The following is a 57,671-nucleotide window of genomic DNA, read 5'->3' as shown; positions in this document are numbered from 1 at the left end:
TCGGCGATATGCTCTTGATGGATAGCTTCACGTTGAATATGGCGCTTTTCAATCGCATTGTCGGACAGATGTTCACTGTTCAGCGATCTAGACTGCATCAGCAAGCCGGATAAGGAGCCTGTTTCGATGTGTTCACTGCGAATCTGGTGGGGGACAAGGTGACGTCCCTCTATCGAATGGTCTGCGATCACACTGCCTGTTAGGCTGCCGTCAGCGATATGTGTCCCATCTATGGAACCAGGAAATATCTTATCTCCCGTTACTGCATGCTCTCTAAGCTTCGAACTGGTGACTGATTCGTCCCCAAGCTTTGATGTATCAACACTATCGTTAGCGAGATTCTCCGTCTCAATCGCGCCGCTGCGTATTTTTTCTGACGTTATCGCCTGATCCTGCAGCAGATCATTCGATATAATCAGCTTCCTCAGATGTTTGGTGTCTATCGAGCTCTCCGCAATCTTAGAAGCGTCGATCGTTTTATCTGCCAGCTTCGAAGACGTAATGCTGCCATCCTTAATCTTCTCGCCAGTAATCGAGCGGTCTCGAATCTTGCTGCCCGAGATTGCATTGCGAATCAGATGCTCTCCTGCGATCGATTCCGAAGCGATCTTGCTTCCTGTTACCGATCCGTCCGCCAACTTAATATTCGTTACCGAATAGTCATGCAGCGTGTCTGTGTCGATACTCTCACGCTTCAATTTAGAGCCGTCTATCGCATGAGGTGCAATCTTTTCGAGCGTGACGGCTTCATCCGCTATGTCATCGGTATAGATAAATGCCTTCGTCCGTCGACCGCCGCGTTTCTCTGTCAACCGCTCCTCGAACCGCTCCTCGATCATCTTCTCTTCGATGGGATTGATAGGTTGGATGGGCTGGATTGACTGGATGGGTTGAACTGGGGCAGGCGCCTCCCTAACAGCAGTTATCTCCAACACAGGCTGCGTCACCATTTCTTCCTCGCGGATGTCCACAACAACGGGAAGCGGCATCTCCATTACAGCAGGCTCCTCTGGCCAACTCTTCGAGATGACTTCTTCCACCTGTGCCTCAGGGGTCAGCTCGGTTACCGCACTAAGCTTAGCAACAGGCTGTGTGATGTCGCTCTGCTTCTTGATATTCTTCATCCGATCCAGCATGCCTAGCTCTGAAGTATTGGGATTATCTACGAAATATTTGGGTTTTCTGGATTTCCCAGCTTTTGAAGCCGAGCGGCTGTCATTATTCTTTTTCATGCGCACTCTCCTTTCTAACGGGCTGCAGTCTATGCCTATGCCATCATATGCATTGGGCTATCATCCCGTCACAAATGGATCAAGCGGAGTATCTATTCTATTGTCATTCAAGCTCATGCGAGCATACACTTCATCTGCCCAACGATCCGCTGTTCGCTGCCACGTAAACGAGGACTCCACTTGTGCGACCCCCGCTTGCCCCATCCGCTCACACAGTGCTGAATCGCCAAGCAGGTGATTGATCGCTGCCGTAAGCCGATGCGCCAGATGCTGAGGTGCAATGAGCAGTCCAGTCACTTGATCTGTTACGACCTCTTGAATACCGCCAACACGGGTAGCGACTACAGGGATACCGGTTGCCATCGCTTCTAAGTTAACTAGACCGAAAGCTTCTCTCTCAACAGACGGCACAACCGCAATCTCTGCCATCGCATACCAGGACGGGATCTCTTCATGAGATACGTAAGGAATGAAGCGTACATGCTGCGGATATCGGCGTCCGAGCCGTTCCAGTCGACGCACATATCGAGTCTTCCGATTTCTGCCATAGGATGCGCCGCCGACGATAACGAACAGAGCGTCCTCGTGACGGTTGACGACGGATGGTACAGCTTGCAAAAGATGATGAACTCCCTTTAAGGGAATCAGCCTGCCCACATAAAGTATAATTCTTCGTTGTTCCCAACCATGCAGCTGCTTTCCCGAAAAATACCGCTCTGCGCCTACTTCACTCCAACGGCTAATAAATCTGCTGCCGTCAACACCCAGTGGATTGATAACGATGTGGTCGCTGCTCTCCGGCACTGCTCGGACAACCTGTTCATACAAGAATCGACTGTTCACAAATATGCGATCCGCCGTTCGCAGCGCCATACGGAGCAGGCGAATAGAAATATGCCTCGACTGCATAAACGTCGTCGAATGCAGATTCAGCCATATTCTGGCTGAAGGCAACGCACGACGTACAGCAAGCACGAAACGCGGACGGTTCTCAATCTGAATAATATCCGGTTGATCCTCAGCCAGCAGTCGAATGATGCTTTGAATATACTTTCGATTGTTGGAAGCGCGAACCCGTTCACAGCTCACCCCTCGCACGGTATCCGATTTCGCTTGACCCGGCCATTGCTTGCCATAGATTCGGGCAGCTACGCGATTAGAAGCGAGACTCACGACATATTCGACGACTCTTTCTACAGAGCTGCTGGCGCCGGAAGGAATAGGGAATGTACCGGGTGTAACAACCGCTACCCGAGGAAGCCGCATTCGCATCACCTCACTCATTCAACGTAAAATATAGACATTCGGCGGCCTGCACTCGTCCATACCTCGGCTATTTACCTCACATAAGATGCATTACACACGCCTTAGTTTACTAGGAGCGTACATATCGTATAGGCTGACTGGAGGAGCGTTCATGATCAATAATCGCATCGGTATCTTGTTCAACTCCAACTTGCTGCGGGGTCTCGTGCGGGGCAGAACCAAGCATGAATCGATTCTTAATTATGAGGAAGCGGCAAATCTTCACGATGTGCAGCCCGTATATTTTCGGTTGGAAGATATTAATCCGATAACGATGCAAGTGCATGCCTACGTTCGATGCGGCAATCGATACGAGCGCAAGAGCATGCCGCTGCCGCGTGTCATTCATAACCGTGCTATCTATATGCGCTCTGGCGCGCATGCGAAGCTGCGCCTGCTTGCGAGCCGCGATATATGCATCTACAACCAAGTGAACCGCTACGGCAAGCTGACGATTCACGAGCTTCTGCTCCAAGATCCGAGCATCGCGCCGCATTTGCCCGAGACGATGCTTGCAACACGGGACGCCATAGCTGAGATGATGATGAGACATCAGTCGCTTATTCTGAAGCCAGACAACAGCAGCATTGGTCGCGGTGTCATGAAGACTGAGCGGACAGATGACGGATGGCGAGCGGAATATGCCATACGCGCCAAGTCGGGCAAGCGGGTATGGAGAACTGCCCAGTGTGGGTCTGATGGGCTGCCGCGAGTGGTTATGAAGCGGATTGCCAAGGAGACTTACTTGGTACAAGAAACGCTGCCGCTAACTCGGTACCATGGCCGACCATTTGATCTGCGCGTATCCGTACAGCGTGAGCTGAGCGGCAGATGGCAGATTACAGGCATTGTCGGCAAGGTAGCTCCCGCTCATACGTTTGTAACGAATGTCGCACAGGGAGGACGAGTGCTGCCATTCGAACAGCTCGCTGCGGCAGCATTACCCGACATCTCCTTCTCCGTACTTCATGAGCGCGTCTCCCAGTTGTCCCTGCGTATAGCAGAGCGGCTCTCCTGCGAACTTCCCCATATGGCTGATCTCGGACTCGATATCGGCATCTCTCCGAATGGAACACCTCTCTTCATCGAATGCAATGGAAGAGATCAGCGTTACAGCTTTCTTGAGGCGCATCAAACTGCGGTTTGGAAAGCCACATATGAGAATCCGATCGCATACGGAGCTGGGCTGATTCAACGGTCGATAACGGTATAAATTGCATCTCCATGCATCATCTTATTGAAATATAAGGCGTTCTGTGCCATTATAGCCAAAGGAACTGGATCTCGGTTCCTTAATACGCACAGGGCGCCTGCATTGGCGGCCTTACTATAGGTGGTTAACCATGAAGTCCTTAATGCGACTGCTAACAGAACTCTCTTCCCGAAAATGGGTGTCCCGCTGTACTGGGATGGTTGCGACTTCCAGCGCCAGCCGCAGGCTTATCCCTAAGTTCGCAAAGTCCTACGGTATTCGAGTAGAAGATGCGGAGCGGGCTATTCACGAATATGAATCTTTGAATGATTTCTTCACGCGCCGTTTAAAGCCAGGGATGCGTCCAATTGCCGAGGGCGAAGATCTGCTCGTCAGCCCTGTTGATGCGCTGATTACCGGAATGGGACCAATCGAGGACGGTTTGATTCTCAATGTGAAGGGGCAGGATTACACATTAGATGAATTGCTGCACCATTCACCTCATATGCAGAAGTACAAGCATGGCCATTACTTCGTTCTGTATCTAAGTCCGTCTGATTATCACCGCATTCACTCTCCTGTTGCAGGCAAGACAGTTGAGAGCGAACATGTAGTCGGCAAGGTTTATCCTGTTAACGATTTCGGACTGCGTCATATGCCTCGCGTGCTAAGTCGCAATGAACGACTCATTACATACATCCAGCATGTGTATGGCGAAGCGGCTGTCGTGAAGGTAGGCGCACTTAATGTAAGCAGCATACGCTATGTTGACGATAAGGTGAAGGCGTCGTACGAACGAGGAGAAGAACTCGCTTTCTTCGAGTTTGGCTCTACGGTTGTGCTGTTGACGGATACGGGGACCTTCACACCTAGTCCAGAGCTAAAGCTTGGTGACAAGGTGATGATGGGTGAAACACTTGGAACTATTCACGCAAAACCATGCAAGTAAATAAAAGACGTACAACATCGAAACCGATAATGTACGTCTTTTTCTATGGATCGAGCCTATTGTCCAACTGTTGAGAATGCTGTAAACCTGCAAGCTTATACCGTATTGGAGCCTCAATCCAAGCCTCTGCCTATGAAGTTAGCCGATACCGGCTTCAGCCCCAGCTCACGCGCCCAGACCGACATCTGACCAATATGATGTATCTCATGGGCTATAGTATGACGCATAACTTCTCCATAAGTGTAGGATTTATCGCCCTCACGCATCCAAGGAGGCACGAACCTATGGTTATCCCGATCACTTTGCCAGCTCTCAACGAACTGAGCCACCACAGGGCGGCATGCATGGTGAAATGCGATCACTTTATCCAACGAAGCATAATCTTCATATACGGGGTCTTTGACAACGCCGCCTGCCATCGCCTGAATCCAGCTTTCTTCTACATCGATAATATGGAACAGTGTCCGCAGAATGCTGCCTGCTCCTCCAATACGTACCTTTAGAAGTTCCTCTTCCGGTAGCTGGCTGCACCAGATCAACCATTCATCTCGAACCTGCCAATTATAAGCAAACAAGGATTTCATCGCATTCAACCCTTCCCTTATGATTGAATCAGCTTCACCAATTCACCTAAACGACTAATCACAGCCTTAGGTTTAATTTCTTCGTCGAAAGCTTTATTTTTGCGATTATAATAACAGAAGTCCACGCCTGCATGAAGTGCGCCCACATAATCATCTGTTAATGAATCACCTACATACAATACTTCATGGCGCTCCAATTCAAGTTCGTGCAATGAGAGCTCGAAGATCGCAGGGTCCGGCTTGCGAACTCCGACTTCCTCCGATATAACGAGCGAATCAAATAGGTGAAAGACACCGCCCTTCGTCAGCCTGCCGCGCGTCGCTTCGCCATGTCCATTGGAGATCAACCCAAGCTTTACACCGCTGTAAAGCTCATTCAGCACCTGTTCCGCTTCTTCTTCAAATATGCTGCTTTGGCAGAAGTTCTCCCAATAGGTGCTCCCGAACCGTTCATAGTTATCGGTATACTCTGGCGTGAGCGCATCTTTAAACGTGTACGTCATAATTTCCTTCAAATCTTTGAAGCCTTGACCTTTCAGATAATCCATCCAATGACGGACGAAATGTTCAATATACCGCTGCTGAAATGCATTCCACTCTGTCTCGTTATCGATATGTATTTGATGAGTCAGCCTCATTTCCTGCATTGCGCTGCCCACACATTCCTCAAATTTCATCAACGTATTATCCAGGTCGAATATGACTGCTTTATACATAAATTCTCCTCCATTTGCCGGCACTGAACATCACTAAGCTCGAATGCTGCTTCACGTTACCCAAGTGAACAATGTGCAACACTCAGGATGACCTATATTATAAGCTATCTTCTATTAATTGGAAACCTACTGTAGAATGTCCAATCTCACTGCATAATACGAATATATCGTATATAATAATAAACTCACAGATTGAAGCATGAAAGGATGTAATCCCTATGTCCCAGCATTCCGCTGCTAACCTACAACCTAAGAAATGCAAAGATTCTCTTGTGTTTCGGACTGGGCGCGTATTCCCTAATGATATGAACAATCACTCGACACTATTTGGCGGAAAATTAATGAGTTTAATCGATGAAGTATCCTCCATATCAGCAATGAGGCACTGCCGCAACGGCGTAGTTACGGCATCCACTGACTCCGTTGACTTCCTCCGACCGATCCGTGAGATGGATTCTGTCTGCTTGGAATCGTATGTGACACATACCGGAACGACGAGCATGGAAGTATTCGTGAAAGTCATCTCCGAGGATCTGCTCACGGGTGAGCGAAACGTAGCTGCAACCTCGTTCATCACCTTCGTCTCGATGAACAAGGACGGGCGTCCTCGTCCGGTTCCGCAGATCATTCCGGAAACGGACGAGGAGAAGCTGCTGAACGAATCAGCTCCAGAGCGGTCCGCTCTGCGCAAGCAGCGTCGCGCAGCCAGCAAATCGCTTGCTGCCAAGCTTGCGCTGCATAAATATTGGGAGTAGCCGTGCAATAGCGGCTTCTGTATAAGTTCAAGGGGCGGGACCATAAGTACTGGGGTCCGCCCCTTTGTTTTGGGCTCGCCGCGGCGGTGTGAGAGGCTGAGATGCTTTTTTTCTGCATCTCAGCCCTTGCGCGGGCCGATTTTGGAGCTGAGACGTTGTTTTTCGACGTCTCAGCTATAGTTTCGGCTCGCCGCAGCGCCATCGGCCGCTGTGATGTCAAAAGAAAGAACCTTCAAACCATCACATTCGTGTGGTGGTTTGAAGGTTCTTTCTCACTGAATATATCGCTCCAAGTGAAGACTGCTTGTTCAGTCTCTTCTATAAATAAAACTGCAAGCTAAGCGCGAATCGCTTCAAAGGTGTAAGTCTGACGGTCGTTCGATGGGGCTTTGCCGTATTCGTAATCTGAAGATACTACAATATCGCGGAACCCAAAACGTTCCAACACAAGCTTGAATTCCTCCAGGCCGTACCAACGCAGCGGGAAGCGCTGCAGCTCGGATTGAATCAACTGACCGGAGCGCCACTTCTCGTATTTAAGATGGCGAATGACATATTGATGAAGATGGCTAACTTCAACGATACGGTTCTCCAACGTAATAATATCGCCTGTCGGCAGCTCGTAGGTTGAGAGACGAGGCGCTTTGGACTCGAATTCATCCTGCAAGAATAAATCGATTATAAGTCTGCCTCCTGGCTTCAGATGATGATGGAATCGCTCTAATGCAGCTAATGATTCCTCACGCTTCTCCAGCAGCAGAAATGATCCCGCAGGAATAATGATGGCTTCATATCGATTGGGCAGCTTAAACTTCTGTAGTTCACCCTCATACAGGTTTACTTTCAAGCCACGCTCATCACATCGGCTCTTGCATGATTCCAACATGATTGGAGAGGAGTCCAGCCCTTCCATCTGAAGTCCTGCTTCCATCAGCGGAATTAGCACTCTTCCAGATCCTACTCCCGCTTCCAAGATTAAACCCTCGCAGTCAATAAGTCTTTCCTTATAATATTCGATTTCTCTACCGAACGAATGCCCTACAGGCTTCGTGAAGTTATACACTTCCGTGCACAGTTCGCCATAACTGCTGTACATAAGAGGTCCCCGCTTTACTTTAAAATCTAGTTGAGAATGCTAATCTATATGTATATCGGTAATTGAATCGAATCCAGTTATAAAAATAATTTGAGAATAAGAGCATAACACAGGAACCATAATACGACAATTGTTGACTTTAACAGAAATGTTGACACACTGTACAAATTATGGTGAATCGGCGTTATCTCTTGATGGGAGCATAGATGTCATAATCAAAGGATTGTATCTTATCAGCAGGAAGTTCAAACGGATTGATCGGATGCAGACGGTTCGCCTCAAAGCTCATAGAGCCTTCCGAGGTGTCTCTCGTATAGCCTTGCCTGCCGAACCAGGAATTTAGAGCCACATATGCACGCTCCATATGAATGCGATCACCCTTCACCGTTAACTTCGCATAGTTTCGCGCTGGAATAGTGATCGTTTCTACTCCTTCAGGAAGCGTCACTGTACTATTCACTTCGACGCCCACCCATAGCATATTTACTCCAGTTGCCCACTGCCATTCCGGGATAAAGACGAAGCCATAATCCATGCTTATTCGATTAGGATGATCCTGCAGCAGCGTCTGAATATCCCTCCAGCCTCGTCGAACATCGAAGCCGTTTTGCTCTGTTTTGATAACAGCAGCTGTCATTTCCGGTCTCGCAACTAGTGAAATGTTCATATTCGTGCACCTCCGTTTAATGGTAACGCGTTAGGTATGACGAATTGTGACTGAACATATGAGGTCAATTATATGAGACACATGAAGTAAGAAGATGGCAGGCGCCATCCTCTTATCATTATACATGACCTATGCACTTCGAGGTAACCCTTTGTAAATCTCTGGTTTGGGCGCTGCCCAAATAAGCATCAAATAATGCTCCGACCAAAAAAGTTCAATGACTCTTACAAATTGCTGTTCAAATGAAATTGGACATTCCTCATGCACGAGCTGTCGCACTTGGCTTGACCATCCGTCATAAAAAAATGAACCCCCTAAAATTTCATCGGATAAACCAAGGGTTTATTCCAATATCCATTCTAAGGGGTTCATTTCAACTAACGTTACCGCCTCGGAATAGTCACCTGTCCTTATTTAACCAGTTTCATAAGTACGGTAACCGCTTCGGCTCTTGTTAAGGGATCGTTCGGAGCAAACTTGTTATTGCCTTTGCCCTGGATCAGACCTGCTTCATACGCTGCTATAGCGTAGTCTTTGCCCCATGCCGGAATCTGATCAGCATCAGCAAACGGCAGCGTATTTGTGCTGCCCTTCAGATCAAGTGCGCGTGCTACCATCGCCACGAATTCAATCCGGGTCATTTTACCATCAGGACGGAAGGTGTTGTCCTCGTACCCTTTCACGATACCGGACTTCACCGCACTTGCGATGTAGGATTTCGCCCATGCTGGGATGCTGGATGCATCCTTGAACGAAAGAGCTATATCCTCTTGCGGCAGCTTCAAAGCGCGACCAATCATCACTATCAGCTCGCTGCGTTTCACTTCGTTATTGGGACGGAACGTTCCATCTTCATAACCTTTGACAATCTCGTGTTCTACCGCGCTCATGATGGACTTAAGCGCCCAATGATTGGTGATGTCACTAAATTTCGGTTGGTTGCCCGAATTACCGTTGTTGCCGTTATTACCATTGTTGTTACCGTTATTATTGTTGTTATTATTTCCGTTATTGCCGTTATTTCCGTTGTTTCCATTGTTTCCATTGTTGCCGTTATTGCCGCTATCGCTGCCTTCAGGCAGATCGCTCAACGTGATCGTAACCGATTTGGTATCAAGCGGAACGCTAACGATACCTTTGGCATTGTCCACAACACCTGCAGAAGTCTTCTTAATGTTGTTCACCATGCTAGGCAGTTGGATGCTGAATTGAGCATTGCTTGTATCCGCCTTAGCCTGTTCCAGACTTGTATTGAAGGTGAACACAAGGTTGTTCGCCTGTCTGACCACGCTGTACCCTACTCTTCCGCCTTGGAATGCAGGATAGTTCTGAACTTTGGCTACCACATTGTTGTTCTTATCCGCGTCCTTAACCCATTCCTTAGGAATCCCGCGGCCAACGATAATGTCGTACTTCGTATTCTGATCATAGATTCGTTCAGCGATCAGGGAGTCCACAAGCACCTTGGAGTTTACGGCCTGTCCCCACATATGCTGCGCCGAACCGCCGCCGCCTGGAGTATTGCGAACGCCGTAGCTGTCATTCATGGTCGCCCAAGGGCTGGAAGCAGCTGGTTCATACACGCCTTCCCACCAGCTGAATGGTCCGCTCATGGAGTTTTCAATCATGAACTCGTAAGCTTTGATTCCCATGTCTCTGTACGCTTCGCCGCGAAGCGCCGCGCTGCCGTAACCGGCATTGTAAGAACTGGAATAAAAGCCGTGAGGGTATCCGCCGAAATTGTATGGAGAATCGGTTACCCCTGCAGCGGTGCGTCTTTCAATACCGTAAGCATACGTGTCATCTAACATGGTCAGGTTAATATTGTCTTCCGGTTGGTTTGCACCATACAGGTACCCATCCCACAGCCATCTTCCGAACAGGTACATGGAAGCCCAGTTCGCATCTTGGGGATCCTTCATCCGGTTCTCATCATTGCTTTGTACAACAGATGCCGGAATGTAATTCAGACCTTTGTTGGTAATCGTCTGTTGCAATTTAGCCGTAAAATCGGTGAGCAGCTTATCATATTGATCTTTAGCCCATATTGCTTCATCCAGATATTTCTGCTCGCCCTTCGATTTGTAAAGCTCGCGGGCAATATACTCGTAGGATGCCAAGCCCGTCAAGGCAGAGTAGTTGTCGATCGTCCAGTATCCCGTCGTATCGATCGCTTTCGTCTGTTTCATTATACCGCCGTCTCCGACACGGTCGCTTTGAATGCTTTTCGCGCCGAATTTGACTCTCTTGTCAAAAATCGTTCCTACGGAGCCGTCATCAGCCGTCATCGTATCATCAAAAATAGAAATGTCGCCCGTTTTGCTGAGGTATACGGCATAAGCCCAAGGCAGCTTCCAGTTGGCATCCCAGAACTGATTCGGATCCACTTGTTCGGTCTCGATATTAATTCCGCCGGTAAGAGGAATCGACTTCAAATAATCTTTCGCATGCTTAAAATCACCATTTTGTATCAATTGAACAACAATTCCCAGCGTATCGTGGGAATACAGTCGTGCATAACCGTTCTCACCTACGTGCAGATACTCAGCATCCTTAATGATCATCTCGTAGATGTAGCCGGCTTTAAACGCATTGACCAGCTCTTTATTCGGCAGGTCCAGATCTACGATAGTCGCCATGCGGTTGTTCCAGTACGTTTTCATTTCACCATAGTTGCTGTCAAACGTACCTAATTTAGAAATTTGATCTCTCGTTAGGGATGTGAATTTCGTTTTGTCCGCATCAAAGTACTCATACTTATCGCCTTCGATAGCGTACTCTTTAACTACGGTCTCGCCAGATTTAATCGTAAATACTTCGTCAGCGGCCTGGTTGATCAGAACTAGATTCGAAGATACTACTGGCAAAAGACGTGTCTCACTCGATTTGTTTGTAACCGTAACTCGCGAATAGTTAATGACGTAATCTTTGCCTTCTACCGACTTTTTGTTGCCGAAGGTCTCGATCTTGTAGTCCATATCGTTATTAGTAAACTCATGGACAAACACCGGCAAGTAGCCTTCCGCATTGTACCATTTGATGTTCGCGTCGCTTGTTGCGCCAAACGTAACCATTTGCTTCGGCGCAATCGGTCCATGCTGCATCGGACGAATTCCGCCGATTTGGTAGGATCCGTCAAGGAATGACAGTGATGAGTTCTTGTCACCCTCGAAACCAAAGCCCGCCGTCATTTTCGGATTGACTTCGTATTGATATTTCAATTCAAGCTGCAATGCGTCCAGGGCGTTAAACACTTTCGAATACGCCTTGACCCGGTCTTGATCAGTTCCGTTTTGAACGGCTTTCGCTCCAGTAATCGCTTGCTCTAAAGCCTGCGCGGATTCAGACGTGTAGCCTTTCAAAACAGCTTGACTGATCGCATCGATCTGTACTGCAACGGTATCCAAGTTTTTAGCAAGGACGAGGGCATTAAACGCCGCGTCGATCTGGTCTGCAGCCGCTTGAAGCATTTCCGTTGTCACATCGACATCGGCCATGGATTCATTGGCTGTATTCAAAGCAGACTCGAGTACAGACCAGCTTTGCAGGGTATACAGCTGACGATTGTACTGCTTCATATCATCGATCTTGCTCTGCAAAGAGGTCAGATCAACATCGCTTTTCTTCACGATTCTCAGCATTCCCGTGCCAATATTGTACTCAGGAAGAAACTTGCCTTTATCCGATTTTCCGAAGAATTCTTTCTTGGTTTCTACGGTAGAAGGCATCGTCGTCCAATGATAGTATCCACTGGATTGAAGATTTTCCTGAGTCAGTACGATCGCGTAACGCTTCCCTTTTTCCAGATCATAGCTCATTTCAGCCGTAGTAAGTCCGCCATCCACGATGCTGTCGCTGCTCACTTTAGTTTCTTTTAGCAGTGTCGCTGGCACGTTGGTTTCTACAGAATAGAGCTGAACAACCATGTCGCTTACAGGCTCTTTGTATCTTTTGGCATTCACTTGCACATATTTCATTGTGATATTATCCGGTGCCGTAAATGTTTGATATCTTTCCTTCTGATTTCCGGTTGTACTTGATGAACCAAACGTGTACCCTTTAAGCTCATTACCTGTAAAATCGATGACAATGTTGGAATTTTTCTTCAACAGCGAATTTTGTGCAACGATTAACGCTTGAAGCGCATTATCCGCTTGTTGCTGTGTAGCGTCAACTTGCTCCAGCACGCTCTTGGCTGCTTCACGGGATGTAACCAGGCTCTGCCACGTCTCATCCGTATAAATTCCTTGCGTCATGTTAAAGACTTGATTGTATTCATTTTGTAGTGGCACTTTATTGGCGATAGCCGCGCTGCTCAATGCGACCCCGGACAATGACATGTTGCCGTTCTTCGAACGAACTTTGCTTAGCCGACCTTCCACTTTCAGGTTCACATTAGCAGGCACTTTCACCTGGTACAGGTAGACTTTCGAAACGCCATCGGCATAAACACTTTCGGTTACTGCCGGAGCGCTGTCGTCATTCATATAAACCTTAAGATCTACATCCGCTTGCCACATGCCGATCCCTAGCACTAGCGTAGAATCACTAGGCTGCGGTGCGACTTGAATATTCCAGCCGACATTGTTATACGGTCCAGCATCCCGACTCGCCTTCGGATAAAATACGCCGAAACCGCTGTCATTCAATCCATTTGTAACATCCTGAATCGAGTTTTCAACAACGCCATTAGTCCAGGTATACGACATGTAGTTCGTGTCGCTGCCCTTATTTTCCTTACCCTCGGTCGATGTTTCGCCGTAGACGTTGTAAGTTACCGAGCTGGGACCAGATTTCCGGATTTCCTGGATTTGACCCGCTGCATTACCCTTAAGATGCAACCAATCGAGATTCCCCACTTTGGTCAAATGCAGTGGATATTCGCCAATAACCTGCCCTCCCCCTGCATCAAACTCGGTTGCTGCCTGAACGGAAGGCATCGGACCAATAGCAGCAGTCAGCAAACATACGAGCAAAATCTTTGTTACCACATTCTTAAATGACATCCTCATCTTTCCTTTGACCTCCTCAGAATGATATATCCTCTTGGCATTCAGGTTGGATATCGTAATACGATCAGAGAAGAAGAACCACCCATAGATTACCTTAAGGAAATCACAAGTGGTTCTTCTACTCCTCTGCATGGACTAGTGATGTCGTTTATTAGTTCTGTCCGTACTTCTGCTGCAGTTCATCGAGCAATTCTTTAACAGGCTTCTTGCCGCCTTTGAAGATGATCTCTTCCACACCTTTTAACAGGTCTGCGTGGAATGCTTTGGTCTCTTTTGGATAAGCAAACGGCTTGCCCGCTTTTTCCATGTTATCAAATACAGGCTTCAAATCAGGATATTTCTCCAAATATTTCGGCAGCAAAGAGGATACAGACGGCGAGTACCCTACTGTTTCAATCGCGTCTAATTGTGCTTCGTCACGCAATGCGTAATTGATCACTTTCATTGCTGCTTCTTTATTCTTACTTCCTGCTAGAATCGATAGACCGTGAGAGTAAGCGCTTTGTGCTTCTACCGTACCTTTAGGCATCGGCAACGCTACCAATTTCAGTTCTGGATTCGCTTCTTTCAAGTAGCCCACATACCAAGGACCCGCAGTGGACATGGCTCCTTTTTCTTTCGAGAATACTTCGCCGTCCCAAGGTGCGCCGATCTCGATCGGTGCAATAGCTACTTGTTCTTTCAAGAACATATCTACGAAGAACTGAACCCCTTTGATATTCTCTTCAGAGTTAATCGTCTTACCGAAGTTCCAGCCGCCACCGAACGCATGAACATATTGTGTAATGTGGAACGGATCAATGCTTCCTACAATCCCCTTCACACCATCTTTGTTCATTGCTTTTGCTAGAGCCAGCACTTCATCCATCGTCTCCGGATATTTGGTAATACCGGATTTGTCGAACATGTCTTTGTTAATCGCAAGCATGGACGTAGAAGAGTCATAAGGAATACCGTACAATTTATCGTTATCGGTCCAGCCTTGGTATAACGAAGCCGTTATTCGGCTCTTATCAAAACCGACTGTACCAATCAACTCATCCAACGGCTCAAGGACACCATTCGCAATATACTCATAGTTGCCCTCATCGGACATCGCGATAATGTCAGGACCCACACCGGCTGCAATTGCTGCCGGAACCGCTTTCCAGAACTCATCGCTTGTCGGATACTGCTGAAGCTTTACCTTAACTTCCGGATATTTCTCTTCGATGCCTTTCACCATAAACTCGAAGTTTTTCTGTTCAGCGGCATTAGCCCAATAAGCCATTGTTACTTCAACGGGATCAGCAGGCTTCTCCGCTTGTTCCGTGGAAGGTGTTTCTTTCGTTCCTCCATTTGCTGAAGTGTCTGTCGTTTTAGAGCCGCAAGCTGCTAACATACCTACGAGCATAATGCAGCACAGGAGAAGCGTCATCGCTTTCTTCATCTGTTCTGTCCCCTTTTTTGATCCTATTCGTCAATATGTTCGACGTACTTTTATCATAATGAGATAACAATGTACGCAAAACAGAAGATCTTTACATGAGACCGAAGATTTTTACATCATTTCATATCGACTCATCAGATCCGGGTTTTTGCGAATTTCATTCGGGGGATATCCAACCATTTTTTTGAATGCGATATAGAAGTTGTCCGTGCTCTTAAAGCCAACTTTCTCTGCAATCTCATAGGTTTTGAGTGTGCTGTTCATCAACATATCCAATGATTTATTGACCCGGTATTGATTAATGTACTGAATCAGCATCATCCCCGTCTGTTCTTTAAATAAGCGGCTCAAATAAGAGTTGTTCAATCCTACGTAATGCGATAATTCCTCCAACGTCAGATCCTGATCATAATGGCCATGGATATAGTCCAGGACGAGTCTAATTTTAGGGCTCATTTTCTGGGAGGCAGCAGTCATGTTCTTCTTCTGTTGGATGAGCTGAACCTCCCGCACCAAGAGCTCGTAGAACTGCTGCTGGGTTTCTACTTCTACAAATTCCTCTAACGTAGGGAATCCAGTCAGCGGTAGGCCGTCCTCCCCCTCATAGGATTTGCTGAACGCAAAGTGAAGATAGGTTGCGATTCTCAGCACCTCCTGTCTTGACATTTGCCGGCTCTGACGAAGATCTTCAAACAGCCTCTCCATCGATGTGTGCAGCCGATCCCATTGTTCATGTTCAGCTTCCTGTCTGATCTGTTGAATTCTTTCTGAGATATACTTCTTCATTAGATCATCTTCAGATTTCATGTCATCTGCTTGCTTCTGAAAAAAGCTCACACCTGCCTCAGCATAAAAGAAATGGCGCTCCAAAACCTTCTCCGCCTCTTTGATCGCGATCGGCATATCCCACAGACTTGCATGTAGAGCACTCACCCCAAAGCTAACGCTAACATTCAAAAACTTCCGCAGCGCATGCTGCACAGCCTTAATCAGATTCCATTGTTCACTATAAATCTCTTGCTCGCTCCGTATGCCCGAATAGGACTTTAAGATGGCAAACCTGTTCTCATGATGCTGGAAAAATTCCACCTCATCGTATCTGCGAAGCACTTCCGTTAAAATATTCTGAATTGAAAAATACAATAAATACTCCATATTCTGTTTGTACCGCTGCTTCACCTTGGAGAACTGATCAATGTGCATGACGAAGCAGACCAGATTGGGCGGCTTCAGGTGAATATCGTATTCGTTAAGCTTAGCTTCAATTTCCCATTGATGGCGAATGGAGCCTTCAGCCCACCCTTTAAAAAACAGCGCTTTCATATTAGGCTTCACGTATTCCGCATTCTGCCGCAAATGCTCCATTTCATCGGTATGCTTTCGTTCCCGCATAATCACCTCGCGCGCACGCTGGAGGGTCTCGAACATCCCCGTCTCATTTAAGCTAGGCTTATGAATATAATCGACGGCGCCTAAACGCATCGCTTCCCGCACATATTCAAATTCCTTGTAACTGCTAAGCACAATGACTTTCGGCGGATGATCCCATTCCTGCAATGCTCCCAATACCTGAAGACCATCCATAATCGGCATTTTAATATCCAATAGCATGATATCCGGTTTTAACTCCGCTATTTTGGCCAGGGCATCCTGGCCGTGGTTCGCTTCCCCGATAACTTGGAACCCATAGGATTCCCAATCCAGCGATGTCTTCAAGCTCATTCTCATGAAAGATTCGTCATCAACAATAAGGACTCTCATCAACAATTAACCTCCTTAGGAGAAGTATCTTTCGTGCTGATCAATACTGGAATATCAATGTGAATGATGGTCCCTTCCCCAGATGAAGCATGAATTTGCACACCATATTGAGGGCCGAAGTGAAGCTTTATACGCTCAGCGACATTTCGTACACCGATAGAATTCATTCCCTGCTGGCCTTTTGCCGCATGCATAAGACGGTCGATGTGGGCTTGGTCCATGCCAATGCCGTTATCCTGGATCGTGAATCGAACTCCCTGATCATAGCGCTTGACGATTACACAGAGCTGATACGTTTGACTCTCATCCGTAAATCCATGGAATATGGCATTTTCAACAAACGGCTGTACTATAAATTTAAGTGTCTGATACTGCAGCACCTCTTCGTCCACATCATACGTTACATCAAATGTGTTATAATACCGAAGCTCAAGCAGCGCGATATAATTTTGGATGAATGTCATTTCTTCTTCAATCGACACGAATTCCTCTGTATTACGAGCGGAGAAGGATAACAAATGAATTAAGGAATCCAACGTCTCCGTAATGTTATCTGCCATCTGCGCCTGAGACATCCACCTTACAACGGATAATGTATTATAGAGAAAATGCGGATTAATCTGCGCCTGCAAGGCATTCATTTCCGCGCTTCTCTTCTGCTGCTCCTCATCCTTGATTTTGTCAATCAGCTGTTGAATTTCCCTCGTCATCGTGTTGAAGGAATTGCTCAAGCCGCCGATTTCATCCTGGCTTTTCACATCGATCGTAACGTTAAAATCGCCTTTCTCCACTCTGCGCATCATTCGGCTAAGCTGCATAATAGGATTCGTAATGCCCCTAGATACGAAAAATGCCATACCAAAAGCCACTAACACGATAATCGCCATGATGATTGCAATAGCATTCCGTACGAGGTACACCTCTTGAAACATCTCTTGTTTATGAATGATAGAATAGAATGTCCATCCGCTGACAGCAGAAGTGTTGTTGACAATGTAGTATTCTTTTTGATCCAAACTTACCTTATCTTGAAATTTTCGACCTATATCTTGGCTATCGGTACTGAATAGAATCGTATGATTCTCATCGACAATAATCTGCTCTGCTTCAGGTCCGAAATTTAATCCTTTATACAATTTCTGCAATGCCGTATCTCGGAAATTTACAATGAAGGTACCCAGCTTCTGACCTGTGCTTGGGTCGACAATCACCTGACCGACTGACATAACAGGACTGTTGTTGCTGACTTGCTTCTCGGGATGGAGTCCAACAACGACGGGTTGACCCCGCTTGCTCTCGATCTGCTGGAACCAAGGCTCCTCAAAAGGCGTATAGTCATAGTTATAAATAACTTGATACCCTTTGCGATAAGCCGATTCATTGTTATTCGCATAAATGATCAAGGAATCAATATCATTATTAAATAGAAAAATCTTTCGGAAAAATTCATCATTGATGTATCTGTAGTCACGAGACTTTTCATACATCGGGTATTCGAAATCCTCATAATTTTTGGACAAAATGTGCAGCAATTCTTCGTCATAGAACGGACTTTCCGAGATTCGAAGCATACTTTTCAAGTATGTATCTGTACTTGTCATCATCTGCTGATTGAGTTCCTTGAAGGACTTCACAATTCTCCCTTCTAGAAAAGAACTCGAATAATAATAGGAGATCGAACCAATCAATACAAGCGGAATAACAATAAGCAGCAGGTACGTAATATATAGCTTCTGATTAATGCTCCGATCCTTGAATTTAACCATTCTCATCGATACCTCACCATCCGCTAGCTACACTGAAAAAAAGATTGAATCAGGAAGTTGCTTCCTGACTCAATCATATCATGCCTCTTATTTATAAATAGACTTTTTTTGTTAACTTTCGACAATGTTCGATGATATTGGCATAGTTCATGTCATCCCCATGCGATATCACCATATCTGCTGCTTGCATGGAGACTGGATCTCCCACGCCAACGGCAAACATCCCTGCACGTCGAATCGCTTCGATCCCGGCCTCGGCATCCTCCACTCCGATACAGCTGTCCGGCGCAACTCCAAGCAGCGCGGCTGCGGTCAGAAAGATTTCGGGATCGGGCTTGCCTTTCTTTAATGTACCCGGGTCCACGATGACATCAAAATAGCTTGCCACCTGCAGCAGATCCACAATCATCGGTGCATTGTGACTTGCCGAAGCGAGTCCAATCCGGATGTCAGCGTTTCGTAAATCTTGCAATAGCTGTGCGATTCCGGGAAGCAGATCCGCCGGCGTGATCTGTTGGATGAGCTGCTTGTAGTTCTCGTTCTTGCGATCTGCCAGCATCGTTTTCTCGGATGGCGTATATGTCCGATCATCCTTCGAGTTCGTAAGAATCAGCTCCAGAGATTCCATACGGCTAACACCCTTCAGACGCTCATTGTAAGAACGGTCAAATGGAATGCCGAGCTCCGCTGCAAGCTGTCCCCAAGCTTGATAATGATATTCTGCAGAATCCACAATAACGCCGTCGAGGTCAAAAATAAACGCTTTAATGGAGTTGTCCAACAGAATTCTCCTTTCCAGCCAGCGGAATTGTCAGTGCATCCGTATTTGAAAGGGTGTACTGCTGTCCCTGAACCGTTAAACTGAGCGACGGCCGCACATTCGTAACCTTTACAATGTGAAAGGTGTCGTGCGTCATATGAACTCTCAAGAGATCCCCCTGCCAATAGATCGGGAAGGATAACGAATCCCATGATATCGGCAGCTGAGGTTGGATTCGAAGCTGACCGTTAACCGCACGCACGCCGCCAAATCCGAATACGGCACATTTCCAGATGCCGCCAATGGAAGCTGTGTGGATTCCCTGATCCGAAGACTTCATGTTCTGTCCAAGATCAATTCTTGCTGCCTGCTCGAACAGCTGATAGGCAAGGTCCATATCTTCTAAATCCGAAGCGAGAATGCTGTGAGTCGACATACTGAGCGAAGAATCATGGAGCATCTTCGGCTCGTAGTAGTTCCAGTTGGCCTGCTTCACTTCACTACTGAAGCAATGCTCGAGCAAATAGAAGAGCACCATAATATCAGCCTGCTTCGATACTTGGATTTGGTTCACTTGATCCATGTTATAGTCTTCTAGGATCAAGCCCACTTCCTTTTGATTGCGGTATTTCGTTAAATCAATGATTTGCTTCGTCAGGTACGTATCATCCTGCGGGATGACTAGATCCGCTTCCCGTGGTTGCGGAAGATAAATCAGCTCTGCCTTCTGAATCCATTCTTTATACGCTGCTTGAAGGTGCAGTCGCTCATTTAAGCGTTCCCATACAGCCGATGATTCCTGCTGCAATTGGTCATGACAAGCAATCGCTGTCCGCATATTCCAATGAGCCATGTAGTTCGTAAAGGCGTTATTGTCTACATGCTCCTTATACTCATCAGGTCCAATGACTCCTCGAATCTCATAACGTTGATTGGATTCGTCCCAAGTCAAGCGGCTGGCCCAGAAGGTAGCTGTCTCCATGATGATCTCGTAGCCCTTGGTGTCCATAAATTCCTGATCACCCGTAGCCAGGTAATACTGCCAGACGCCGTAAGCCACGTCGCTCGTAATATGCTGTTCGATAATTCCTGTCCAGATCTTGGTAGGCGTCCCCGTGACCACATCCACAGGACCCCATTCCGGGGTGACTTCATCGCCCGTAAGGGCTGACTCCCATGGATACATGGCGCCTTGGTATCCGTTCGCTGCTGCCTTGCGGCGGGCTCCATCCAACGTATGGTATCGATATTCGGCCAGCTTGCGGGCTGTAGCAGGCTCTGAGAACAAGAAGTAAGGCTGAATGAATATCTCGGTATCCCAGAAGGAGTGTCCTTTATACCCTTCGCCTGTCAAGCCTTTCGCTCCAATGCCAAACCGGTTGTCATGAGCCGGAGCCATCAGGACGAGATGATATTGCGCAAACCGAAGCGCCAGTTGATCGAAATCGTTCTTGCTCTGGATCTGAATATCCGACGCTTCCCATTTCTTCAACCACGCCTCGCTGCTCTCCTCCAGCAGCTGCTCGTAGCCTTTCAACGCCTCTTGACACAATTCCTGAAGCGACTCCGCACATAATACGGCTGCATCCTGATCCACATGCTCCCGATCCAGGGAGGTGTGCATATTCGCGATCTTCTCGATAACCAAGGTTTGTCCCGATTCGAGCGAGAAACTGTGCTCTACAGTAACCTTCCTCCGCTCAATGGAGAGACGCGGCTCTGTATTCACTTCCGTACCGTCAACGAGGAACCGATGCTGGCAATGGGTCACCACATGAATATGCGATTCCGTTGTTGTGGCTGTATACTGAATAACTTTCTTATTTTGGATGCGTTTATCCCCTTCAATGAAATGCTGCGCACCGGAATTCGTCACTTGTCCGTTAATCCCGGACTTTATCGTAATCTCTGACGCCATATGCGGTGTCAATTCTACCTTCATACCGAGCAGATGCTTGTTATGCAAAGATACGAATCTGCGGAATACCATCTCAATGATGTTTCCCTTGCCATTATGCCAGCGAACACGACGAGTTAATTCACCAATTCGGAGATTCAATACCCGCGAATACTGCTCGATACTCCCTTTCTCCAAATGAAATCGTTCCCCATCAATATAAATACCCAGCTCCGTGACATCTGCGATATTCGGGAGTTCGGTTACTTCCGTGTCATTAAATTTATTGAATGTGCCTGCAATAAAGCAATTGCGCGTTTCCTTCGGATACGATTCCTCCGTACAGGTTCGAATGCCCATGTAGCCGTTGCCCTGACACATAATCGTCTCATACTTGGCCAAATGCCTCACATCAAATGCCGTCTCTGCAATGACCCAATTCTTCAACTCCGCTTCGCCCATATCATATCTCAACATTTGAACAGCCTCCTTCTCCCTTTTCGTCATTAGCCTTTCAAGCCTGTCGTTGCAACCCCTTGAACCAGATGACGCTGGAAGATCAGGAATACGATAATGATCGGCAGCGTGAGCAGCACAACCCCTGTCATCGTCAGGTTAGGCCATTCGAAATAGCGGTTCTTCAACGTATTTAAGCCGACCGTCAACACATACCACCGGCTGTCGTTGACTAACGTAACAGGCCATACGAACGAGTTCCAAGTCCCTGTGAAGCTGAAAATTATTTGAGTTGCGATCGCTCCTCTAGATAGCGGAAGGATGATGCGGAAGAAGGTCCCGATCTTGGTCATTCCGTCCACTTCCGCAGCCTCCTCCAATTCTTTCGGAATACTCATCATAAATTGCCGCATGAGGAAGACCAAGAAGCCTTGGAACATGAATGGAATTATTAGACCTTGATAACTGTTCAGCCATCCTAATTTAACAATCATGGAGTAAATCGGAATAATGGTTACCTGGTAAGGGACCATCATCATCCCAATAATAATGAAGAAGATTAGTTTGCGTCCCGGATAATTCAATCTAGACAGCGAATAGGCGGCCGTTGTATTGATGACTAGATTCCCGATCAGAATCCCTAACGTAACGATGATAGAATTCATGTACCATATCATCATATCCGAGTTTATGAATACGTCCTTGTAATTCTCGAACGTCAATTTCGAAATTCCGACCCACTGGCCAATATCGCTCTTGCTTAATAAAGAGGTGTAGATGGCATACCCGAACGGGATGATAAATACGATAGAACAAAGTGATAACAGGACATATCGAATGAATGTCTTTGCTCGATTATTCATGGGATCAGATGTCCTCCTTAACAAAGCGTTTTTGAATAACGGTAAACAGAATGATCAGCGCAAAAATGATAAATGCAGCGGCGCTTCCGTATCCGGCACGATTAAAGTTAAACGCCTGACTGTAGAAGTAAATAACGATGGTGCTCGTTGCCCCTGCAGGACTTCCAAGCGAACCATTCCGAGCAAGTGCATACGGCTGGTCGAAGATCTGCATCGCAAAGATTAACCCGGATGTCAGCACGAGGAAGGTCGTTGGTTTTAGCATTGGAATCGTGATGTAACGCAGGCGCTGCCACGCATTCGCACCATCTACCATGCCGGCTTCATAGATGTCGTTAGGAATGTTCTGCAACCCCCCCAGATAGACCACCACATAGAAACCGACATATGTCCAAACCGTCAGTATAATTAAGAATGGCAAGGCATACTTAGTACTGGCGTACCAGGATACGTCATCCATCCCGAATAAGGTGAAGAACTTCGTAGCAATACCATCCTGCTGCATGAACAAATACATGAATACAGTTGTTACGGCAACGGTAGAGGTAATGTAAGGCAGATAGTACAAAGTGCGGAACACTGTCTTCATGCGAGTAATTTTGTTCAGACCCACCGCGATGAGCAACGCGATGATGGTCTGCAGCGGTACAGCAACCGCTGTCAGAATAACAGAGTTCTTCAATGCTCCCCAGAAGTCGGGATCCTTCAACATCTCGGTATAGTTCTGCAGCCCAATAAATTTAGCAGCGTCCGGATTCAGGAAGCTGATATCCTGGAAGCTGTATATAAAAGACTGCAATAATGGATAGTAAAACCAAATCCCCATAAATATGAGGATGGGCGCTACAAACAAATAACCTACAAACTTAGATGAAGATGCTAACCTCATCCAGATCTGAGATAATGAATGGCCCCTTTTCAAATTTGTTTCTCTGCCATGCTCCATATCTGTATCCTCCTTCAAGTTCCCTACCACAGAAATTCATCATTTGAATCCAATCAGGTAACTACATCATACGGGGTGGCTATATCGACGAAAACAGAGGATATTTACATGAAGCCGAGGATTTTTACTTCGTCTTGCATCGACTGGAAATTAATTGTCAAAAACAAAGAGGGCTGTCCTAAAAGTCATTTTTCTCATGTCTTTTGGGACAACCCTTATTTGTTTCTACACCAATAAAAAACCGCTTACCTAGTCGATGAGACTGGATCAGCGGTTTTTTTGTCCGATAGCACATACGGTGACAGTAAGGAAGGTAGTATGACCCTCGCTTGAACGGACACAGGAGCCGCTATTTCATGATTTCGGGGTATTCTTTGAGGGCTTGCGGACTCAGAAGACGCTATTTGCTTCAAAACTAGCAATAAACGGCTTATTCGGGTCAAATAACGGCTCTACGGTCCGCTAGTATGGCGAATTAGTGGTGTTTGCTGCAAATAGCGGCTCGTGTGTCCGCTCCTGCCCCCTGTAGATAGCTATCGATTTTATAGAATAGCTGTAGAACTAGGAATGGACAACCTTGAGTTCGCCATCATCGAATAGTCTATCTCAGTTGAGACGTCAAAAACCTTCATCTCAGCTCCACATTCAGCTCGCGCGAGGGCTGAGATGCTAAAAAGACATCTCAGGCGCTACAACCGCATTAGTGAGCCGAAAAATAAGGGGCTCTCCCAGGTAGAATAAATCTACTTTTGGGACAGCCCCTTCTTTCATACACATATATTTGGTTTCTAAATATTGAATCGACCTGAGAATATTGTTAAGAAGTTCGTTCTTATAGATCAGAAGCGTTTCGTTGAGCATGCCAGGATTGAACGCGACGGTGATGATTAATGACGATCATGGAACATATTCCTGTAATTACAAACAAGCATGTCGTCACGAGAGGAAATACAACACTCATTAATATTGCTCCTTTCAAACGGCGTTTCCGAATTGATAATCATTATCAGTTATTATAACCGATAATCGTTCTCATGAGAAGTGAAAAAAATCATAGAGTTGAGATTATTTTCACTTAGTTGGACTAGACCTAAAGTGTTGCACACGAGAAAGATTTTGTTGTATGCGAAAAAACATTGGTGTATACTAAATTTAACTTAGCAGAGTAAGAACCATTTTCATTTACATGACTATACTGTATCAATCTTTTAATTCAGAGCGGCATTTGCACCTTAAAAGTTGCACTCGGCAAACTTTATGTCCTATACGAAAATTAGGAGGTCACGTTCATGACTTCAACCATTACGACTTTACACGAAGCAGGAACAGGCAGCATCCTGCGCATCACTCGAATCGAAGTGCAGGGTGTCATGCGCCGACGATTATTAGATCTCGGGTTTGTACCTGGCAATACCCTTGAAGTACTGCAGAAAAGCCCATTGGGAGATCCGATCGCATTTCGAGTCAACAATACGACCATTGCTCTGCGCAGTGAAGAAAGTTCATTAATCTGGGGAGAACGGATAGGAGGGTAGTCTAATGGCATCCTATACAATTGCTTTGGCAGGTAATCCGAATACAGGCAAGAGCACCTTGTTCAACACGCTGACTGGACTGCGTCAGCATACTGGAAACTGGGCGGGAAAGACCGTCATTCGCGCGGAAGGCATCTATACATTTGAAAATGTGGAATATAAACTAGTCGATCTTCCCGGCACGTATTCCTTGTACTCGAATTCCGCTGATGAAGAGACTGCGCGGGATTATATCATATTTGAACAACCGGACGTTACTATTGTCGTGCTTGACGCTACATCACTTGAGCGCAACCTCAATCTAGCTCTGCAGGTGCTTGAAATGACCAATCGCGTCGTCGTATGCATTAACCTGATGGATGAAGCGAAGCGTCTTGGTATCCATATTAATGTGAAAGCGATCGAACAGAAGCTTGGAGTACCAACGGTAGCGATCTCGGCGCGCAACAAGTCTGGCATTCAAGAATTGATGAAGCAGGTCCTGAAGGTTGCATCCGGCGAGATCATACCGAATCCGATTCACATCGCTTATAGCGAGGATATTGAACACAAATTGAGTGAGCTTGAGCCATCGATCAAGCAGATGCTCGGTGATCTCTTGCCCGCTCGTTGGGTGGCGCTGCGGCTGTTGGATGGAGATGAAAGTCTGCTGTCTTCACTTAAGCAATGGCTGAATCGCGAGGATCATCTACAGACGAAGGAGGTGCTGGCTTATGGACAAACGGCTTGCCACTAATGCCGCTTCACTTGACGCGTTGTTGGATCGAGCCCGCAGCATGTCAAGCGGAGACAGCGTTCGAGACAGCATCGTAAGCGATATTTATAAGACTACCAGCGAAATATGCAGTGAGGCTGTGCAGTATAAGGATAAGACTAAGCTTTCCAGCACTTATAAACTTGATCGCATATTAACGTCTAAGATATGGGGCTTTCCGATTATGCTGGCTATGCTGGCCGTTGTCTTCTGGCTTACGATTGCTGGAGCGAACGTCCCTTCTGCTATGCTTGCTGATATGTTCGCCGTTATAGAAGGCTATATTACAGCTTTCTTTCATGCCGTTCACGCTCCGGAGTGGCTGCATGGCATCTTGGTTCTAGGTCTATTTCGCGGTTCAGCTTGGGTCATCAGCGTGATGCTGCCGCCTATGGCCATCTTCTTCCCTACGTTTGCGCTGTTGGAGAACTTCGGCTACTTGCCGCGCGTTGCCTTCAATATGGACCGCATGTTCAAACGAGCTGGCGGACATGGCAAGCAGGCGCTCACGATGTCGATGGGCTTCGGCTGCAATGCCGCAGCGATCCTGTCTACTCGAATCATTGAATCGCCGCGCGAACGAATGCTGGCGATCATTACGAATAACTTTGTTCCGTGCAATGGACGCTGGCCTACGTTGATCTTGCTTGCTTCCCTCTTCTTGACAGTGAGCGCAACGAGCGGACTTCATACATTCGCTACCGCCGCTGTCGTCATGGGAATGGTGCTGTTTGGCATCGTGGTCACGCTAACGGTTTCCTGGGTCCTGTCCAAAACCGCGCTGCGCGGCGTACCGACACATTACACATTGGAGCTTCCTCCATATCGCCGTCCGCAAATATGGAAGACGATCCTGTTATCGTCTCGCGATAAGTCGTGGAACGTATTGAAGCGCGCTGTCATTGTTGCCGCTCCAGCAGGGATTATTACTTGGATACTCGGCAATACCTTCGTAGGCGGAGACAGTATCCTTAACTATATGGCAGCCTTCTTTGACCCGTTTGGTCAGCTCCTTGGCTTGGATGGCTTCATCATTATGGCTTTCCTACTTGGCCTTCCAGCCAATGAGATTGTACTGCCAATTCTGTTGATGGGCTACTTATCCTCTGGCGCTATGGTTGATGCCGATGGCATCGACAACATTAAAGAAATCTTCGTAAGCCATGGCTGGACGTGGCTGACGGCGTTAAATATGATGCTGTTCTCCCTGCTCCACTATCCTTGCGGAACGACACTGTTCAATATCTACAAGGAGACCAAGAGCAAGAAGTGGACGTTGTTATCCGCTCTTATTCCACTTGGCATCGCTATTGCAGTTACCTTTACAACCGCTCAGCTCGCGCGCTTGTTCGGCTGGGTCTAACACGATCCATTACGCAAAAGAGGCTCACCTTCAAGTAGATATCTACTACGAAGGCAGCCTCTTTTTCATGTTATCGAATCTCCGATGGACTTCGGCCCGTATATTGCTTAAATTGGCGACTGAAGAAGAAAATATCGCGATAGCCGAGCGCATCCGCGACTTCCGTAACGTTCATCCCCTCATGATGCAGCAGATGCTCCGCACGTTCAATGCGTGAACGTATAATATACGTTTGCACAGACATGCCGATCATCTCTTTGAACTTAACAGAGAAGTAACGCGGCGATAGCTGTGCGCGAGCCGCTAAATCTTCGATCCGATGCGGCTTGCCGGGATTCTGACGAATATAATTCGCAATTTCATATATCGATGCGCTAAGCTGATGGGTGGCGCTCTGTTCATCCGGCACTTCTCGATCCACGCGCAGCAGATAGATCATTAATTGCTTCAACACCAGCTGAATCTCAGTGTCGTATCCGTACGGCTTCTTTAAGTACAAACGTACAAATCTGGCCAACATATGCTCGAAGTCGACAGTCTCTAGCAATTTGCGGTAAGGCGCCGGAATATCCGTCAATGATTCTTGTACTTCAAAATGAATATACGTCAAGGTTAACGGCTTCTGAGGATTGTGAGTTGCGCTCGTATGGTCGCCTGCACGAAACAGGAAGCAGCTTCCTTTGCTTACTTCGTAAGGTACATCATTCAGAATGACTTCCCCTTCTCCACTCCACACGTAAAATAAGTCAAAATTGGGTAGAGGCTTCTCTCGCTTCTGCCACTTCCAATTCGGTTCGCACGTAATCTTCGCTATGGCTGGCTTCCATACGAACGAAGTCGGCGCTGCATGTAACACGGTGATGCCCCCTTTAAATAATCTATCTCGAAGGGTATATCCATATCCCTATCTGTATGTAGCTGATATCGTATCCCAAGCATTGCGCATTCGCAAGCAAGCTTCCCGCCAATGGGCATGCAAATGGAAACCAATATCATCAGCATACCATTTAAACAAATGACCTTCATATTCCTGCAAAACATTGCAAAATTGTTGCGCATTCGGCGAATTTCTCGATTCGCGGCATCGCATGCTGCCCGTTGACGGCTAGTACATTCATCATATAACGAATTGGCTCTTTCAAACAAACCAATTTACTTGTATGATGATGAACAACTCAATCAAGAGGGGGAACATTTATGCGCCGATCCGAATTTGAGATTCACGATCAGGAGCTCATTTCAGCCTTTTTACAGGAACAAGCCTATGGTGTACTAGGAACTCACGGTACGGATGGATATCCGCGGTTAACCCCGATTCTGTTTGCCTATTTACCAGAGGAACAGGCTGTTTATTTTCATAGTAGCCGAAAGGGAGAGAAAGTAGAATTGCTTGCTGCATGTCCGCTTGCTTCATTCAGTGTTTCTGAGATGCACGCGACGATCCCGTCTTATTTCACGGATCCTGTCTATGCTTGTCCGGCTACTACATTTTTTCGATCGGTTCATATCCGCGGGCAGATGAGCATCGTGAACGACCCTGACGAGAAGACGCGCTTCTTCACAGCGTTTATGCAGAAACTGCAGCCAGAAGGCGGGTATGAGCCCTTCGATTGGTCGCTTGAAGGCTATGCCAAGCAGGAAGCCGCAATTCTCGTATACAAGCTGAGTATCTCGGAACTAACTGCCAAGTTCAAGTTCGGTCAGAATGCAGTGAGCAGCAAGCGTGAACAGATCACGGAAGGGCTGCGGAATCGCCAGGAAGATGGAGATATGGAGACCCTTGAATGGATGGAACAGCTCTGTCCGCACCGCAAAGCACAATCCTGAACCCATTATCGTTATTTACCAGCAGTATTACACCTCAGACCCCTCCATTTCTTTCCAAATGTCGATGACTACATTTCGCCATGATGTTATAATAAGGAACAAGTTATTCAAGAATGAGACTGGAAGGATGGAAGAGATGAACCCTATCGCGCAGCAATTGAACGAAACGATTCGTCAAGAGAATGAACAGGTGTATGGCATGCTATCCCGTTTAGGGCAGCTCATATACTTTCCGAAGGAAGGTATTCTGAGCCAATCCGCAGAGGCATCAACCAAAGCCAAGAAATATAATGCCACGATCGGTATCGCTACAGAAGGCAATGTGCCTATGCATTTAAAAGTCATTCAGGACCAACTTTCCGCGTTTAATCCCAAAGACATCTATCCATATGCACCGCCGGCAGGTAAGCCTGAACTGCGCAAGCTATGGCGTGAGAAGATGATAAAAGAGAATCCCGCTCTCGAAGGCAAGCTCATCAGCAACCCGATTGTGACCAACGCGCTCACTCACGGGCTTAGTATCGTAGCTGATCTGTTCGCTGATCAAGGCGATCCCGTTATTATGCCGGATAAGAACTGGGAGAACTATGAGCTGACGTTCAATATCCGCCGCGGAGCTGAGATGGTCTACTATCCGCTCTATAACGAAGCGAACACCTTCAACAGTGAAGGGCTGCGCGAATCGCTGCTCGCCAACAAGCATAAAGGGAAAGCCATTGTCGTATTGAACTTCCCGAACAACCCGACAGGCTATACGCCGGGACGCGAGGAAGGCAAAGCGATCGTCAATGCGATTGTGGAAGCTGCGGAAGCTGGAATGAAGATCGTTGTCGTAACGGATGACGCCTATTTCGGTCTCTTCTTTGAAGATTCCATGCATGAATCCTTGTTTGGTACTCTTGCATCCATCCACCCTAACGTGTTGGCGGTGAAGGTAGACGGCGCGACGAAAGAAGAATATGTATGGGGCTTCCGCGTGGGCTTCATCACCTACGGAGCATCCTCCGCAGAGCTGCTTGCAGCGCTCGAGCAGAAGACAATGGGAATTATTCGTTCCGTCATTTCCAGCGGGCCGCACCCGTCTCAAACCTTTGTCATGCACGCACTTCAGTCTCCTGAATTCGAAGCTCAGAAGCAAGAGAAATTCTCGATTATGAAGGGCCGCGCAAATCGCGTGAAAGAGCTGCTGGACAGCGGGAAATATGATAATGTGTGGACATACTATCCATTTAATTCCGGATACTTTATGTGCTTGAAGTTGAACACCGTTGATGCGGAGACGCTTCGCAATCACCTGCTTGATCAATATGGAATCGGCACGATCGCTCTGGGGGAAACAGATCTGCGTGTTGCTTTCTCTTGTATCGAGGAAGAGCATCTGGAAGACTTGTTCAACCTGATCTATCAAGGCGTGCTCGATCTGCAGGGATAACGCTATTCTGATGTAAAATGAACACCCTATCCATAACAGAAGCCGAGCAGGATTCGGATATACTCCGATGTCCTGCTCGGCTTCTCTATATGTCGTCTGCTCTTATAGCTTGGATAATATAATCCCTGCCGTTTCTTCAATGGCTTTGTCTGTCACGTCAATAACCTGACATCCAAGCTGCTCCGCCAGCGTGTGAGCGTATTCCAGCTCTTCCTCGATACGTTCCAGCGTCGCATACATCACTTCAGCTGGAAGCCCCATCGCTTTCAGGCGCTCCGTGCGAATCTTCAGCAGATGATCAGCCTTCATCGTCAGAATGAATACACGGTTGCCAGCCACATCTTGCAGCTGCTGAGGAGGCTTCACTTCTGGAGCGAGCGGAATGTTCGCCGTCTTATAGCCCTTATGACTTAAGAATATGCTAAGCGGTGTTTTCGAGGTGCGCGACAATCCTAGCAAGACAATATCGGCTTGCATAAGCGATGTCGTATCATGACCGTCATCGCAGCGAACCGTGAATTCAATCGCTTCGATCCGCTTGAAATACTCCTCATCCAACTGATGCATCATCCCGACCTTGCGGTTTGGCGAATCATTAAACGTATCGATGAAGGCTTGCATCATCGGTCCCATAATATCCACCGCTCGAACGCCTAAGCGGATCGCTTCCTCTCTCATCATCTCGCGCAGCTCCGGCTGCACAAGCGTATAAACGACGAATCCGCCATTACGGCTGACTTCCTCCATGATGGTGCGAATCTCATCTTCGTTCTTAATATGACTCAAGCGGCGAATATTCACTTCATGGCCGTCAAATTGTCTAATAGTGGCGCGGACTACACGTTCTGCCGTTTCTCCTACCGAATCCGAGCAGATCGTGATGGTGTGCGGTGAATGCTGCTTCAAAGAATCCATTTCGACTCTCCCTCCGTCCTTTATCCTTTGGCGATTCGAAGCAGCACCTTCGTCATCGTCGTTTTCGTAATACGGCCAACTACTTCCCACTTGTCCATCTGCTGATGAGCACGGTGTGGAATAACCACTGGCAATGTTTCGATCTGATGTTCATCTAGCTTTCTCGCCGCTTCAAGCACCGTGTCCTCAGGCTGCACAGTAATCAGCGGCGTTCGAGTCATAACAAAGCTGATGGGCATGGAGGCAGCCATTGGATTGCCAAGCGTTACTTTCAACAGGTCTTTTCGTGATACGACTCCAAGCAGCATGCTGTCCTCATCGGCTACCGTTAAGCTGCCTACATTTTCAAGAAACAAAGCTACGACCGCATCATTGATTGTAGATGTCTCACGCACAATGACCGGCATCGACATGACATCCTTAACGCGCAGCTCCAATGGAAGCGGACCCTCCGATCGAGACTGCTTGCCCGGAAAATAACCAACCTTCGGTTTAGCATCCAGATATCCGAGCATGACTAATAGGGATAAGTCAGATCGAATTGTCGGCCGACTTACCCCCAGATGTTCGGCAATCTGTTCACCTGTTATCGGTGCATGATGCTGGACGAATTGAATAATGTCTAATTGACGCGATGTCAGCTGTATAACAGATCACTCCCTACAACGGATCGAGATTACACTCTAACACCAGTTTATCGAAATTAACTCCGATCACGCAAGTGCCGAGGTCTCACGTTCGACCCGATAATGGCAATATTTATATTCCTCACCGAGAACCTGCTTCGCTACCATTGTCGTCAGCTGCTGAAGATCGTCTACTTCAACCATAGAATTAGAAGGAAGTACGACGACAGGAATGCGGTATGCCCCCTGCGTACGGCAGCGCAGCCAAGCTCTGAATAAAGCTTCTAATTGCATGTCATATACGGCTGACAACAACTCTTCATCACGACTCGCTCTTTCTGAGCTCATCTGATTAGCTGAAGTATCCAACAGCTGCGGCAATGGTGTATCCAGCAGTCTGACAGCGAGCGGGGTTTTCGTCGCTTCCAGGAGCAGTTGTTCAAGATCGCTTTCCATCATCGGACGCAGCTTGCGGAGTGCGCGTTGAAGCGCCTTGTCCTCCGAAGCCATTACGATCTCCTGCACGATTGGCAGTCTGGATGACGTTACAAACATATGCTCTGTTGAAATAACGTTCATTGGTTTCATGGGGCAGCCCTCCGATAGTTCATACTTGATTCGTCATGCTTCACATCTGCAGCAAACAAATAGATACTCTTATTCCATCATATATATGACGTTCTATATGTGAACTAAGAACAAATATCTCGTGCAGATGCAGAAAAAAAGATCGTTCTTTTTCTAGCTGAATGAGAAATAGTCGTATTATTTCGGGCAAAGCCCCTCTTGCTTTCATATATTTTATATCATATTATTATTTATGATACAATATTGTAACGGCATTTATCATATTAATGTCACATTATTAGGACGCGATGGGAGGACAACATGGAGAGACAACTAACTTTGGAACTAGCCCGAATAACCGAAGCTGCTGCACTTGCGGCATCACATTGGGTAGGACGCGGAATGAAGAATGAAGCCGATGATGCAGCGACTACCGTTATGCGTCATGAATTTCAATATATTCCCGTTCAAGGAACTGTTGTTATTGGTGAAGGAGAAATGGACGAAGCGCCGATGCTATATCTCGGCGAGAAGCTTGGCTCAGGAGAAGGTCCCCCTGTTGATATTGCGGTTGACCCTGTTGAAGGAACTGAGCTTGTTGCAAACGGCTTGAACGGCGCGATGGCTGTCGTCGCAATAGCTCCTGCAGGTCAGTTGCTGCACGCTCCCGATATGTACATGCAGAAGCTCGCCGTCGGTCCCGCTCTCAAAGATATTATAGATCTTGATGATCCTCTCTCGATAACCGTGCGGAAAGCGGCTGCTCGGCTTGGCAAGCGAGTAACCGACTTAACCGTGGCCATACTGGATCGCGAACGTCATCAACAAGAGATTCAGGAGCTGCGCGAAGCCGGAGTTCGCCTTAAGCTGCTCGGTGCTGGCGATGTTGCGGCAGCTATCGCCACCGCGTTTCCCGATTCAGGCGTTGATCTGTATGTAGGGTCAGGCGGAGCGCCTGAAGGAGTTCTTGCTGCGGCCGCACTGAGATGCCTTGGCGGTGACATTCAAGGCCGACTTATGCCTAGCAACGAAATGGAGCTGCAGCGCTGCTATGCGATGGGTATGAAAGATCCTTTGTGCCGACTGACGACCGTTGATATGGTTGGGGATAAAGATGTCTTGTTTGCCGCAACCGGCATTACACCTGGAGATGTGATTCAGGGAGTCCGCATGCTGCCTGGCGGCAGAGCGGAAACCCACACCATCGTGCTGCGGGCGAAAACTGGAACTGTTCGTTTCGTACAAACATCTCATCTGCTCCCGCGCAAATCATCGTTGGCGCATCAATTAATTGATCCGCACGCGTCATAATAAACATCATGTCTGCACAACTAAACAGCCCAAGCAGAATGGATTCAGACCACTCTCGCTTGGGCTGTTCGCTGTCAGCTTCTATTCTTCATTCGACTCATTCCGATATCGCTTCCCGTTGCCTCTCATCCGGAACAAGCCAATGATCAGCACGGTCCCGAGTAGAATCAGCAGCTTGTATGCGATTGAGGTCGCTCCGACTGCAATCGGAACGAATAATATTAATGCCGTTGCGGCCTGCAGCTCTGTCCCAAGCTGCAGCGCAGCTCGGTGCTTAGAGCCTGGTGGTATCGGATATAGATGCCGCCAGACGTCGTGGCGATGAAGCTGGAACAGCGCATTGCACTGTGCCCCGATCGCGACGAGAAATAGCAGCAAGACGAGACTGTTCCATTCCGTATCTCTTGTCCACCACAGCAGGATGACTCCGATTACAGTGAGTCTGATCAGCATTCCGAGCAATTCACTTCGTATGAAGGTCTTCATCAGCAAATAGCGATAAGCATGCTCCTGTCGGAAAGCAAAGCGATCCCCCAGCTTGTTGAGCCATGGACGCGCAAACCGGCGCTCATCTGTCGCAGGCAAATCAACGAAGCCGCTCATAAACGTATGGATTCGGCTTACATGAGTTCGCTCTGCGTCAATATGCGCCTCCCACGCGAAGCTCAGCTTAGGTACGTATCGGCATGCTATGATGTATACGATTCCTGCCGCGCCTGTAATAAGGCCTGCCATTGAGGCCGATAGCCAGAGCCAAACGCCTACAGCACCAAACGCCCATAGATAGCGCGCTAGACGGAAGATCATCTGCCAGCGCTTATCCGAAATATGACGCTCGGTCCACGCGCCGTAGGCTGCGACTGCCTTCACTAGCGCAAGAAACAGCAGCGTACCGAGAAAGCTCTTGGCAGAATCAGCTGCACGATAGTAGAGCGGCCATAGCATGCACCACGCTGCTGCTAGTAGAATGAGCCGCGGGATGAAGCTTGACCTTATCGCACGCTTAAAGTAGGGTTGAAGTCTATGTTCGATGCGCAATAGGAAGGCTACATCTGCCGGAACCAGATAAGTGCGATACGTCATATAAGCTGCGAGCGGAGACAACACGATCCACGACAGCTCCAGCACTGGGAATCCTGGTGGTATGCGATCAACGAATGATGCGTATAAAGCCGTACCCGCCACGAAGCCGAACACAAGCAGTGTGCCGAGACCGCTAGAGATCACATACTTCATGTAAGGCAATATATCCATCCAAAATGCGCGCACTTTGCTCGCCCAGAGCAGCTTAGGCTGAATCCAGTCGCTGACATTCGGACGCCCACGTCGGTCTTGCTGAGACGGGCTCAATCGCGCCATGCCAAGCCCTCGCCTTCATCATCGTCATTGCCGCCGACCCACGCATAGAACAGATCCTCAAGCCTAGCCTCAGGCTGTACCTGTCCTCCGCGAGCAAGCAGCTGCTCTCGCAATTCAGCGGCAGTTCCCGCAGCCAGCACCCGCTCCTGATGCAGCAGCACGAAGCGATCACAATACCCTTCAATCGTTGACAAGATATGCGAGCTCACGAGCAGAGCAGCCCCCTCTTCTTTCAAGCGCTGCATGAACTGCAGGAGCGATCGAATACCAAGCGGGTCCAATCCGAGAAAAGGTTCATCAATTATGTATAACGGCGGTCTGACAGCAAAAGCGCTCATCAGCATAACCTTCTGCTTCATCCCTTTTGACAAATGCTGAGCGGCCTTGTCGAGATGCGGCTTCATATGAAACATGGAAGCCAGCCGCTCTAAGCGGGCATCCATCTCTTCTCTCGGCACACCGTATGCTGTAGCGGACCAGATCATATGTTCACGCACGGTTAAGGCTTCATAAAGGAGCGGCGACTCAGGTACATATGCCATAGCAGCTCTATAGCTCTCAGGGTCTTGCGCCAATGTCGATCCCTTTATGTTAACCTTGCCTCCCTGCGGCTCCATTAAGCCTAGAATATGCTTCATGGTCGTGCTCTTTCCTGCACCATTCAAGCCAATCAGACCAACCATTTCACCCGGATTAACGGTAAACGAGACGTCATGCAGCACGGGTCGACCGATACTGTAGCCGCCGGTTAAATGTTCTACTTCCAGCAATGGCTTCATAGCCTTTCACCTCTCTTATCTACTCTTGATTATAACGAATTCAGCATCAAGATGCGAATAAGTACAAGAAAGAAGACCTCTCTCAAAGAGAAAGGCCTTCATAGCTTGTACTCATTATCCTGAAGGTGTTACGGTCACAGAACCGCCGCCTTCACCAGCAGTTCCTGCATTCTCAGCCTGCTTTGCACCAGCCTTCTTCGCTTCCTCAAGCTTTACTTGAAGATCCTGTTGCAGCGCTGGCAGCACCTCGTCAGCAGATTTTCCTGCTATCATATCATCGATTGCTTTCACGACACTCGTATTCATGGTTTGGAAGAATTCATATGAGATTTTCTGCTCAGCAAACACCGTATACATATCTGTTGTATTGAGCTTCGGTCTCAACATCGTTGCGGCCTCAGCACTTCTTCCAGATATTTCTTTAGTATAGGTTATTCGTGTCGGCAATTCACCGCTTGTAATCTTAGCTGATGCTTTGGCCATTTTAGGACCGTTAACAAATTTGATCAGTTCCCACGCAGTCCGTTTGTTAGTCGCTTCCGCATTAATAGCAAACACCTGATGAGAGCTTACATATACTGATTCGTTCGGTGAGTTCGGATCTACAGGCATCGTTACCATCTGCCAATCAAATGCTTTCATCTCCGGGTTCCAGCGAGACATGTTTTCCAGCTGCTGCGCCATCCACAAACTCTCCATAGACATAGCCGCTTTGCCGTTCATAAATGCGGAATCGTTAGATGAATAGCTGTACTCACCGTTCTGGTCACGCTTCACAACTTGAATGGCATTATTATTAACCGCATTGACAACCGTGTTGAACATTTCACGCCAAGCTGGTGAATCAATCAGCACTTTTTCACCACGCGCATCTACCAGTTGTAAATTAGAGGCTCTTGCCATCTCCAATAGGATATCAGCTGAAGTTCGGTATTGATTAGCAAGTCCGTATATTTGATCTTCGCCAGATCCTATCTTGCCGAATCGAGCGCCGAGCTCCATTACCTCTTTCCAGCTCATCTGATTGCGCGGCACCTCAACGCCGTGCTCTTTGAACAGGTCGGCATTATAGAACATGACCTGCGTATAATATTTAGGTGCTAGACCATAAAGTCCGCCATTCCCCTGTTCTCGGATCAGATCGATCAGGCCTGGCAAGATATCATCCAGATTATACTTTTCTTGTTGAACAATAGGGTCTAAATCATACAGCTTGCCTGCATCAACTAGCTTCTTCATGTTTTGAAGATCCGTCATGATCACATCCGGCTTCTCTTTATCGATGAGGTCAAGCAATTTCTTTTGTGGATCAGCAGGTTCCTTCTCATTTTGACTGTTTTCATACATAGAGTTCATGCTGACAACTTCAATTTCGATATTCGGATGTTCTATTGTAAAGTAGGATCCGTAATCTCGATAGAATTGTTCTTCATCCCAATACATAACCCGCAGCTTGCCTGAGCCATCTTCCGCCAATTCCTCTATAACCGGCTTCTCTTTCATACATCCACTCAGCATTACTATAACTAGGCAAATCGTCAACAATCTGTACCATTTGTGCTTATGCAAAACTTACTTCCCCCTCTCTCATTCTTCAACATTTTCTTCATTTTCCAATGATAGAGTATATAGGGAAGTTTTTCAATTATCAACCACACAACTGTAACTTAATACATACGATTGTTACTTAATCACCTTGTTCGCCTTGATCCAGCGCCGCTGCATCATCGTCAACAGCTGCTCCAAATAAACATTGACGGCAGACTGAGGAATGTTGATAGAAGCTCGTACCAGATTGAGGTTCGCTTGAATCATAGGGCGCTTCCAAGCCGCCTGTGTCGTGATGTAATGTTCTGGATTCCGCAGCCGAACTCCCAAGTATCGCTGTCCCATATAGTCATACAAGAACAATTCTTCTACTTCCGTCCAGCGGATAAATGTCTTGCTGCCTAACGTAGTTGTTTGATCTTGAAAGCCCTCAGCATTCACAATGATAGCCGGCTTCGGCTTCACTAACCGAAAGAGCGCGTATATCATCGCTATTCCGAAAGTGACAGCCGTAACAGTACCTACTATGTTCCAAACGGTGTTGCCTTCTTGAAAGGTCACCAGCCACACAGAAGCTAAGACGAGCAGCAGCGAACCGATAAAGACGAGCACCATCTTCTTGCTGCTCGCCATTACCAGAACCTGCTCATCTACTTGAGCTTGAGCTTTACGCTTTTTCGGCCACATTGAAACATTCCTCCCGTTTCCATGGACGATCATCACTAACATTTCCCATGATCTATTGCTTTTATGAACGTTTCATGCCGTCGCTCTGCTTTGACTTCAACCATTTAGGCGCACCTTTATTCTTGCGTTCACGGTGGCGTTCTGCCGATTTGTCACGAGCAGGAGTTGGAGCTGCTTGAGGACGCATACGCTGCTTAGCTGTATTCTTGTCCTCAGGCTTAACAAGCTTGCCGCCTGAATAAACTTTTTCCGCAATCGAAATATTCAGGGCACGTTCAAATTTTCGCATAATAAAGCGTTCTCGTTCTGTAATCAGGTTGACTGATACTCCCTTGCGCCCCATTCGTCCTGTGCGGCCCGCACGATGCACGTAGTGCTCGGCGTCAATCGCCGGCTGCAAACTGAATACGTATGGAAGCTCAGGAATATCCAAGCCGCGTGCAGCTACATCCGTCGCCAGCAGCAGTTGGAACTCGCCGTCGCGGAAACGGCGCAGCACATTGACGCGCTCCTGCTTGGGGGCATCCCCATACAGCGAGCCGACAGATAAATGGGCATATTTCAACTTTGCTTCCCATTCGCCAATCTGCTGCGAATCATTCACGAATACGATAGCGCTTTTAGGTTCCCATAGTCGAACCAAGCGTCTCAGCATATCAATCTTCTCGCGTTCCTCTACGACAAACATAAGATGTTCAATCGTATCTGCTACGCGCTTATCCGGCTCAATGCCGATCTGGACGGGCTCATTCATCCATTTCGCCGCGAGGGCATTAACTTCCTGCGGCAATGTTGCAGAAAAGAACAACAATTGACGGCTGCGCTGGGCGCGATTCAAGATTGTTTCGGTATCTCGCGCACCGCTCTTCTGAAGCACGTGGTCTACCTCATCGATGACGATCGTGCGCACCTCGTGCATCTTCAGCTTCTTCATCTCGATAATCTCACGTATGCGTCCAGGAGTCCCGACGATTAGCTGAGGACGCTGCTTCAGCTTGTCGAGCTGACGGTTAAGCGCGGCTCCGCCGATAAGCGACGCCGTTACAAGACCGAGCTCAGTGCCGAGCGCTTCCGCCTCTCGAACAATCTGCATCGCAAGCTCTTGCGTCGGCGCGACAATAACCACTTGCGGCGTGCGCTGATCCCAATCCATGCGCGATAATACGGGCATCAAGTAAGCAAAGGTCTTGCCTGTCCCTGTTTGAGATTGCGCGATGACATCGCTGCCATTCAACGCTGCTGGTATCGCCTCCATCTGTACAGGTGAAGGTTTATCTATTCCTCGGGCTTGCAGCTTTTCAGCCAAACCCGGAGCTAAATTATAATCCGTAAATGAAACGGTCATATTTCATCGTTCCTCTCATTAGAAGTCTTCATTTTATTATATCGAAATTGCTGCTGCCGCACCAACTTTTCACGAAGTGAGGTGCACATAGCGGGTTTCGCACGCTGTAACGGGAAAAAACTGTTAGATCGCGCAAGCCTTACCATCCTTGCATGGCCTCGACTCTGTAACACGGTTTTTCCCCGTTATCTCACCTAACTTGCAAGTTTCGCACGCTGTAACGGGGAAAAAACCTCTTAGATCGCATGATCAGTCGAAATATAACTGTTATGCGATTTCTGTGGAATTTTTATGTACAACGAAATTTGTTGTACATCGTATTCTGAGAACATTTCATATATAGAAGTAAATGATTTGTAGAACATAACCATTCCATCTCTATATATGAAATAGGGCCTGGCGGGCTAAAACGTCGATTTTCTACGTCTCAGCTCGCCACAAATGAGGGTGCCGAAAGCACCAGCACCCATCAAATATGAAAAAAGGGGCTTTTCCGCCTGGTACAGAAAACCTAGGCGAAACAGCCCCTTCATTTATTTCTTATTCAGCATTCGTTCCGCAGCGCGGCTCGTCAACCGAGGAAACAGCTGCATCAGCTTCGTGCCCGCCGATGCCATCCAAGGCAGGTTCACTTCCGGCTTGCGCGTCTCCATCACACGAATGACATGTCGAGCAACCTTCTCCGGCGGCATGATGAACTTTCCGAGGTTGCTCTTATAGCTTCCAGACGGGTCTGCCGTATCGAAGAACGGTGTATCAATCGGTCCAGGATTGACCGCAGACACAGCTACACTGCTTCCGCTCAGCTCCATGCGCAGTGAATTCGTATATCCCAACACCGCGTGCTTGGAAGCGGCGTAAGCGGTAGACTTAGCCGAACCAACCTTGCCTGCAATTGAAGCAATGTTCACAATGTGGCCGCTGCGGCGAGCAAGCATCGATGGCAATACTGCCTTCGTGCAGCGCACAACCCCCATATAATTGACATCCATCATCGCTTCATACTGCTCCAGCCCTAGATCAAGCTCACGCTCAAAAAGTCCAAAGCCTGCGTTATTGACTAATATATCTACTCGTCCGTGCTTCTCCAGAATATATTGAAACTGTCGTGACACCTGCCTAGCATCCCTCACGTCCATCTGAATACATTCATGAGGGGCCGAGATCATGCTTGACACTTGCTTAAGCTTATCCAGCGATCTCGCCGCCAGAATCGGATATGCGCCCTTATCGGCTGCATACTGCGCGATCAATGCACCGATTCCACTGGAAGCTCCCGTCACTATGATGACAGCCCCATTCCAATTCATCATTAACATTCGACTCGCTTTCGATTATTTACCCACGTATTAAAATATCAAAGCGACCGATATCTTTCAATAACAGCGGAACAGCCATCGCATTTACGCTGCTAGGCGACAGCGTATCATTGATGATTAACTGCGGAGTCGTAATATCTACCATGATGCCTTGATTGGATAGCATGGTGGACGCATTTCCACTTATCATATTGCCAAGCTCCGATATTGCGCTCTCACCCATCATATCCAAAGATTCCAATGGATATCCGCCCATCATAGCTGAAGCCATTCGTATTGCCACAGACTTATTAAGCCCAAATGCGACATGGCCATCCAGATGTCCACTTAGACCTATCTGAATGCTAAGATCATGTGCCCCGTTCCAAGCTACCATCTCAAGCTCCCCTCGCTCCGGTCGAACCTGCATCACCTGTTCAATGACATTGCAGGCCGATTGAAGAAAAGGTTGAATCCATTCGGCTTTCATTATGAGACTTTCGCCCCTTTCCGACAATAAACAACATGAATCAAGTGTCCTAAGCAACAAACTATATGCAGACTATTATACTGAATAAATACTACAAAACTCCACACGTTTTTTCATGAATCGAAAAAAATTCTAAAAATATTCATTATTTATCTTCGTTCTGAATCCATTCTGAACCCGCTAAATACGACATAAAACGACGTTTTTTGAAGGGACCAGATGAGCTTTTGAGTGTAGAAAAGATTAGTTATTTCTAGTATGAACACCGTTATTAATCTAAAGAATCTGATACAGTAGGATATGGAGGGTGTAAATTTGAAGGTATCGTTGAAATTGACGAGACCTATTTCCTATGGAGAGAAGGCATTAAGGTTCATGAAGAAAATTATAGTTGTTGGGGCATCTGGAGTCCTTGGCAAATTAGTTTGTATCGAGTTACTGCGAATATTTGATCATCAAATAAAATTAATCGTAACAGACTATAAAACCGATAGAGGGCAACAGTTAGCACGTTCGTTTGATCAAGAAGTTGATTATCAATATTTAGATGTAAATGATGAAGAAAGTATAAAGCACGCAGTTAAGGATATGGACATTGTGGTAGTTGTGTTAAAACAGGAGTTCCCACATATTCAGAAGACTTGTATAGATCAGAAGATATTATGTATAGATGTCACACCGTTTTATGATTTTGTAGAGAAAGTTAACCTCTTAAATCAAAGTGCAGAAGATAATGAGGCAGGTTCTATTGTAATGTCGGGATATTTTCCTGGATTATCAGGTTTGATGGTGAAAAAAGCTATTTCTAATTTTCAAGAAGTAACAGAGGTAAACGTTGGGCTATTACAAAATACGAATGCTAGTGTAGGAGTATCTGGAATCTTAGATATGTTAACATTAATTTCTCAACAAGTGACATTTGGAAGCGAAGTTATAGCTGGATTTACTAAAAAAAGAAAGCTGCATTTTCTTAATCATCTTGAAGATAAAGAAGTCAGACTTATAGACCATCCAGAGAAAATCTTATTAAACGATAAACTAATAACTAATCCTATTAACTACTGGACTGCTTGGAATGTTAATCCTTTCAATAAACAGATATCCTTGCTAAGACGAATTGGATTTTTTAATATTATACATAAATTTAACAATCAATTTCTAGCTAAAGTCGTCAAACACAATCCTGATAAACAGGAAGATACCCTTCTTACGGTTGAGGTAAAAGGAATAATGGATAACAAGGAGAAGATAAAAATAATATCTTTATCCACTTTTTCTGATTATCATACAACAGCAATGGTTACGGCTTCAATAGCTAAGATTGCTCAACAAAAACATGTGAAAGGTGTAGTTTGCCCTTTTGAAATAACGAATTTAGATGAAGTGCTATCCGAAATAAACTGTCCCCACATAGTAATCGAAGAAGTGGAGAAGTAAACCATTTTACATTTAATAGAGCAAAATTCAAAAAAAGAGTGTCCCAGAAGCCGAAAACGACCTTGGAACACTCTTTATCTTTTATTCAATGACAATTATAGCAAGTTAGCCTTCATCGCCTTGTAAACCAATTGGGAGAAGAGACTGTTCGACCATGCGAACCATGGACGTGTGAACACGTTAGGATCATCCGCCAAGAAGCCTTCATGCATGAAGCCTGTATCAGCATCTGTGGATTCCAGCACTTGGATCATCTCACGAACTTCTTCATCCGTAGTAGCAGTCAAGCCCTGCATCGAAAGTGCCATATGCCATACGTAGCCGTCCGGTGTATGTGGGCTTCCCATACCTTTAGCGGCTTTTCCTTCAAAGTAGTAAGGGTTCTCCTTGCTGAGAATGAAGCGGCGCGTATTCAGATAGATCGGATCATCAGCAGTTGTATACCCGATATAAGGAATGGACATCAAGCTTGGCGTACCCGCATCATCCAACAGCACATGATTGCCATATCCATCTGTTTCAAATGCATACATCTTGCCGTAAACCGGATGGTTCACGATACCGTACAATTGAATACCGTGGTCAATCTCTTTCTCCAGTTTCTTCATCTCTGCTACGAACAGCTCATCGCGGAAGCCGTAACGCGCGATCTCCTGCATCTGACGCAAGCTCACAACCGCGAACATGTTCGACGGAATATTATAATGGAAATCGCATGCATCATCGCTTGGGCGGAAGCCGGACCATGTCATTCCTGTGTAGTTTACAGGCATGCCCATTCCGTCATTGCGGAGCGTATCGATGTCCGGACAGTTCACACGGTGGAAACGGTACGGCGATTTCTCAAAGTGGTGCTGTTCTGTCTTCCATACATCTACGATCTTGCGCATTGCCGACTTGAAGTTGGAATCGAAGATGTCTGTATTCCCCGTTTCTTTCCAGTACGTATAGGCGAGGCGGATCGAGAAGCACATGGAATCCAGCTCGTATTTGCGCTCCCATACCCATGGAGACATGTCAGTCTGATCGTTTGCATCCCAGTGCCAGTCGTTCGCTGACTCGTTAAATGCATTCGCATATGGATCCAGATTAATGTAGAACATATGGCGCTTTACCAGACCGCCGATAATACGCTGCAGATCTTTATCATGCTTCGCAAATGGTACATAGTGAATAACCTGCTCAACGGAATCGCGCAGCCACATCGCTGGAATGTCGCCGGTTAGAACGAACGTCGTTCCATCTTCAAGCAGCTTGGTCGTTGTTTCCAACGTATTAGGAAAGCAGTTTTTGAATTGGTTCAAGAGCTTCGGACGGTGAGCAAGCGCAGCTTCTGCTTCTGCAAGAACTTGCTTTACCGCTTCCGGCATCTCAAATGCCGGCACATCAATCTTAGGCAGTCGGAATTGTTCCATGAAATGTATTCTCCTCTTCTTTCTTGTCATTGGTGTTGTGATGTCGAAATAACGCCACGTGTACGGACAAGATCGGATAAGATCGTTCCAGCCCCCATTCTGCTGATCGCATCCTAGAGAGCTGTCCGCATTCATAGTCCCTTCGCCCAGAGACTGACGGATTACCTTAATCGCAAACATAGTGATACCGCTATCAAAACCTGTGGCACCTCCTAGTTTACAAGGAAACGACTGCTGTTACTAGACTTATTATATGGAAAAATAAACCTCGTACACTAGCATATTCAAAGCAGGCTCACGGACAATTTGAGATCTTGCTGTTGACAACTATGCCAATTCACTCCATCTTTATCTTGAGGCAACAATTCGAAGTAAGTATATCACCCTCACTAGGAGGTCTTACGATGCCAAACATATGGACTCATCTCCTATTCGGCGATGAAGCTATGAACGCTGCCGGCATGTCGAGTTGGATCGAAGAGCGGGAGCTCCGCAATCTGTTCTATCTGGGCTGTCAAGGACCTGACTTTTTGTTCTATCATAACTTTCTGCCGTGGAAAAAGGATAAGACGATGAATCGAATCGGCAGTGCGATGCACACCGAAGCTTGCGGACCTGTGCTGATGGACTTCATAATGCACGCTGACACTAACAATCGAGAATATGCTGTATATATGCTTGGCTTCGTGATGCATAATGTGTTGGATCGCAATATGCATCCCTACGTATTTCTTCGCTCGGGTAATCGCAAGTGGGATCATCAACGCTTCGAGGTGCTGATGGATACTCATGTCGTTAAGCGCAAGCTGGGGCTTGAAACGTGGAATACCCCGGTATGGAAGCAAATTGATACAGGCGGAACCTTTCCCGAGCCCGTTATAAATGCCTTTGAGCGCGTTATACAGCGATACTTCCCTTCATTTCACGGGCAAGTGCCGCGCTCGGCATGGAACAGAGCCAATCGCGACATGATCAGCGCGCAGAAGCTGTTCCATGATCCACATGGATGGAAACGAGTCGTTACGCTTGGCCAGATGGAGGCGCTCGTCTATAAGCGGCGAATAGCGCCGTATGACGTTATGAATGAAGCGCGCAGGCCATGGCTGGACCCGACCGGTACAGGTGAAACGTACACGACGAGTGTCTGGGACATGTGGGATAAGGCGGCGGATGAGGCGCAGCGCGTGCTTAGCGCCGTGCAGCAGTATTGGCAGGTCAGCGGCTCCAATGGTTCCGGTGGCTCAGTAGCCACAAACGGTGCCGATACGTCCCCTGCTGTGCAGGAAGCTCACGCCGCTATGGCGGCTGCAATCGGCAACTGCTCGTATGAGACCGGTCTGCCGCTCACCCATGATCGTCCGATCATCCTCGAAGATGTGATCTGGACGAAATAAAATAAAGAGCCGCAAGGTCTGCAGCGCATGATTCCATGCATCTGCAGCGCCTTGCGGCTCTTGTTATTTCGCGACGGACGGCGGTGTAACCTCCGTCACGATAACGAGCTCCCGCTTCAGCAGCTTGCGGAAGCTCGCCCGCAGGGCGTACGCCTCGGACACCTCAAGCATCAGCGATGTGTCCGCCTGCACATAGATCGTGACATCGTGCGCGCCGATGTCACACCGAACCGACCGCACAGACGCAGTCTTCGTGCGGTCCAAAGCTATCGCTAAACGCAGCAGCAAGCTGAGCGTGCGCGCCGCTTGCTTGTCTTCCGGAAGCAGAAGGCAATCATATGCCTTCCAGGCATCATTAACCTTCTGCTTCCGGTCCATCGACGCCGCAAACGCGCTCAATATGAGCTCGCGCGGCGTTAACCCATACAGATCCGCGTTCATCATCATATAGAACGCGTGGCGCTCCCGCTCCAGATGATGAATGGCTACGCCGCATTCATGCAGGAGCGCACTCGTCTGCACGACAGGCTGCCAATCCGGGCCCAAGCCGTGCAGACGTTCCAGGCCTGTGTATAGCCACTGCATCAGCCTATACACTTGTTTCGCATGCCCTCTGTTCAAGTGCAGGCGATTGATCAGATTGTGAATCGAGAATTTCAACGGTTCCTCGATGACCAGCCCTTCGCCGCGCAGCACATCAAACAATACGCCCTCGCGCACGCCCTTGGCGCTGACAATTAACTTAGTAAGCTCCAGCTTGTTCATCCAATGCATAATCCATGTAAAGGAACCCATAATGATATCGGCTCGATCCTTCGACAGCCCCTGTACCGCTTCACGCTGCTGCAGCGTCATCGGCTTCAGTCGGCTATGCCACTTCTCAACCGAATCGCGACTCATCTCATAATGATGCAAAGAATCGATCGGATACTTTCTCTCTTGCTTATCTATCTTCGCAAGCGTTCGCATCGTGCCTCCGACACCGATCAACGGCAGCCCTGCTGCTTCCTGCAGCCATGGCACCTCCAGCATCATCTGATCAGCAGCCTCCATAATCCGGCGTTCTTCTTCCGGTTCCAACGCTTCCTTCACATGATAGTCATTTGCCAGCGTTAAGGCCCCTACAGGCAAACTTACACTATGTACCTGCTCGCGATCACGAATCAGTACAAGCTCCAGCGAACCGCCGCCGATATCGAGCATGAGCGCGTCTTTCACATTCATCGTAGATACGACTGCCAAGTAATCCAGATAAGCTTCCGCTTCACCGTTGATGATCCTCATATGAATGCCTGTCACTCGTTCAATCTGCTTGACAATCGCTTGACCGTTGGTCGCTTTGCGCATCGCCGCAGTAGCTACAGCTACGATCTCACAGCCTTCATAGCTGTCGCCTAAACGCTTAAACAGCATCACCGTCGCGATCAGTTTGTCAACTTTATGAGAAGGGATCGACCCATCCGCTTCATACTCATCGCCGAGCCGAAGCACTTCTTTCCATTGATCTACGACCTGAAAGGATAGGTCACGATGTACTTCCGCCAGCATAAACCGAACGGAGTTGGAGCCTACATCCACTATTCCAATATGGCGAAGCTGCCGAGGAGCAGCCTTATCTGATTCCCGCATTTCCCATCACTCCTTGCGCTTATAGTTACGATACATTGGGGTAATACCATTATAATGTTTTAATCATACAAAGCATTAATCTAACCATACGCTGTACAGAAATGTGTATTATGAAGAAATTATTAATCTTTGACCGAAACATCCCTTATGCATTAACCTAGAAGCATACCCTGTTTTTGTCAAATTATTTCAAACTTAGCGTAGAAGCCAGATAAATATTATACCTAACAGACTTATACGTAAAGAAGGGAATAGTAACTATGAGCAAACCGATCATCGCAGCAGGCATTGATATCGGCTCTAATTCTATTAAGATGCTCATCGCCGAAGTAGAACGTCCTGGTGAACTGCGAGTGCTGGAGGATGTCAAGCTGGATTCCCCCATTGGCGATAATACATTTACAACTGGTCGCATCCGATCAGAAGCTATGTTCAGTGTGTGCCGTTCCCTCAATCAGATGTCCCAGCTTATGAAAGATTATGGCGTCAAACATTATCGCGCCTGCGCTACAAGCGGAGTCCGTGAAGCAAGCAATCGTCTATATTTCCTCGAACATGTTAAGCAAGCCACACCCATTCAGGTTGAATTAATCGACCGCTCAGTTGAACGTCATTTAACCTATCAAGCTCTTCATTATGGACTTCCGGCGATGTCAACCTTCCGCAGCGAAGGCTTGCTTGTCGTTGAAATGGGCAGTGCAGGGGTCCAGCTAAGCCTCTATGCGGACGGCAGACTCCGTTTCTCCGAGTACGTCCGTATCGGCATTCTGAAGATTAATGAAGTACTGGACTCGCTTCGCGGCGAATCGCTACAATTCACGAATATCGTACAGCAATTTATTGAGAGTCAGATCTCGCTGCTGCTGCAGCGTTTTGAAGGGCTCACCATTCCACATTACCTCGTGTTGGGCGGCGAATCCTCATCTATTGCTTATAAATGGGGAGATGAAGGTTCCAGCATCCGCACGATCGGTCGCGAATCCTTCTTGCGTCATCATCGCGACATTGTACAATCCGGAATTCTCAAGCTTGCGCAGCAGTTTCGGGTTGGTGAAGAGCGAGCTGAGCAGATTATTCCAACCAGCATTATCATGTCTGAATTCTGGAAAGCTACTCAAGCGGAACACGTGATCCTTCCGGACGTTTCTCTTCGCCATGGACTGCTTCATCAGATCGCGGCGGAACGCCTTGGAATGATGCCGGATCAGAATTACACGGAAGATATTCTCGCCATAGCGATGAACACTGCCGCCCGTTATCGTCTGGATCTGGATCATTCCCTTAACGTTATGCTGATCGCTATGAAGCTGTTTAAAGCATGCGGCAGACTATTCCATCTGGATGCGTCGCATGCGCTGTGCCTTCAGCTGGCGGCTATACTGCATGATGTCGGCAAGTTTATCGCGCAGGAAGGACATGAGGTCAATTCTTATCACATCCTGCAATCTATGGACTTCCTTGGTCTGACCGATAATCAGAAGGACTTGATAGCCAGTATGGCTCTATACCATCCTCGCGGCGTACAGATACCGATTCGTTCCGATTATACGGATGAAGAGAATCTGACCTTAGCGAGATTGACTTCAATCTTGAAGCTGGCAAATGCGCTTGATTGCTCACATCGTCAGCAGATTAAGGACATACGCGTAATATTGAAAAATGGAGACCGACTGAGCGTTAAGCCTGTATATGAAGGCAGTCTTGAATTAGAAGCATGGGCCTTCATGCAAGAGAGCCAGCTATTTGAACAGATCAGCGGTTATGCAATTGCTTTGGAACGTTAAGGGAGGATCAAGACAGATGAATAAGACATTGCTTAATCGGGAATGGAGCACCATAGCGTTCCAACGCCGAGTTCTGGAAGAGGGACGCGACAAGTCCAATCCTTTAATAGAGAGATGCAAATTTCTCGCGATAAGCTGCTCCAACATGGATGAATTCTTTATGGTTCGCGCGGCTTCAGTCGCAGACCAGATTATAGCTGAATACAGCAAAGCCAATGAATCAGGCTCCACCCCCCAGGAGACGCTTTCAGGCATCGTAAAATTGTCTAAACAGTTGACAGCCGATCAATACAAGCTGTATAAGAACCTGCGTATCAAATTACGTGAGGAAGGCATCAACTTGAAGCGTCCGCATAGTCTTACCATGGCGGAGAAGCAGTTCTTACGAAGCTATTTTATCGAACAAGTATTTCCCGTGCTGACTCCGATGGTAGTGGATCAGAGCCGGCCATTCCCCCTTATTCAGAACCGAAGCTTAAACATAGGGCTGGTCATTCAGGATCCGAAAGATAGCGAGATCGTCTTCGGGACTGTAGCTGTCCCAGAAGTTCTCTCTCGATTGGTCGAGCTTCCTTCTGCAGGCCCCATGCAGGAGTTTGTGCTGTTGGAGGATGTCATCAAGCTTCATATGGATGAATTGTTCAGCGGATATGAAATTCAAGAAATGAGTGCTTATCGAATAACGCGCAATGCGGACCTGGATCTGGATGAAGATGCTGCTGAAGATCTATTGAAGGAGATTGAGCAATCCTTAAAGATGCGGCGCTGGGGTAATGTAATTAGACTCGAAGTGGAACATGAAACCTCTCAAGAGCTTATTCGCATGATAACGCAGGAAGGTGAAGATGAGCCGGAAGCAGGCATATACGAGGTTGATGGCCCCCTTGACTTGACATTCCTATTCAAAGTCGTACAGCTGCCTGGTTATGATCATCTGCGCGATAAACCATTCAAACCGTGCTTACCCATTGCACCTGATGAAGATCTGCTCGCTTGGATCAGAGAAGACGACCGTCTGCTTCATCATCCATTCGACAGCTTCAAGGTTGTCGTTGACCTTATCAAACGAGCCGCGAAAGATCCGGATGTGCTTGCGATCAAGCAGACGCTCTATCGCGTATCCGGCAATTCACCCATAATAGCCGCACTCATCGAAGCCGCGGAGAATAAGAAGCAAGTTACGGTGCTCGTTGAGATCAAGGCGCGTTTTGATGAAGAAAATAACATTCATTGGGCTAAGCGCCTGGAGCAAGCTGGTTGTCACGTTATTTATGGATTAGTCGGTCTTAAGACTCACTTGAAGCTGATGCTTATTGTTCGCCGCGAGGAAGGCAGAATCAATCGGTATGTCCATCTCGGTACGGGCAATTACAACGACGTCACCGCGAATCTGTACACTGATATGGGTTTGCTGACGGTTAATCCGCAGATTGGCAGCGATGCGTCAACGATCTTCAACATGCTGTCCGGCTTTTCTGTTCCATCGAGCTTGAATAAGTGCTCCATCGCCCCTCTCTTCCTGCGGAAGCGGATTGAGCAGCTGATTGAAGCTGAGATCGATGCAGCCAACAAAGGCAATGCAGGACGAATTGTCATTAAAATAAACGCGCTTGTCGATGTAAAACTCATACAATTGTTGTACAAGGCTTCAAAGGCTGGCGTAAAGATTGAATTGATCGTTCGCAGCATCTGCTGCTTGCGGCCGGGAGTTAAAGGATTGAGTGACAATATTACCGTTAAAAGCATCGTTGGCCGTTTTCTTGAACATACTCGTATCTTCTACTTCTACCATGGCGGCAAGGAATTAGTGTACTTAAGCAGCGCAGATTGGATGCCCCGCAATCTGGATCGCCGCGTAGAAGCGCTGTTCCCTGTGGAGCACACGGACTTGAAGCAGTACATTGTCGAAACGCTCGACCTGTATTTGCAGGACAATGCCAAGAGCTGGTACCTCCAGCCTGACGGCAGCTATATGAAGCAGAAAGTAAAGCCGCGGCAGCGAATTAGCGCGCAACAGCAGCTTATGCAGGAAGCGGACACCTCCAACAAACAGAATATTTCATTCGAAATGCAGCTGCAGCCAAGACATGCTCCCAAAACTTCTAAGCCAGAAGAAGATCAGGTTATCAGCAACAGTGAACTATCTTCGATATACAACCTGTAAACTTGTGAAGATTGTGCATACTTCAGAATAAATTGTGTCACTTCTATGGACAGAAGAAGGATTACGCTTCGTATTCCAATATCATCCGTATAATAATTATTACCATAATTGCACATTCAAAAAATTCATCTGGATCCGCTTAGGAGGTGGTAGTAAGAATCGGCATAGTTATACATAATCTCACTGCTCTGCACTCACAATAGATAAGGAATAGGAGATGACAGCGTTGGAGAATACCGAAAGAAAGCAATCAACTGTAACCTTCCATACGAGTACAATTGAGCAAACTCTGACTGCACTGAACACTACAGAACAAGGCTTATCTGAAGAGGAAGCCGCCAAACGACTGCAGCAATACGGCAAGAACGTTCTGGAAGAACGTGAAGGCAAATCGCTGTTTACCAAGCTTATTGCTCAATTCAAGGATGTCATGATTATCATCCTGCTAATAGCTGCGCTTATTTCCGGCTTGCTTGGTGAATGGACTGATTCCTTCATCATATTGTTCGTAGTTGTGCTGAATGCTGTTCTTGGCGTTATCCAAGAGAGCAAAGCAGAACAAGCTCTTGCAGCCTTAAAGCAGATGTCATCCCCTTTTGCGCAAGTTAGACGAGGCGGTCATACGAAAAATATTAAAGCCGAAGACCTCGTTCCCGGTGATATTGTGCTGCTGGAAGCCGGCAACGTCATTCCGGCGGATCTCAGACTTATGGAATCAGCATCCCTTAAGATTGAAGAGGCGGCGCTTACCGGTGAATCTGTACCAGTTGAGAAAGAGGTTAAGCCGCTTGCCAAGGCTGACGTCGTGATCGGCGACCGCAAAAATATGGCTTATATGACAAGCAACGTGACTTACGGTCGCGGAATTGGTGTCGTCACAGCTACCGCCGGCAGCACAGAGGTAGGCAAGATCGCGGGCTTTATCTCGCAAGAAGAGGATGAAGTCACGCCGCTTCAGAAGAAGCTGAACGAATTAGGCAAATATTTCACGATTATCATTATCGTAGTTGCAGCCATTATGTTCGGAATCGGAATGTTGGAAGGCCGCGATCTATTCGAGATGCTGTTAACCTCGATCTCACTTGCAGTGGCCGCCATTCCAGAAGGCTTGCCAGCGATTGTCACCATCATTCTCGCGCTCGGAGTTCAGAAGATGGCGAAGCGCAAGGCCATTATCCGCAAGCTCCCTGCTGTTGAGACATTGGGCAGCACGGAGATCATCTGTTCCGATAAGACCGGTACGCTGACGCAAAATAAAATGACGGTGCAGCAGGCCTTTATTGGTCAGAACCTGCAGCAGTCCGATCAGTCTGTACAATCGATGGCTGACTACGAAATCTTCCTGCAAGTCATGGCACTCTGTAATGACACGAAAATATCAGCCGAAGGAAACGAAGCTAACGTTTCACTTATCGGAGATCCAACCGAAACGGCTCTCGTTGATTACGGCATGAAGTATGGCTTCGATAAACGCCAATTTGACGAACAGAATCCGCGAGTGGCAGAGCTGCCATTTGACTCTGATCGCAAGCTGATGACGACCATTCATCAGATGAATGACGGAAGCCATGCCCCATATCGTGTGATGACAAAAGGCGCTCCAGATGTGCTGCTTGATCGATGCACCACGATTCTGGTCAACAGCGAGATCGTTGACATGACCAATGAGCACCGGAGAAATATAACCGCTGCTAACAAATCCATGGCCGCCAAGGCGCTGCGCGTGCTCGCGGTTGCTTATCGCGATGAGTCAGCAGTTCCAAGCGAATTAAAGCCGGATGCTGTCGAGCAAGGACTTACCTTCATCGGTCTCGTCGGGATGATCGACCCTCCTCGCGAAGAAGTTAAAGACGCGGTTCGCATATGTAAGGCTGCTGGCATTCGCCCGATTATGATTACAGGCGACCATCGGGACACAGCGGCAGCAATTGCGAAGGAGCTAGACATTATCCAGGATGAAAGCGGCGTTATCACAGGCACCGAGCTTAACAAGATCAGCGAAAAAGACTTCGAGGAGAAGGTTACGCAGTATTCAGTATATGCCCGTGTATCGCCAGAACATAAGGTTCGGATCGTACAGGCGTGGAAGAAACGCGGGAAGATCGTGGCGATGACCGGCGACGGTGTCAATGACGCTCCAGCCTTGAAGACATCGGATATCGGTATAGGTATGGGTATTACAGGTACAGAAGTTTCAAAAGGGGTATCCGATATGGTGCTTGCTGATGATAACTTCTCTACGATTGTCGTTGCGGTTGAAGAAGGACGGAAGGTTTATGCCAATATCCGCAAGACGATTCAGTTCCTGCTATCCGCCAACCTTGGTGAAGTATTGACGTTGTTCATTGCGACATTGTTGAACTGGACCATCTTGTTCCCGATCCATATCCTCTGGATCAATCTAGTGACGGATACGCTTCCAGCTCTCGCCCTTGGCCTTGAGAAGGCAGAGCCCGATAATATGAAGCAGAAGCCGCGCAAATCGTCAGAAAGCGTATTTGCCGACGGTGTCGGTGTCGGCATCGTGTACCAAGGTATTCTAGAGGCGGCCTTAACCCTATTTGCTTATTGGTGGGGTCACACGCATTATGAAGAAAGCATAGCGGTAACGATGGCCTTTGCTACACTCGGTCTGATTCAGCTTACGCATGCCTTCAACGTTCGCTCGAACAAGAAATCGATATTCTCGATCGGTGTATTTTCCAACAAGTATATGAATGGCGCGTCGCTGCTGTCAGGTCTGCTGGTGGTGATGGTTATTCTGGTGCCGTTCATGAACGACTTATTCGATGTTGTGCCGTTGAATGGCGAGCAGTGGCTCATCGTTGCGATCTGTGCGATAAGCATCATACCGATAGTGGAAATTATCAAACTGTTTATGCGCATGTCGACTCGCAAAGCATAAGGATAAAATAAGGCTGTCTCATCAGACCCTCGTGGGTTTGGTGAGACAGCCTTTATTCATGTCGCTTGATGATTTACGTCAATTTGCAATCCGTTCATTCGCAATAGCTTCTTGACGGCCCTTCTCGATATCGACGAAGCGGAGCATGACCACGCCGACGACGAAGAAGATGAGGATCGATAAGATAGCCAAGCGAGTTGAGCCTGTCAGCAAGCTGACCGTGCCAAATACCGCTGGACCAATGGAGGATGATACTTTGCTTGATAAGCTCAAGAACCCGAAGAATTCAGCTGTTCTTTCGATCGGCACTAGTTGGCTGTATAAGGAGCGTGCAACAGCCTGACTGCCGCCCTGAACCATCCCCACCATGAACGCCAATATGTAGAAATGGAGCGCAGTCTGCATGAAATAGCCAAGCATTACGATTACAACATAAATGCTAAGCGATATATAAAGTGAACGTTTGGTTCCGAGCTTGTTAGCAAATCTTGCGAATAGGTATGTAAAAGGGATACCAACAAACTGGGTAATTAGCAGCGCCGCGATCAGATGGGTCGAACTAATGCCCAATTGCGCGCCGTAAAGCGCCGACATGCTAATTATCGTGGTGATCCCATCATTGAAGAACCAGAACGAAATAATGTATTTCAACAATTCCGGGTACTTTGGCAGCTGGCGTAATGTACGGAATACCCGACCAAAGCCGTTCTTCGCATAGGTTGAGGCTGAATAAGCAGTCGTTCGAGCAGGATCCCTCATCGTACGGAACAGCGGCAGCGAGAATAGAATCCACCATATGCCGACAGTGATGAATACAGCTTGTGTTGCCGCAATCATATCGGGGAATCCAAACCAGGTGTATTTTTGGAGCATCACGATGTTGACTGCCAGCAGAATTCCACCACCGATATAACCGAACATATATCCTTTCGCAGAGATCTCATCACGTCTGTCTTCTGGAGCAATCAACGGGAGCAGGGCATCGTAGAAGGTATTGCCCGCGGAAAATCCGATGGTTCCCTTGATAAACAGAATCGATAACAGTATCCAGTCGCCAGTTCCCGTAAATGCCATCAATATAGAGCTAATTGCCCCCACATATGTAAATACGCGCAAAAATGCCATCCTTCGGTTGGACATATCTGCAACTGCTCCTAGTAACGGTGAAAATATGGCAACCAGTATCATGCCTATCGTTTGCGTGTAGGACCAATAACTAGCAGCAAGGTGTTCCTCGACTGTAGAAGCGGCTACAGTGGCATAATATATGGGCAGCACAGCCGCCATCATCGTTGTAGCAAATGCGGAATTGGCCCAATCGTACATCAACCAATGACGTACTTGTTTTGTCTGCATAACATTCCCCCTCATTATCGAACATGCTCCCGACAATTCTTTAATTATGCGTACTATCGGTTCAATATGACTGTGTGCAATCCAATATGAATGTCGTCGGCTCAAGTTGGCATACAATACCATTTTGCTGTATATCACCCTATAAGGTCAATTCAAGCTTTTGTTAAGATTCAGTATCAAAATACTGGCAATAGCTCCTCATGGAACCTTTGTGTCATGATTGCTGTTCATCCTTCGTTCATCTATAATTTAAAGTAATGGCGGTAACCTCGGTCCATGCTGTTGAAATATATTCTACACCTGTTATTGGAAGGAGGAACTAGGCATGAATTTAAGCCAATTGGAAACGTTAATTACGATCTCGAAAACGATGAGCTTCCGCAAAGCGGGTGAATTGCTCAATTTGACTCAGCCTGCCGTTTCCGCACAAATTAAGAGCTTGGAAGATGAGTTCAAGACTGTGCTTATCGATCGCAACCAACCCGTTACGCTAACGGACAGTGGACAAGTGTTTCTTGAGCATGCGGAGAAAGTGCTGGCTACCGTAGAGGATCTGAAGCAGAGGCTTACTGACCTGAACCAGATTCCCCAAGGACATATCGTGTTGGGTACGACTACATCGATTGCGATTCAGATTCTGCCGCGGATTCTTTCTTACTTTCAAGACCAATTTCCGCTTATCAAAACAAGCATTCTCTCGATGTCTTCCTCTCAGGTAGCTGCGCAGATTGAGAATGGCACCGTTGATATCGGCATTGGATACCTGTTAGATAACAATCCGAATCTCATATCCTCTGTTCTCTATTACGACACCTTTGAGCTGATCGTGAACCCGAGCCACCCGCTCGCGCAGCATAAACATGCGACGATCGAGATGCTGAAGGATATCCCGCTCATCATGCTGTCGCCTGATACTGTCGGCCGCCGTTTTGCAGAAGAAGCATTCCGCAAGCATAGTATCCAACCGCATATTGTGATGGAGCTATCCAGCAGTGAGGAAGTAAAGCGTATGGTTGAGCTCAATCTTGGCGCAGGCATCATATCTAAGCTATCCGTGAGCAATGAATTGAAACGCGGTTCATTGAAGATGGTTCATGTTACGGAACTGGAAACCGCTCATCCTGTGGGCGTTATTTATCGCTCAGGCCGTTATCTGAATTCGGCGATGCAGCAATTTTTAAGTGATTTGAAGGGTATGCCGGAGAATCAATTCTACGCCTCTGAGTAATGAAGAAGCTAACAAATCCTTACCTGTATAAGGAGTCGCCAATATGACTAAATTCGATTTGCACACACATAACGTTCTCTGCGGTCACGCAGATGGCACCATCCGCGATTATGTTGAAGCAGGAATTGCTGAGGGTCTAGACGTAATTGGAATCTCGGATCACACCCCGTACTTCGGGCATGATGAAGATCAACCGTTTCCTTATATAACGATGAAAAAAAGCCAGTTCAGCGGCTATGTTGACGAGGTGCTTAAGCTGAAACAGGAATATGCCGGTCGCATAGATGTGCTGCTTGGTATTGAGGCGGACTATTTTCCTGAGCATGTCGACATCTATCGAGAGACGCTCGCTAAGTATCCGTTCGATTATATTATCGGTTCCGTTCATCAGGCGGAAGGTGTCAGCATCTTTAATAAAGGTCGTTGGAAAGGGCTTAGCCCAGAACGCCAGCTAGCCGTTAAAAGTGAATACTATCGGCTGATTCAGGAGTCGGCGAAGAGCGGTATGTTTCAAATTCTAGGACATATCGATGCGATGAAAGGCAATTACCCGGCCTTCTCCGATATCGCAGCCCCAGAAGTGCTGGATAAGACGCTGCAAGTTATTAGCGAATGCGGTGTCGCCATCGAGATCAATACGTCAGGCAAAACGAAGCTTAGCGGCGGATGGTATCCATCGGACGAGATTCTGGAGCGCGCGCTGCATTACGGGGTCGAAGTCACTTTCGGATCAGATGCCCATAAGCCGCAGCGAGTTGGCGACGAATGGAATCAGGTGCGTCAGAGGCTGATCGAAATTGGATTCACATCATGGGTATATTATAAACAGAAAGTGAAGCAGACCGTTTCATTGCTGTAAGAAGTGAATGTCCGAGAGGATACAAGTGAAAGACTTGTATCCTCTCGGACATTTGAGCGTTTGCGGGTGAATACACGACGATGCTGATGACTGTTGCTCAGTCTCAAGGCTTGAACGCATTCACATGTACCGCATACATTTCTCAACGGCATTCCGGGTTATACTCACTCGTTGAGCTCTGTGCGCTCACCCGCATACCCCCGCCCACTCTCCTCGGCACTTGCGTAAGACGGTTTTTACCTGTTATCGCGATCAACAGGCTCGGTTCTCACGCTGTA

43 protein-coding genes and 1 pseudogene (1 of these 44 only partly in view) are annotated in these 57,671 nt (G+C 47.4%); 16 read left to right on the top strand and 28 right to left on the bottom strand.

Features of this window, described 5'->3' with window-relative positions; all coding sequences use genetic code 11:
• Positions 1-1,232 (bottom strand): annotated as a pseudogene (locus tag AC3WTP_RS06770) (hypothetical protein); its annotated part reaches 3,190 nt to the left of the window's first position; the annotation flags it as partial.
• Between the two features lie 60 nt (positions 1,233-1,292).
• Entirely contained in the window at positions 1,293-2,498 is a 1,206-nt protein-coding gene (locus AC3WTP_RS06765; RefSeq protein WP_492393825.1) for a glycosyltransferase family 4 protein, read from the bottom strand.
• 151 nt (positions 2,499-2,649) lie between these two features.
• On the opposite strand from AC3WTP_RS06765, the gene AC3WTP_RS06760 reads away from it, so the two are divergent.
• Together AC3WTP_RS06760 and asd are read left to right on the top strand one after the other, a co-directional pair.
• Positions 2,650-3,750, top strand: a complete 1,101-nt coding sequence (locus AC3WTP_RS06760; RefSeq protein WP_492393824.1) for a YheC/YheD family endospore coat-associated protein — start codon at positions 2,650-2,652, stop codon at positions 3,748-3,750.
• Between the two features lie 130 nt (positions 3,751-3,880).
• Positions 3,881-4,678: an archaetidylserine decarboxylase gene (asd, locus tag AC3WTP_RS06755; protein ID WP_492393823.1), complete on the top strand. Its 798-nt coding sequence runs from the start codon at positions 3,881-3,883 to the stop codon at positions 4,676-4,678.
• Between the two features lie 113 nt (positions 4,679-4,791).
• Here asd and AC3WTP_RS06750 read toward each other — a convergent pair whose 3' ends face one another.
• Both AC3WTP_RS06750 and AC3WTP_RS06745 read right to left on the bottom strand, forming a co-directional pair.
• A complete protein-coding gene (locus tag AC3WTP_RS06750) occupies positions 4,792-5,262 on the bottom strand; it encodes a DinB family protein (RefSeq protein WP_492393822.1) in 471 nt (156 codons plus the stop codon).
• Between the two features lie 17 nt (positions 5,263-5,279).
• Positions 5,280-5,978 carry an HAD family hydrolase gene (locus tag AC3WTP_RS06745; protein ID WP_492393821.1) on the bottom strand — a complete coding sequence of 233 codons (699 nt, stop codon included), beginning with the start codon at positions 5,976-5,978 and terminating at the stop codon, positions 5,280-5,282.
• A gap of 218 nt (positions 5,979-6,196) precedes the next feature.
• On the opposite strand from AC3WTP_RS06745, the gene AC3WTP_RS06740 reads away from it, so the two are divergent.
• Positions 6,197-6,733: an acyl-CoA thioesterase gene (locus AC3WTP_RS06740; protein WP_492393820.1), complete on the top strand. Its 537-nt coding sequence runs from the start codon at positions 6,197-6,199 to the stop codon at positions 6,731-6,733.
• 337 nt (positions 6,734-7,070) lie between these two features.
• On the opposite strand, the gene AC3WTP_RS06735 is transcribed toward AC3WTP_RS06740, so the two are convergent.
• From AC3WTP_RS06735 to AC3WTP_RS06690, 10 genes are all read right to left on the bottom strand, one after another.
• Positions 7,071-7,829, bottom strand: coding sequence for a class I SAM-dependent methyltransferase (locus AC3WTP_RS06735; RefSeq protein WP_492393819.1), 759 nt, complete (start codon positions 7,827-7,829; stop codon positions 7,071-7,073).
• Positions 7,830-8,013: 184 nt separating this feature from the next.
• Positions 8,014-8,496 (bottom strand): GyrI-like domain-containing protein, encoded by a 483-nt coding sequence (locus tag AC3WTP_RS06730; protein WP_492393818.1) that lies wholly within the window; start codon positions 8,494-8,496, stop codon positions 8,014-8,016.
• Positions 8,497-8,906: 410 nt separating this feature from the next.
• Positions 8,907-13,508, bottom strand: coding sequence for an S-layer homology domain-containing protein (locus tag AC3WTP_RS06725; protein WP_492393817.1), 4,602 nt, complete (start codon positions 13,506-13,508; stop codon positions 8,907-8,909).
• Positions 13,509-13,659: 151 nt separating this feature from the next.
• Positions 13,660-14,937 (bottom strand): ABC transporter substrate-binding protein, encoded by a 1,278-nt coding sequence (locus tag AC3WTP_RS06720; protein ID WP_492393816.1) that lies wholly within the window; start codon positions 14,935-14,937, stop codon positions 13,660-13,662.
• A 111-nt stretch (positions 14,938-15,048) separates the two neighbouring features.
• The gene (locus AC3WTP_RS06715) at positions 15,049-16,698 is read right to left on the bottom strand and encodes a response regulator (protein ID WP_492393815.1); all 1,650 of its coding nucleotides are present in this window, start codon (positions 16,696-16,698) and stop codon (positions 15,049-15,051) included.
• A complete protein-coding gene (locus tag AC3WTP_RS06710) occupies positions 16,698-18,470 on the bottom strand; it encodes a sensor histidine kinase (protein ID WP_492393814.1) in 1,773 nt (590 codons plus the stop codon). Before AC3WTP_RS06710 ends, AC3WTP_RS06715 begins: the two co-directional genes overlap by 1 nt.
• Positions 18,471-18,555: 85 nt before the next feature.
• Positions 18,556-19,248 (bottom strand): beta-phosphoglucomutase, encoded by a 693-nt coding sequence (gene pgmB, locus AC3WTP_RS06705; RefSeq protein ID WP_492393971.1) that lies wholly within the window; start codon positions 19,246-19,248, stop codon positions 18,556-18,558.
• Positions 19,229-21,598 (bottom strand): glycoside hydrolase family 65 protein, encoded by a 2,370-nt coding sequence (locus AC3WTP_RS06700; RefSeq protein ID WP_492393813.1) that lies wholly within the window; start codon positions 21,596-21,598, stop codon positions 19,229-19,231. The genes pgmB and AC3WTP_RS06700 overlap by 20 nt, the downstream gene beginning before the upstream one ends.
• A 29-nt stretch (positions 21,599-21,627) precedes the next feature.
• Positions 21,628-22,440, bottom strand: coding sequence for a carbohydrate ABC transporter permease (locus AC3WTP_RS06695; protein WP_492393812.1), 813 nt, complete (start codon positions 22,438-22,440; stop codon positions 21,628-21,630).
• Positions 22,441-22,444: 4 nt separating this feature from the next.
• The gene (locus tag AC3WTP_RS06690; protein ID WP_492393811.1) at positions 22,445-23,386 is read right to left on the bottom strand and encodes a carbohydrate ABC transporter permease; all 942 of its coding nucleotides are present in this window, start codon (positions 23,384-23,386) and stop codon (positions 22,445-22,447) included.
• A gap of 1,289 nt (positions 23,387-24,675) precedes the next feature.
• On the opposite strand from AC3WTP_RS06690, the gene AC3WTP_RS06685 reads away from it, so the two are divergent.
• The 3 genes from AC3WTP_RS06685 to AC3WTP_RS06675 are packed head-to-tail and all read left to right on the top strand — an operon-like array spanning position 24,676 to position 27,038.
• Positions 24,676-24,921: a FeoA family protein gene (locus AC3WTP_RS06685; protein ID WP_492393810.1), complete on the top strand. Its 246-nt coding sequence runs from the start codon at positions 24,676-24,678 to the stop codon at positions 24,919-24,921.
• A gap of 4 nt (positions 24,922-24,925) precedes the next feature.
• Complete coding sequence (locus AC3WTP_RS06680) at positions 24,926-25,657, top strand: FeoB small GTPase domain-containing protein (protein WP_492393809.1); 732 nt, start codon at positions 24,926-24,928, stop codon at positions 25,655-25,657.
• Positions 25,635-27,038 carry a nucleoside recognition domain-containing protein gene (locus AC3WTP_RS06675; protein ID WP_492393808.1) on the top strand — a complete coding sequence of 468 codons (1,404 nt, stop codon included), beginning with the start codon at positions 25,635-25,637 and terminating at the stop codon, positions 27,036-27,038. The genes AC3WTP_RS06680 and AC3WTP_RS06675 overlap by 23 nt, the downstream gene beginning before the upstream one ends.
• Before the next feature lie 70 nt (positions 27,039-27,108).
• On the opposite strand, the gene AC3WTP_RS06670 is transcribed toward AC3WTP_RS06675, so the two are convergent.
• Positions 27,109-27,894 (bottom strand): helix-turn-helix domain-containing protein, encoded by a 786-nt coding sequence (locus AC3WTP_RS06670; protein WP_492393807.1) that lies wholly within the window; start codon positions 27,892-27,894, stop codon positions 27,109-27,111.
• 341 nt (positions 27,895-28,235) lie between these two features.
• On the opposite strand from AC3WTP_RS06670, the gene AC3WTP_RS06665 reads away from it, so the two are divergent.
• Positions 28,236-28,865, top strand: a complete 630-nt coding sequence (locus tag AC3WTP_RS06665; protein WP_492393806.1) for a pyridoxamine 5'-phosphate oxidase family protein — start codon at positions 28,236-28,238, stop codon at positions 28,863-28,865.
• Positions 28,866-29,001: 136 nt separating this feature from the next.
• On the top strand, positions 29,002-30,297 hold the full coding sequence (locus tag AC3WTP_RS06660; RefSeq protein WP_492393970.1) for an aminotransferase class I/II-fold pyridoxal phosphate-dependent enzyme: 1,296 nt from the start codon (positions 29,002-29,004) through the stop codon (positions 30,295-30,297).
• A 102-nt stretch (positions 30,298-30,399) separates the two neighbouring features.
• On the opposite strand, the gene AC3WTP_RS06655 is transcribed toward AC3WTP_RS06660, so the two are convergent.
• The 3 genes from AC3WTP_RS06655 to AC3WTP_RS06645 form a co-directional block, all read right to left on the bottom strand.
• On the bottom strand, positions 30,400-31,212 hold the full coding sequence (locus AC3WTP_RS06655; protein ID WP_492393805.1) for a pyruvate, water dikinase regulatory protein: 813 nt from the start codon (positions 31,210-31,212) through the stop codon (positions 30,400-30,402).
• A 20-nt stretch (positions 31,213-31,232) separates the two neighbouring features.
• Positions 31,233-31,859 carry a helix-turn-helix transcriptional regulator gene (locus AC3WTP_RS06650; RefSeq protein ID WP_492393969.1) on the bottom strand — a complete coding sequence of 209 codons (627 nt, stop codon included), beginning with the start codon at positions 31,857-31,859 and terminating at the stop codon, positions 31,233-31,235.
• A gap of 66 nt (positions 31,860-31,925) precedes the next feature.
• Entirely contained in the window at positions 31,926-32,426 is a 501-nt protein-coding gene (locus tag AC3WTP_RS06645; RefSeq protein WP_492393804.1) for a putative PII-like signaling protein, read from the bottom strand.
• A 300-nt stretch (positions 32,427-32,726) separates the two neighbouring features.
• On the opposite strand from AC3WTP_RS06645, the gene glpX reads away from it, so the two are divergent.
• Positions 32,727-33,716: a class II fructose-bisphosphatase gene (gene glpX / locus AC3WTP_RS06640; RefSeq protein ID WP_492393803.1), complete on the top strand. Its 990-nt coding sequence runs from the start codon at positions 32,727-32,729 to the stop codon at positions 33,714-33,716.
• A gap of 81 nt (positions 33,717-33,797) precedes the next feature.
• Here glpX and AC3WTP_RS06635 read toward each other — a convergent pair whose 3' ends face one another.
• The 7 genes from AC3WTP_RS06635 to AC3WTP_RS06605 all read right to left on the bottom strand — a co-directional run bounded on the left by AC3WTP_RS06635 (position 33,798) and on the right by AC3WTP_RS06605 (position 41,222).
• Positions 33,798-35,075: an ABC transporter permease gene (locus AC3WTP_RS06635; RefSeq protein ID WP_492393802.1), complete on the bottom strand. Its 1,278-nt coding sequence runs from the start codon at positions 35,073-35,075 to the stop codon at positions 33,798-33,800.
• Entirely contained in the window at positions 35,063-35,854 is a 792-nt protein-coding gene (locus AC3WTP_RS06630; RefSeq protein WP_492393801.1) for an ABC transporter ATP-binding protein, read from the bottom strand. The genes AC3WTP_RS06635 and AC3WTP_RS06630 overlap by 13 nt, the downstream gene beginning before the upstream one ends.
• A 114-nt stretch (positions 35,855-35,968) precedes the next feature.
• Positions 35,969-37,423 carry an ABC transporter substrate-binding protein gene (locus AC3WTP_RS06625; protein ID WP_492393800.1) on the bottom strand — a complete coding sequence of 485 codons (1,455 nt, stop codon included), beginning with the start codon at positions 37,421-37,423 and terminating at the stop codon, positions 35,969-35,971.
• A gap of 114 nt (positions 37,424-37,537) precedes the next feature.
• A complete protein-coding gene (locus AC3WTP_RS06620; RefSeq protein ID WP_492393799.1) occupies positions 37,538-38,089 on the bottom strand; it encodes an STM3941 family protein in 552 nt (183 codons plus the stop codon).
• 61 nt (positions 38,090-38,150) lie between these two features.
• Positions 38,151-39,434, bottom strand: a complete 1,284-nt coding sequence (locus tag AC3WTP_RS06615) for a DEAD/DEAH box helicase (protein WP_492393798.1) — start codon at positions 39,432-39,434, stop codon at positions 38,151-38,153.
• A 533-nt stretch (positions 39,435-39,967) separates the two neighbouring features.
• Positions 39,968-40,744, bottom strand: coding sequence for an SDR family NAD(P)-dependent oxidoreductase (locus AC3WTP_RS06610; RefSeq protein ID WP_492393968.1), 777 nt, complete (start codon positions 40,742-40,744; stop codon positions 39,968-39,970).
• A gap of 28 nt (positions 40,745-40,772) precedes the next feature.
• Positions 40,773-41,222: a chemotaxis protein CheX gene (locus tag AC3WTP_RS06605; RefSeq protein ID WP_492393797.1), complete on the bottom strand. Its 450-nt coding sequence runs from the start codon at positions 41,220-41,222 to the stop codon at positions 40,773-40,775.
• 375 nt (positions 41,223-41,597) lie between these two features.
• Between AC3WTP_RS06605 and AC3WTP_RS06600 the strand changes: the two genes are divergently transcribed.
• On the top strand, positions 41,598-42,659 hold the full coding sequence (locus tag AC3WTP_RS06600) for a saccharopine dehydrogenase NADP-binding domain-containing protein (RefSeq protein WP_492393796.1): 1,062 nt from the start codon (positions 41,598-41,600) through the stop codon (positions 42,657-42,659).
• 95 nt (positions 42,660-42,754) lie between these two features.
• On the opposite strand, the gene AC3WTP_RS06595 is transcribed toward AC3WTP_RS06600, so the two are convergent.
• Positions 42,755-44,074 (bottom strand): glycoside hydrolase family 125 protein, encoded by a 1,320-nt coding sequence (locus tag AC3WTP_RS06595; protein ID WP_492393795.1) that lies wholly within the window; start codon positions 44,072-44,074, stop codon positions 42,755-42,757.
• 404 nt (positions 44,075-44,478) lie between these two features.
• Here AC3WTP_RS06595 and AC3WTP_RS06590 point away from each other — a divergent pair, with 404 nt between their 5' ends.
• Positions 44,479-45,468 (top strand): zinc dependent phospholipase C family protein, encoded by a 990-nt coding sequence (locus tag AC3WTP_RS06590; RefSeq protein WP_492393794.1) that lies wholly within the window; start codon positions 44,479-44,481, stop codon positions 45,466-45,468.
• Between the two features lie 63 nt (positions 45,469-45,531).
• On the opposite strand, the gene AC3WTP_RS06585 is transcribed toward AC3WTP_RS06590, so the two are convergent.
• Positions 45,532-47,097 (bottom strand): Ppx/GppA phosphatase family protein, encoded by a 1,566-nt coding sequence (locus AC3WTP_RS06585; RefSeq protein ID WP_492393793.1) that lies wholly within the window; start codon positions 47,095-47,097, stop codon positions 45,532-45,534.
• Between the two features lie 260 nt (positions 47,098-47,357).
• Here AC3WTP_RS06585 and AC3WTP_RS06580 point away from each other — a divergent pair, with 260 nt between their 5' ends.
• The 3 genes from AC3WTP_RS06580 to AC3WTP_RS06570 all read left to right on the top strand — a co-directional run bounded on the left by AC3WTP_RS06580 (position 47,358) and on the right by AC3WTP_RS06570 (position 53,950).
• Positions 47,358-48,881 (top strand): Ppx/GppA phosphatase family protein, encoded by a 1,524-nt coding sequence (locus AC3WTP_RS06580; RefSeq protein ID WP_492393792.1) that lies wholly within the window; start codon positions 47,358-47,360, stop codon positions 48,879-48,881.
• Positions 48,882-48,897: 16 nt separating this feature from the next.
• Positions 48,898-51,045, top strand: coding sequence for a polyphosphate kinase 1 (ppk1, locus tag AC3WTP_RS06575; RefSeq protein WP_492393791.1), 2,148 nt, complete (start codon positions 48,898-48,900; stop codon positions 51,043-51,045).
• A 226-nt stretch (positions 51,046-51,271) separates the two neighbouring features.
• Positions 51,272-53,950 carry a calcium-translocating P-type ATPase, SERCA-type gene (locus tag AC3WTP_RS06570; RefSeq protein WP_492393790.1) on the top strand — a complete coding sequence of 893 codons (2,679 nt, stop codon included), beginning with the start codon at positions 51,272-51,274 and terminating at the stop codon, positions 53,948-53,950.
• 78 nt (positions 53,951-54,028) lie between these two features.
• On the opposite strand, the gene AC3WTP_RS06565 is transcribed toward AC3WTP_RS06570, so the two are convergent.
• Positions 54,029-55,306, bottom strand: coding sequence for an MFS transporter (locus AC3WTP_RS06565; RefSeq protein WP_492393789.1), 1,278 nt, complete (start codon positions 55,304-55,306; stop codon positions 54,029-54,031).
• Positions 55,307-55,631: 325 nt separating this feature from the next.
• Here AC3WTP_RS06565 and AC3WTP_RS06560 point away from each other — a divergent pair, with 325 nt between their 5' ends.
• Together AC3WTP_RS06560 and AC3WTP_RS06555 are read left to right on the top strand one after the other, a co-directional pair.
• On the top strand, positions 55,632-56,534 hold the full coding sequence (locus AC3WTP_RS06560) for a LysR family transcriptional regulator (RefSeq protein WP_492393788.1): 903 nt from the start codon (positions 55,632-55,634) through the stop codon (positions 56,532-56,534).
• Positions 56,535-56,577: 43 nt separating this feature from the next.
• Entirely contained in the window at positions 56,578-57,393 is an 816-nt protein-coding gene (locus AC3WTP_RS06555; RefSeq protein WP_492393787.1) for a histidinol-phosphatase, read from the top strand.
• Positions 57,394-57,671 lie beyond the last annotated feature (278 nt).

It is taken from the genome of Paenibacillus sp. EB106-04-04-XG159, assembly GCF_058791835.1.
This window is presented reverse-complemented; position numbering and strand designations above follow the sequence as displayed.

Excerpts from the sequence above, each read along its gene's own strand:
- AC3WTP_RS06765 (WP_492393825.1), bottom strand. The coding sequence starts at position 2,498 with ATGCGGCTTCCTCGGGTAGCGGTTGTTACACCCGGTACATTCCCTATT.
- AC3WTP_RS06760 (WP_492393824.1), top strand. The coding sequence starts at position 2,650 with ATGATCAATAATCGCATCGGTATCTTGTTCAACTCCAACTTGCTGCGG.
- asd (WP_492393823.1), top strand. The coding sequence starts at position 3,881 with ATGAAGTCCTTAATGCGACTGCTAACAGAACTCTCTTCCCGAAAATGG.
- AC3WTP_RS06750 (WP_492393822.1), bottom strand. The coding sequence starts at position 5,262 with ATGAAATCCTTGTTTGCTTATAATTGGCAGGTTCGAGATGAATGGTTG.
- AC3WTP_RS06745 (WP_492393821.1), bottom strand. The coding sequence starts at position 5,978 with ATGTATAAAGCAGTCATATTCGACCTGGATAATACGTTGATGAAATTT.
- AC3WTP_RS06740 (WP_492393820.1), top strand. The coding sequence starts at position 6,197 with ATGTCCCAGCATTCCGCTGCTAACCTACAACCTAAGAAATGCAAAGAT.
- AC3WTP_RS06735 (WP_492393819.1), bottom strand. The coding sequence starts at position 7,829 with ATGTACAGCAGTTATGGCGAACTGTGCACGGAAGTGTATAACTTCACG.
- AC3WTP_RS06730 (WP_492393818.1), bottom strand. The coding sequence starts at position 8,496 with ATGAACATTTCACTAGTTGCGAGACCGGAAATGACAGCTGCTGTTATC.
- AC3WTP_RS06725 (WP_492393817.1), bottom strand. The coding sequence starts at position 13,508 with ATGAGGATGTCATTTAAGAATGTGGTAACAAAGATTTTGCTCGTATGT.
- AC3WTP_RS06720 (WP_492393816.1), bottom strand. The coding sequence starts at position 14,937 with ATGAAGAAAGCGATGACGCTTCTCCTGTGCTGCATTATGCTCGTAGGT.
- AC3WTP_RS06715 (WP_492393815.1), bottom strand. The coding sequence starts at position 16,698 with ATGAGAGTCCTTATTGTTGATGACGAATCTTTCATGAGAATGAGCTTG.
- AC3WTP_RS06710 (WP_492393814.1), bottom strand. The coding sequence starts at position 18,470 with ATGAGAATGGTTAAATTCAAGGATCGGAGCATTAATCAGAAGCTATAT.
- AC3WTP_RS06700 (WP_492393813.1), bottom strand. The coding sequence starts at position 21,598 with ATGTTGAGATATGATATGGGCGAAGCGGAGTTGAAGAATTGGGTCATT.
- AC3WTP_RS06695 (WP_492393812.1), bottom strand. The coding sequence starts at position 22,440 with ATGAATAATCGAGCAAAGACATTCATTCGATATGTCCTGTTATCACTT.
- AC3WTP_RS06690 (WP_492393811.1), bottom strand. The coding sequence starts at position 23,386 with ATGGAGCATGGCAGAGAAACAAATTTGAAAAGGGGCCATTCATTATCT.
- AC3WTP_RS06685 (WP_492393810.1), top strand. The coding sequence starts at position 24,676 with ATGACTTCAACCATTACGACTTTACACGAAGCAGGAACAGGCAGCATC.
- AC3WTP_RS06680 (WP_492393809.1), top strand. The coding sequence starts at position 24,926 with ATGGCATCCTATACAATTGCTTTGGCAGGTAATCCGAATACAGGCAAG.
- AC3WTP_RS06675 (WP_492393808.1), top strand. The coding sequence starts at position 25,635 with ATGGACAAACGGCTTGCCACTAATGCCGCTTCACTTGACGCGTTGTTG.
- AC3WTP_RS06665 (WP_492393806.1), top strand. The coding sequence starts at position 28,236 with ATGCGCCGATCCGAATTTGAGATTCACGATCAGGAGCTCATTTCAGCC.
- AC3WTP_RS06660 (WP_492393970.1), top strand. The coding sequence starts at position 29,002 with ATGAACCCTATCGCGCAGCAATTGAACGAAACGATTCGTCAAGAGAAT.
- AC3WTP_RS06655 (WP_492393805.1), bottom strand. The coding sequence starts at position 31,212 with ATGGATTCTTTGAAGCAGCATTCACCGCACACCATCACGATCTGCTCG.
- AC3WTP_RS06645 (WP_492393804.1), bottom strand. The coding sequence starts at position 32,426 with ATGAAACCAATGAACGTTATTTCAACAGAGCATATGTTTGTAACGTCA.
- glpX (WP_492393803.1), top strand. The coding sequence starts at position 32,727 with ATGGAGAGACAACTAACTTTGGAACTAGCCCGAATAACCGAAGCTGCT.
- AC3WTP_RS06635 (WP_492393802.1), bottom strand. The coding sequence starts at position 35,075 with ATGGCGCGATTGAGCCCGTCTCAGCAAGACCGACGTGGGCGTCCGAAT.
- AC3WTP_RS06630 (WP_492393801.1), bottom strand. The coding sequence starts at position 35,854 with ATGAAGCCATTGCTGGAAGTAGAACATTTAACCGGCGGCTACAGTATC.
- AC3WTP_RS06620 (WP_492393799.1), bottom strand. The coding sequence starts at position 38,089 with ATGTGGCCGAAAAAGCGTAAAGCTCAAGCTCAAGTAGATGAGCAGGTT.
- AC3WTP_RS06615 (WP_492393798.1), bottom strand. The coding sequence starts at position 39,434 with ATGACCGTTTCATTTACGGATTATAATTTAGCTCCGGGTTTGGCTGAA.
- AC3WTP_RS06610 (WP_492393968.1), bottom strand. The coding sequence starts at position 40,744 with ATGAATTGGAATGGGGCTGTCATCATAGTGACGGGAGCTTCCAGTGGA.
- AC3WTP_RS06605 (WP_492393797.1), bottom strand. The coding sequence starts at position 41,222 with ATGAAAGCCGAATGGATTCAACCTTTTCTTCAATCGGCCTGCAATGTC.
- AC3WTP_RS06600 (WP_492393796.1), top strand. The coding sequence starts at position 41,598 with ATGAAGAAAATTATAGTTGTTGGGGCATCTGGAGTCCTTGGCAAATTA.
- AC3WTP_RS06595 (WP_492393795.1), bottom strand. The coding sequence starts at position 44,074 with ATGGAACAATTCCGACTGCCTAAGATTGATGTGCCGGCATTTGAGATG.
- AC3WTP_RS06590 (WP_492393794.1), top strand. The coding sequence starts at position 44,479 with ATGCCAAACATATGGACTCATCTCCTATTCGGCGATGAAGCTATGAAC.
- AC3WTP_RS06585 (WP_492393793.1), bottom strand. The coding sequence starts at position 47,097 with ATGCGGGAATCAGATAAGGCTGCTCCTCGGCAGCTTCGCCATATTGGA.
- AC3WTP_RS06580 (WP_492393792.1), top strand. The coding sequence starts at position 47,358 with ATGAGCAAACCGATCATCGCAGCAGGCATTGATATCGGCTCTAATTCT.
- ppk1 (WP_492393791.1), top strand. The coding sequence starts at position 48,898 with ATGAATAAGACATTGCTTAATCGGGAATGGAGCACCATAGCGTTCCAA.
- AC3WTP_RS06565 (WP_492393789.1), bottom strand. The coding sequence starts at position 55,306 with ATGCAGACAAAACAAGTACGTCATTGGTTGATGTACGATTGGGCCAAT.
- AC3WTP_RS06560 (WP_492393788.1), top strand. The coding sequence starts at position 55,632 with ATGAATTTAAGCCAATTGGAAACGTTAATTACGATCTCGAAAACGATG.
- AC3WTP_RS06555 (WP_492393787.1), top strand. The coding sequence starts at position 56,578 with ATGACTAAATTCGATTTGCACACACATAACGTTCTCTGCGGTCACGCA.